This window comes from Serratia sp. YC16 (genome assembly GCF_009707615.1).
GTDB classification, from domain to species: domain Bacteria; phylum Pseudomonadota; class Gammaproteobacteria; order Enterobacterales; family Enterobacteriaceae; genus Serratia; species Serratia surfactantfaciens.
On sequence record NZ_WLYN01000003.1, the window covers coordinates 456,270 to 511,922 of the forward strand.

58 protein-coding genes, 4 tRNA genes and 1 pseudogene (1 of these 63 cut by a window edge) are annotated in these 55,653 nt (G+C 59.4%); 22 read left to right on the top strand and 41 right to left on the bottom strand.

What is annotated here, in order from left to right; genetic code table 11:
* The first annotated feature begins 186 nt into the window (after positions 1-186).
* The gene (msrA, locus tag GKN89_RS14035) at positions 187-825 is read left to right on the top strand and encodes a peptide-methionine (S)-S-oxide reductase MsrA (protein ID WP_086012758.1); all 639 of its coding nucleotides are present in this window, start codon (positions 187-189) and stop codon (positions 823-825) included.
* Between the two features lie 180 nt (positions 826-1,005).
* On the top strand, positions 1,006-2,337 hold the full coding sequence (locus tag GKN89_RS14040) for a hemolysin family protein (RefSeq protein WP_154747206.1): 1,332 nt from the start codon (positions 1,006-1,008) through the stop codon (positions 2,335-2,337).
* A 67-nt stretch (positions 2,338-2,404) separates the two neighbouring features.
* On the opposite strand, the gene GKN89_RS14045 is transcribed toward GKN89_RS14040, so the two are convergent.
* Positions 2,405-2,611 (bottom strand): DUF1107 domain-containing protein, encoded by a 207-nt coding sequence (locus GKN89_RS14045; RefSeq protein ID WP_019453363.1) that lies wholly within the window; start codon positions 2,609-2,611, stop codon positions 2,405-2,407.
* Positions 2,612-2,941: 330 nt separating this feature from the next.
* On the opposite strand from GKN89_RS14045, the gene GKN89_RS14050 reads away from it, so the two are divergent.
* Entirely contained in the window at positions 2,942-3,499 is a 558-nt protein-coding gene (locus tag GKN89_RS14050; protein WP_025159587.1) for a YtfJ family protein, read from the top strand.
* A gap of 1 nt (position 3,500) precedes the next feature.
* Here the strand turns inward: GKN89_RS14050 and cysQ are convergent, their stop codons facing one another.
* Positions 3,501-4,241 carry a 3'(2'),5'-bisphosphate nucleotidase CysQ gene (cysQ, locus tag GKN89_RS14055; protein WP_033644177.1) on the bottom strand — a complete coding sequence of 247 codons (741 nt, stop codon included), beginning with the start codon at positions 4,239-4,241 and terminating at the stop codon, positions 3,501-3,503.
* 254 nt (positions 4,242-4,495) lie between these two features.
* Here cysQ and GKN89_RS14060 point away from each other — a divergent pair, with 254 nt between their 5' ends.
* A complete protein-coding gene (locus tag GKN89_RS14060; protein ID WP_063918020.1) occupies positions 4,496-6,448 on the top strand; it encodes a bifunctional 2',3'-cyclic-nucleotide 2'-phosphodiesterase/3'-nucleotidase in 1,953 nt (650 codons plus the stop codon).
* 113 nt (positions 6,449-6,561) lie between these two features.
* Entirely contained in the window at positions 6,562-7,227 is a 666-nt protein-coding gene (gene ytfE / locus GKN89_RS14065) for an iron-sulfur cluster repair protein YtfE (RefSeq protein WP_019453367.1), read from the top strand.
* 43 nt (positions 7,228-7,270) lie between these two features.
* Here ytfE and fklB read toward each other — a convergent pair whose 3' ends face one another.
* The gene (gene fklB / locus GKN89_RS14070; protein ID WP_004933618.1) at positions 7,271-7,891 is read right to left on the bottom strand and encodes an FKBP-type peptidyl-prolyl cis-trans isomerase; all 621 of its coding nucleotides are present in this window, start codon (positions 7,889-7,891) and stop codon (positions 7,271-7,273) included.
* Positions 7,892-8,158: 267 nt separating this feature from the next.
* Here fklB and GKN89_RS14075 point away from each other — a divergent pair, with 267 nt between their 5' ends.
* Positions 8,159-8,827, top strand: coding sequence for an OapA family protein (locus GKN89_RS14075; protein WP_154747207.1), 669 nt, complete (start codon positions 8,159-8,161; stop codon positions 8,825-8,827).
* A gap of 3 nt (positions 8,828-8,830) precedes the next feature.
* Here the strand turns inward: GKN89_RS14075 and GKN89_RS14080 are convergent, their stop codons facing one another.
* The 5 genes from GKN89_RS14080 to rpsF form a co-directional block, all read right to left on the bottom strand.
* Entirely contained in the window at positions 8,831-9,184 is a 354-nt protein-coding gene (locus GKN89_RS14080) for a DUF488 domain-containing protein (protein ID WP_019453369.1), read from the bottom strand.
* Between the two features lie 111 nt (positions 9,185-9,295).
* Complete coding sequence (rplI, locus tag GKN89_RS14085) at positions 9,296-9,748, bottom strand: 50S ribosomal protein L9 (protein WP_004933629.1); 453 nt, start codon at positions 9,746-9,748, stop codon at positions 9,296-9,298.
* Positions 9,749-9,787: 39 nt separating this feature from the next.
* Positions 9,788-10,015: a 30S ribosomal protein S18 gene (rpsR, locus tag GKN89_RS14090; RefSeq protein WP_000135199.1), complete on the bottom strand. Its 228-nt coding sequence runs from the start codon at positions 10,013-10,015 to the stop codon at positions 9,788-9,790.
* Between the two features lie 4 nt (positions 10,016-10,019).
* Positions 10,020-10,337, bottom strand: coding sequence for a primosomal replication protein N (gene priB / locus GKN89_RS14095; protein ID WP_049233092.1), 318 nt, complete (start codon positions 10,335-10,337; stop codon positions 10,020-10,022).
* Between the two features lie 8 nt (positions 10,338-10,345).
* Positions 10,346-10,744, bottom strand: a complete 399-nt coding sequence (gene rpsF, locus GKN89_RS14100; RefSeq protein WP_004933634.1) for a 30S ribosomal protein S6 — start codon at positions 10,742-10,744, stop codon at positions 10,346-10,348.
* 236 nt (positions 10,745-10,980) lie between these two features.
* Between rpsF and GKN89_RS14105 the strand changes: the two genes are divergently transcribed.
* A complete protein-coding gene (locus GKN89_RS14105) occupies positions 10,981-11,202 on the top strand; it encodes a hypothetical protein (protein ID WP_154747208.1) in 222 nt (73 codons plus the stop codon).
* Positions 11,199-11,465, top strand: coding sequence for a DUF1471 domain-containing protein (locus GKN89_RS14110; protein ID WP_019453370.1), 267 nt, complete (start codon positions 11,199-11,201; stop codon positions 11,463-11,465). The genes GKN89_RS14105 and GKN89_RS14110 overlap by 4 nt, the downstream gene beginning before the upstream one ends.
* A gap of 103 nt (positions 11,466-11,568) precedes the next feature.
* Here the strand turns inward: GKN89_RS14110 and GKN89_RS14115 are convergent, their stop codons facing one another.
* Positions 11,569-11,943, bottom strand: a complete 375-nt coding sequence (locus GKN89_RS14115; protein WP_100219130.1) for a hypothetical protein — start codon at positions 11,941-11,943, stop codon at positions 11,569-11,571.
* A 122-nt stretch (positions 11,944-12,065) separates the two neighbouring features.
* On the bottom strand, positions 12,066-12,818 hold the full coding sequence (gene yjfP, locus GKN89_RS14120; RefSeq protein WP_019453372.1) for an esterase: 753 nt from the start codon (positions 12,816-12,818) through the stop codon (positions 12,066-12,068).
* Between the two features lie 126 nt (positions 12,819-12,944).
* Between yjfP and bsmA the strand changes: the two genes are divergently transcribed.
* Positions 12,945-13,253: a biofilm peroxide resistance protein BsmA gene (gene bsmA / locus GKN89_RS14125; protein ID WP_025159585.1), complete on the top strand. Its 309-nt coding sequence runs from the start codon at positions 12,945-12,947 to the stop codon at positions 13,251-13,253.
* 123 nt (positions 13,254-13,376) lie between these two features.
* Positions 13,377-13,652, top strand: coding sequence for a DUF1471 domain-containing protein (locus GKN89_RS14130; RefSeq protein ID WP_025159584.1), 276 nt, complete (start codon positions 13,377-13,379; stop codon positions 13,650-13,652).
* Here the strand turns inward: GKN89_RS14130 and GKN89_RS14135 are convergent.
* The 16 genes from GKN89_RS14135 to nnr form a co-directional block, all read right to left on the bottom strand.
* Positions 13,649-14,047 carry a DUF350 domain-containing protein gene (locus tag GKN89_RS14135; protein ID WP_015376394.1) on the bottom strand — a complete coding sequence of 133 codons (399 nt, stop codon included), beginning with the start codon at positions 14,045-14,047 and terminating at the stop codon, positions 13,649-13,651. The genes GKN89_RS14130 and GKN89_RS14135 overlap by 4 nt on opposite strands.
* A gap of 66 nt (positions 14,048-14,113) precedes the next feature.
* The gene (locus GKN89_RS14140; RefSeq protein WP_063918015.1) at positions 14,114-15,742 is read right to left on the bottom strand and encodes an isovaleryl-CoA dehydrogenase; all 1,629 of its coding nucleotides are present in this window, start codon (positions 15,740-15,742) and stop codon (positions 14,114-14,116) included.
* A 116-nt stretch (positions 15,743-15,858) separates the two neighbouring features.
* Positions 15,859-16,590, bottom strand: a complete 732-nt coding sequence (gene rlmB, locus GKN89_RS14145; RefSeq protein ID WP_004933653.1) for a 23S rRNA (guanosine(2251)-2'-O)-methyltransferase RlmB — start codon at positions 16,588-16,590, stop codon at positions 15,859-15,861.
* A 61-nt stretch (positions 16,591-16,651) separates the two neighbouring features.
* On the bottom strand, positions 16,652-19,126 hold the full coding sequence (gene rnr, locus GKN89_RS14150) for a ribonuclease R (protein WP_154747209.1): 2,475 nt from the start codon (positions 19,124-19,126) through the stop codon (positions 16,652-16,654).
* A 59-nt stretch (positions 19,127-19,185) separates the two neighbouring features.
* Positions 19,186-19,611, bottom strand: coding sequence for a nitric oxide-sensing transcriptional repressor NsrR (nsrR, locus tag GKN89_RS14155; RefSeq protein WP_015376391.1), 426 nt, complete (start codon positions 19,609-19,611; stop codon positions 19,186-19,188).
* Between the two features lie 233 nt (positions 19,612-19,844).
* Positions 19,845-21,143: an adenylosuccinate synthase gene (locus tag GKN89_RS14160; protein WP_025159583.1), complete on the bottom strand. Its 1,299-nt coding sequence runs from the start codon at positions 21,141-21,143 to the stop codon at positions 19,845-19,847.
* A 98-nt stretch (positions 21,144-21,241) separates the two neighbouring features.
* The gene (locus tag GKN89_RS14165; RefSeq protein WP_004933666.1) at positions 21,242-21,442 is read right to left on the bottom strand and encodes a DUF2065 domain-containing protein; all 201 of its coding nucleotides are present in this window, start codon (positions 21,440-21,442) and stop codon (positions 21,242-21,244) included.
* A 63-nt stretch (positions 21,443-21,505) separates the two neighbouring features.
* On the bottom strand, positions 21,506-22,510 hold the full coding sequence (gene hflC / locus GKN89_RS14170) for a protease modulator HflC (protein WP_004933669.1): 1,005 nt from the start codon (positions 22,508-22,510) through the stop codon (positions 21,506-21,508).
* Positions 22,511-22,513: 3 nt separating this feature from the next.
* Entirely contained in the window at positions 22,514-23,764 is a 1,251-nt protein-coding gene (gene hflK / locus GKN89_RS14175; protein ID WP_019453380.1) for an FtsH protease activity modulator HflK, read from the bottom strand.
* Positions 23,765-23,832: 68 nt separating this feature from the next.
* Positions 23,833-25,113, bottom strand: coding sequence for a ribosome rescue GTPase HflX (gene hflX / locus GKN89_RS14180; protein WP_004933675.1), 1,281 nt, complete (start codon positions 25,111-25,113; stop codon positions 23,833-23,835).
* A 98-nt stretch (positions 25,114-25,211) separates the two neighbouring features.
* Complete coding sequence (gene hfq / locus GKN89_RS14185) at positions 25,212-25,520, bottom strand: RNA chaperone Hfq (RefSeq protein ID WP_019453381.1); 309 nt, start codon at positions 25,518-25,520, stop codon at positions 25,212-25,214.
* 113 nt (positions 25,521-25,633) lie between these two features.
* Positions 25,634-26,575: a tRNA (adenosine(37)-N6)-dimethylallyltransferase MiaA gene (gene miaA, locus GKN89_RS14190; protein ID WP_154747210.1), complete on the bottom strand. Its 942-nt coding sequence runs from the start codon at positions 26,573-26,575 to the stop codon at positions 25,634-25,636.
* Positions 26,568-28,451, bottom strand: coding sequence for a DNA mismatch repair endonuclease MutL (gene mutL, locus GKN89_RS14195; protein ID WP_154747211.1), 1,884 nt, complete (start codon positions 28,449-28,451; stop codon positions 26,568-26,570). The genes miaA and mutL overlap by 8 nt, the downstream gene beginning before the upstream one ends.
* Before the next feature lie 22 nt (positions 28,452-28,473).
* Positions 28,474-30,270 (bottom strand): N-acetylmuramoyl-L-alanine amidase AmiB, encoded by a 1,797-nt coding sequence (gene amiB, locus GKN89_RS14200; protein ID WP_063918011.1) that lies wholly within the window; start codon positions 30,268-30,270, stop codon positions 28,474-28,476.
* 7 nt (positions 30,271-30,277) lie between these two features.
* Positions 30,278-30,748, bottom strand: a complete 471-nt coding sequence (gene tsaE / locus GKN89_RS14205) for a tRNA (adenosine(37)-N6)-threonylcarbamoyltransferase complex ATPase subunit type 1 TsaE (protein WP_025159581.1) — start codon at positions 30,746-30,748, stop codon at positions 30,278-30,280.
* Positions 30,749-30,758: 10 nt separating this feature from the next.
* Complete coding sequence (gene nnr, locus GKN89_RS14210) at positions 30,759-32,273, bottom strand: bifunctional ADP-dependent NAD(P)H-hydrate dehydratase/NAD(P)H-hydrate epimerase (protein WP_154747212.1); 1,515 nt, start codon at positions 32,271-32,273, stop codon at positions 30,759-30,761.
* Between nnr and queG the strand changes: the two genes are divergently transcribed.
* Positions 32,272-33,411 carry a tRNA epoxyqueuosine(34) reductase QueG gene (gene queG / locus GKN89_RS14215; protein WP_074055428.1) on the top strand — a complete coding sequence of 380 codons (1,140 nt, stop codon included), beginning with the start codon at positions 32,272-32,274 and terminating at the stop codon, positions 33,409-33,411. The genes nnr and queG overlap by 2 nt on opposite strands.
* Before the next feature lie 312 nt (positions 33,412-33,723).
* Here the strand turns inward: queG and GKN89_RS14220 are convergent.
* From GKN89_RS14220 to orn, 5 genes are all read right to left on the bottom strand, one after another.
* Positions 33,724-33,798: transfer RNA gene (locus GKN89_RS14220), tRNA-Gly, on the bottom strand.
* 54 nt (positions 33,799-33,852) lie between these two features.
* Positions 33,853-33,928: transfer RNA gene (locus GKN89_RS14225), tRNA-Gly, on the bottom strand.
* A 66-nt stretch (positions 33,929-33,994) separates the two neighbouring features.
* Positions 33,995-34,070: transfer RNA gene (locus tag GKN89_RS14230), tRNA-Gly, on the bottom strand.
* A gap of 66 nt (positions 34,071-34,136) precedes the next feature.
* Positions 34,137-34,212: transfer RNA gene (locus GKN89_RS14235), tRNA-Gly, on the bottom strand.
* Between the two features lie 192 nt (positions 34,213-34,404).
* Complete coding sequence (gene orn, locus GKN89_RS14240; protein WP_019453388.1) at positions 34,405-34,950, bottom strand: oligoribonuclease; 546 nt, start codon at positions 34,948-34,950, stop codon at positions 34,405-34,407.
* Between the two features lie 245 nt (positions 34,951-35,195).
* Here orn and rsgA point away from each other — a divergent pair, with 245 nt between their 5' ends.
* From rsgA to mscM, 3 genes are all read left to right on the top strand, one after another.
* Positions 35,196-36,245 (top strand): small ribosomal subunit biogenesis GTPase RsgA, encoded by a 1,050-nt coding sequence (gene rsgA / locus GKN89_RS14245; RefSeq protein WP_019453389.1) that lies wholly within the window; start codon positions 35,196-35,198, stop codon positions 36,243-36,245.
* 75 nt (positions 36,246-36,320) lie between these two features.
* Complete coding sequence (asd, locus tag GKN89_RS14250; protein ID WP_019453390.1) at positions 36,321-37,214, top strand: archaetidylserine decarboxylase; 894 nt, start codon at positions 36,321-36,323, stop codon at positions 37,212-37,214.
* Between the two features lie 13 nt (positions 37,215-37,227).
* Positions 37,228-40,575 carry a miniconductance mechanosensitive channel MscM gene (gene mscM, locus GKN89_RS14255; RefSeq protein ID WP_370520208.1) on the top strand — a complete coding sequence of 1,116 codons (3,348 nt, stop codon included), beginning with the start codon at positions 37,228-37,230 and terminating at the stop codon, positions 40,573-40,575.
* Between the two features lie 68 nt (positions 40,576-40,643).
* Here mscM and epmA read toward each other — a convergent pair whose 3' ends face one another.
* On the bottom strand, positions 40,644-41,621 hold the full coding sequence (gene epmA, locus GKN89_RS14260) for an elongation factor P--(R)-beta-lysine ligase (protein ID WP_004929681.1): 978 nt from the start codon (positions 41,619-41,621) through the stop codon (positions 40,644-40,646).
* A gap of 385 nt (positions 41,622-42,006) precedes the next feature.
* Between epmA and frdA the strand changes: the two genes are divergently transcribed.
* The 5 genes and pseudogenes from frdA (at position 42,007) to blc (ending at position 45,927) form a co-directional block, all read left to right on the top strand.
* Positions 42,007-43,803 carry a fumarate reductase (quinol) flavoprotein subunit gene (gene frdA / locus GKN89_RS14265; protein ID WP_370520209.1) on the top strand — a complete coding sequence of 599 codons (1,797 nt, stop codon included), beginning with the start codon at positions 42,007-42,009 and terminating at the stop codon, positions 43,801-43,803.
* Positions 43,796-44,530 carry a succinate dehydrogenase/fumarate reductase iron-sulfur subunit gene (locus GKN89_RS14270; RefSeq protein WP_019453394.1) on the top strand — a complete coding sequence of 245 codons (735 nt, stop codon included), beginning with the start codon at positions 43,796-43,798 and terminating at the stop codon, positions 44,528-44,530. Before frdA ends, GKN89_RS14270 begins: the two co-directional genes overlap by 8 nt.
* Before the next feature lie 15 nt (positions 44,531-44,545).
* On the top strand, positions 44,546-44,938 hold the full coding sequence (frdC, locus tag GKN89_RS14275) for a fumarate reductase subunit FrdC (protein WP_004929673.1): 393 nt from the start codon (positions 44,546-44,548) through the stop codon (positions 44,936-44,938).
* 12 nt (positions 44,939-44,950) lie between these two features.
* Positions 44,951-45,310 carry a fumarate reductase subunit FrdD gene (frdD, locus tag GKN89_RS14280; RefSeq protein ID WP_004929672.1) on the top strand — a complete coding sequence of 120 codons (360 nt, stop codon included), beginning with the start codon at positions 44,951-44,953 and terminating at the stop codon, positions 45,308-45,310.
* Between the two features lie 84 nt (positions 45,311-45,394).
* A pseudogene (blc, locus tag GKN89_RS14285) lies at positions 45,395-45,927 on the top strand (outer membrane lipoprotein Blc).
* Here blc and sugE read toward each other — a convergent pair.
* The 4 genes from sugE to efp all read right to left on the bottom strand — a co-directional run bounded on the left by sugE (position 45,921) and on the right by efp (position 47,449).
* Complete coding sequence (gene sugE / locus GKN89_RS14290) at positions 45,921-46,238, bottom strand: quaternary ammonium compound efflux SMR transporter SugE (RefSeq protein WP_019453398.1); 318 nt, start codon at positions 46,236-46,238, stop codon at positions 45,921-45,923. The pseudogene blc and the gene sugE sit on opposite strands and share 7 nt — an antisense overlap.
* Before the next feature lie 190 nt (positions 46,239-46,428).
* Complete coding sequence (locus tag GKN89_RS14295; protein WP_019453399.1) at positions 46,429-46,560, bottom strand: entericidin A/B family lipoprotein; 132 nt, start codon at positions 46,558-46,560, stop codon at positions 46,429-46,431.
* A 120-nt stretch (positions 46,561-46,680) separates the two neighbouring features.
* Positions 46,681-46,812, bottom strand: a complete 132-nt coding sequence (locus GKN89_RS14300; protein WP_019453400.1) for an entericidin A/B family lipoprotein — start codon at positions 46,810-46,812, stop codon at positions 46,681-46,683.
* 70 nt (positions 46,813-46,882) lie between these two features.
* Positions 46,883-47,449: an elongation factor P gene (efp, locus tag GKN89_RS14305; RefSeq protein WP_019453401.1), complete on the bottom strand. Its 567-nt coding sequence runs from the start codon at positions 47,447-47,449 to the stop codon at positions 46,883-46,885.
* A gap of 42 nt (positions 47,450-47,491) precedes the next feature.
* Between efp and epmB the strand changes: the two genes are divergently transcribed.
* Together epmB and GKN89_RS14315 are read left to right on the top strand one after the other, a co-directional pair.
* Entirely contained in the window at positions 47,492-48,520 is a 1,029-nt protein-coding gene (epmB, locus tag GKN89_RS14310; protein WP_025159577.1) for an EF-P beta-lysylation protein EpmB, read from the top strand.
* A 381-nt stretch (positions 48,521-48,901) separates the two neighbouring features.
* Positions 48,902-49,684 carry an HNH endonuclease gene (locus tag GKN89_RS14315; protein ID WP_154747213.1) on the top strand — a complete coding sequence of 261 codons (783 nt, stop codon included), beginning with the start codon at positions 48,902-48,904 and terminating at the stop codon, positions 49,682-49,684.
* Positions 49,685-49,762: 78 nt separating this feature from the next.
* Here the strand turns inward: GKN89_RS14315 and GKN89_RS14320 are convergent, their stop codons facing one another.
* The 5 genes from GKN89_RS14320 to GKN89_RS14340 all read right to left on the bottom strand — a co-directional run bounded on the left by GKN89_RS14320 (position 49,763) and on the right by GKN89_RS14340 (position 54,799).
* Entirely contained in the window at positions 49,763-50,107 is a 345-nt protein-coding gene (locus GKN89_RS14320; RefSeq protein ID WP_025159576.1) for a DUF4156 domain-containing protein, read from the bottom strand.
* Positions 50,108-50,285: 178 nt separating this feature from the next.
* Positions 50,286-51,911: a methyl-accepting chemotaxis protein gene (locus GKN89_RS14325; protein WP_154747214.1), complete on the bottom strand. Its 1,626-nt coding sequence runs from the start codon at positions 51,909-51,911 to the stop codon at positions 50,286-50,288.
* A 225-nt stretch (positions 51,912-52,136) separates the two neighbouring features.
* On the bottom strand, positions 52,137-53,783 hold the full coding sequence (gene groL / locus GKN89_RS14330; protein WP_004929662.1) for a chaperonin GroEL: 1,647 nt from the start codon (positions 53,781-53,783) through the stop codon (positions 52,137-52,139).
* Between the two features lie 44 nt (positions 53,784-53,827).
* Complete coding sequence (locus GKN89_RS14335) at positions 53,828-54,121, bottom strand: co-chaperone GroES (protein ID WP_004952634.1); 294 nt, start codon at positions 54,119-54,121, stop codon at positions 53,828-53,830.
* Positions 54,122-54,310: 189 nt separating this feature from the next.
* Positions 54,311-54,799 (bottom strand): FxsA family protein, encoded by a 489-nt coding sequence (locus tag GKN89_RS14340; protein WP_019453406.1) that lies wholly within the window; start codon positions 54,797-54,799, stop codon positions 54,311-54,313.
* A 373-nt stretch (positions 54,800-55,172) separates the two neighbouring features.
* Here GKN89_RS14340 and aspA point away from each other — a divergent pair, with 373 nt between their 5' ends.
* Positions 55,173-55,653: the 5' portion of an aspartate ammonia-lyase gene (aspA, locus tag GKN89_RS14345; protein WP_004929659.1), read on the top strand. The gene runs 956 nt beyond the window's last position; the window shows 481 of its 1,437 coding nt (coding positions 1-481); its start codon is at positions 55,173-55,175; its stop codon lies beyond the right edge, outside the window.

Consider the following 55,653-nt stretch of genomic DNA (forward strand, 5'->3'; position numbering starts at 1 on the left):
CGCCGCCCGCCGCGCTTTGCCACCGCCGCGCAACAGGCGAATTCTTCACTTTTGGCGCTCAAAATACTGCGTTAAGCTTATACAAAATCCAACTTGCCACTTATTGTGGGCAAAGACGCGGTGAGATACAACCGAACCGCCGCCATGTAGGGTCAATTCTTACTGTGACAACAGGAGTCAACCGTGGTGCCATTTTTTGATAAATCACAAACCGTCGATAAGGCAAGCGCGCTGCCTGGCCGCACCACGCCAATGCCTGTCGCAACGCTCAACGTGGTCACCGAACACTCGATGACCCAGGTGCCGGCAGGCATGGAAGTGGCGATCTTCGCCATGGGCTGTTTCTGGGGCGTAGAGCGCCTGTTCTGGCAACAGCCGGGCGTCTACAGCACCGCCGCCGGCTACAGCGGCGGCTACACGCCGAACCCGACCTACCGTGAAGTATGCAGCGGCCAGACCGGCCATGCCGAAGTGGTGCGCGTGGTGTTCGATCCGCAGGTCGTCAGCTACAAACAGCTGCTGCAGCTGTTCTGGGAAAATCACGATCCGGCGCAGGGCATGCGCCAGGGCGGCGACGTCGGCACGCAGTACCGCTCGGCGATCTATACGCTGAGCCCGGAACAGCAGGCCGAAGCCGAAAGCAGCCTGCAGCGCTTCCAGCAGGCGATGGACGCGGCGGGCGACAAGCGCGTCATCACCACCGAGATCGCGCCGGCGCTGCCGTTCTATTACGCGGAAGACGATCACCAGCAGTACCTGTTCAAGAACCCGGAAGGCTACTGCGGGCTGGGCGGCATCGGCGTGTGCCTGCCGCCGCAGGGCTGATCCGATGCCGGCCGGCGGCACTTTTTTAACCGCTGGCGGCCCCTGTGGGGCAACTGCTATACTATGCGGGCCGCTTCTGCGGCCCGATAGCTTCCCTTCTGGTTGTTATCGCTGCTTTTTTTACTATGTACTACCCTTCCTCAAGAGCGCCGGCATCCCGTCGGCACGTATGGATAGATTATGTTAAACAGTATTTTACTGATTCTTTTTCTGATCGCGGTGAGTGCGTTCTTCTCACTGTCGGAAATCTCTCTGGCCGCCTCGCGCAAGATCAAACTGAAGCTGATGGCGGACGAAGGCAACATCAACGCCGCCAGAGTGCTTAAACTGCAAGAAACTCCGGGCATCTTCTTCACCGTGGTGCAGATCGGCCTGAACGCCGTAGCCATCCTCGGCGGTATCGTTGGCGACGCGGCTTTTTCCGGCACCTTCCAACAATTCTTTATTAAATTCCTGTCCCCCGAACTGGCGGAACAGGTCAGCTTCATCTGCTCCTTCGTGCTGGTGACCAGCCTGTTTATCCTGTTCGCCGATTTGACCCCGAAGCGCATCGGTATGATTGCACCAGAGACGGTCGCCGTCCGGATCATCAACCCGATGCGTTTCTCCATCATGATCTTCCGCCCGCTGGTGTGGTTCTTCAACGGCATGGCCAACCTGATCTTCCGCATGTTCAAGCTGCCGATGGTGCGCAAGGACGACATCACTTCCGATGATATTTACGCGGTGGTGGAAGCCGGTGCCCTGGCGGGCGTGCTGCGCAAGCAGGAGCACGAGTTGATTGAAAACGTGTTCGAACTGGAATCGCGCACCGTGCCGTCTTCGATGACCTCGCGCGAAAGCGTGGTGTACTTCGATCTGCGCGAAAGCGAAGAGAGCATCAAGGAGAAAGTCTCGACCCACCCGCACTCCAAGTTCCTGGTGTGCGACGGCCATATCGATCAGGTGGTCGGCTACGTCGACTCCAAAGACCTGCTGAACCGCGTGCTGGGCAACCAGAGCCTGGTGCTGAGCAGCGGCGTGCAGATCCGTTCGGCGCTGATCGTGCCGGACACCCTCACGCTGTCTGAAGCGCTGGAAAGCTTCAAAACCGCCGGTGAAGACTTCGCGGTGATCCTCAATGAATATGCGTTGGTGGTGGGCATCATCACCCTTAACGACGTGATGACCACGCTGATGGGCGACCTGGTCGGCCAGGGTCAGGAAGAGCAGATCGTAGCGCGTGACGAAAGCTCATGGCTGATTGAAGGCGGCACACCGATCGACGACGTGATGCGCGTGCTGGATATCGACGAATTCCCGCAGGCGGGTAACTACGAGACCATCGGCGGCTTTATGATGTATATGCTGCGCAAGATCCCGAAACGCACCGACTTCGTCAAATACGCCGGCTACAAGTTTGAAGTGGTGGATATCGACAGCTACAAGATAGACCAGCTGCTGGTCACCCGGCTGAGCGACAAACCGGCGGCGGTGCTGCCGAAGGCGCCGGAAGACACGCCGTCGGCTTGACGGCGGCGGGACAAAAACATCAGCGGCCCCATCGGGGCCGCATTTTTTTCAGCTGTCAGCACGGTGTTCAACCGAACTCGGCCTGCAACAGCAGCACCTGACGGTTCACTTCAGACATCACGCTGAAATGGCGCTTGTCGCGAATCTTCGGCGGCAGGATTTTCCCCTCGTCGAATTCAAATGCGCCTACGTCCTTGATATATAGCCTTCCGCGAAACAGGGTCTTAACGTACTTTGCCACTTTCAAAGGGTTATAACGCTGGAAGATTCTCATTCTTTTACGCTCCTCCCGTTGATCCATGCGCTCAGCGAGCCGCCAAAGGTGGCAGCCTCGAAATTCAGAACGCAACTTGATTGCATGTAGTAGACCCAGTAAAGACCAGAACGTTCACTTTCGCCCGGTGATCTACGCTGGATTTACACTTTTTGACAGAATTGTATATGATAATTTATAACGTTTTCAGGATATCCCTTCAAAATCTGATGATTAGCGAACCAAGGGAAAATCTGCGATCCGGTTAACAGGACAGACCTCTTATCACATCCTATGCTTTAGGCTGTCGAAGTGCTGTCGCACAAATTCCCCCCATTACAAGGAGAAAGCATGAAAACAAGTCGCATGCTGATGGTATCCCTGCTGCTCGCCCCGCTTTTCGCTTCCGCACACAACTTCCAGCTCCAGCAGCGCGTGGCGCCGGTCGGCGTCAGCGACAAAGGAGAACTCAATTACGCTGACGGTAATTTTAGCTACCAAAACTGGAACAGCGCGCAGCTCAGTGGAAAAGTGCGGGTGATACAACATATTGCCGGCCGCAGCTCCGCCAAAGACATGAACGACCCACTGATTGAAGCGATCAAGAAGGCGAAGCTACCACACGATCGTTACCAAACGACGACAATCGTCAACACCGACGATGCCCTGATGGGCACCGCGATGTTCGTGCGCAGCAGCATTGAAGACAGCAAGAAGGAGTTCCCATGGTCGCAGTTTATCGTCGACAGCGACGGCAACGTGCGCAAAGCCTGGGATCTGCAGCCGAAAGGCTCAGCTATTGTGGTGCTGGATAAGCAAGGGCGCATCCAGTTCGCCAAAGACGGCGCGCTGACGCCGGAAGAGGTGCAGCAGGTGATGTCCAAGCTGCACCAGCTGTTGGCGAACTAACTCAGAACAGCGAAACCCGGAAGCCGGGGTTGAGGAAGGATTCACGCGGGGTGTAAAGCAACGGCTTGCCCTGCCAATCGTGAATCTGCGCCCCGGCGGCCACCGCCACCGCATGCCCTGCGGCGGTATCCCAAATGTTGGTCGGCCCGAAGCGCGGATAGAGCTGCGCCTTGCCTTCCGCCACCAGGCAGAATTTCAGCGAAGAACCGACGGACACGGTCTGGTGCTCGCCCAGCTGCTGCAGATAGTCTTTCAGTTCGTCGTCGATATGCGAGCGGCTCACCACCACCAGCGGCGGATGCGCGTTGCTGACGCCGATCGCCTGCCGCACGCCCTTCTCTTCTTTCCAGGCCTTGCCGCGCTCCGCCAGATACAACACGTCGATCGCCGGGGCATACACCACGCCCATCACCGCCTGCCCGTCTTCAATCAGGGCGATATTGACCGTGAACTCGCCATTGCGATGCAAAAACTCTTTGGTGCCGTCCAGCGGATCGACCAGCCAGTAGCGCGTCCAGTTGCGGCGCTCTTCCCACGCCGGCGGATCCTCTTCCGACAGCAGCGGCACCTCCGGCGTCAGCGCCGCCAGGCCGCGCTTGATGATATGGTGCGCCGCCAGATCGGCCGCCGTCACCGGTGAATCATCTTTTTTCTGTGCGACATCAAGCGGTTGTTCACCATCGTACACCGCCATGATCGCCGCTCCCGCCTCGCGGGACAGTTGGCAAATTCGCTCTAACATCATGCACCTCAACTCCGCATCTCCGTGGGAAATTTCCCTCTGTCTCTGCTAGCAGACTAGTTTTTTTTGCGCCGAATATCCATCTCAACCGCCTAAGCCTCGGGAATTGCTCAGATCTTGTAGGGCGCAACTGTGAACTTCCCCGCGTTACCTACCGCCGTTTTCTGTCAAACTTCACAGTTTGCTGTGGCAAGCAATGTTAATTACATTTCCCTCTGCGATAACACTCGAATAATGGAATGGAGAGACCCCCAATGATGAAGCATCCACTGAGGCTGTCCGCGCTTGCGCTGCTGGTGTGCGCCTCGGCGCAGGCGGCGACCGTCGATCTGCGCGTGCTGGAAACCACCGATCTGCACAGCAATATGATGGACTTCGATTACTACAAGGACACCCCGACCGACAAATTCGGCCTAGTGCGCACCGCCAGTCTGATCCAACAGGCGCGCCAGCAGGCCACCAACGCGGTGTTAGTGGACAACGGCGACATCATTCAGGGCAGCCCGCTCGGCGACTACATGGCGGCCAAGGGGTTGAAGCCGGGCGACGTGCACCCGGTCTACAAGGCGATGAACACGCTGGACTATGTGGTCGGCAACATCGGCAACCATGAGTTCAACTACGGGCTGGATTACCTGAAGAACGCCATCGCCGGCGCCAAATTCCCGTATATCAACGCCAACGTCCTCGACGCCAAAACGCAAAAACCGCTGTTCACGCCGTACATCATCGTCGATACGCCGGTGAAAGACCGCGACGGCAAGACGCATACGCTACGCATCGGCTACATCGGCTTCGTGCCGCCGCAGATCCTGGTATGGGACAAAGCTAACCTGCAGGGCAAAGTGACGGTGGACGACATCACCGCCACCGCCAAGCGCTATGTGCCGGAAATGCGTAAACAGGGCGCCGATCTGGTGGTGGCGATCCCGCATTCCGGGCTGTCTAGCGAGCCTTACAAGGCGATGGCGGAAAACTCGGTCTATTACCTCAGCCAGGTGCCGGGCATCGACGCCATCATGTTCGGTCACGCCCATGCGGTGTTCCCGAGCAAGGACTTCGCCAACATCAAAGGCGCGGATATCGATAAGGGCCTGCTGAACGGCATACCGGCGGTCATGCCGGGCCAGTGGGGCGATCATCTCGGCGTGGTCGACCTGCAGCTCAACAACGATGGCGGCAGTTGGAAAGTGACCGCCGCCAAAGCGGAAGCGCGGCCGATCTACGACAAAGAGAACAAGAAATCGCTGGCGGCTGAAGACGCCGCGCTGGTGAAAGTATTGGCGGACGATCACAAGGGCACGCGCGAGTTCGTCAGCCAGCCGATCGGCAAATCCGACGGCAACATGTACAGCTATCTGGCGCTGGTGCAGGACGATCCGACGGTGCAAATCGTCAACAATGCGCAGAAGGCCTACGTCGAACATTACATCCAGGGCGACCCGGATCTTGCCGATCTGCCGGTGTTGTCGGCGGCGGCGCCGTTCAAGGTCGGCGGCCGCAAGAACGATCCCGCCAGCTTCGTCGAAGTGGAAAAGGGCCAGCTCACCTTCCGCAACGCCGCCGATCTCTATCTCTATCCCAATACGCTGGTGGTGGTGAAGGCCAGCGGCAAAGAGGTGAAAGAGTGGCTGGAGTGCTCCGCCGGTCAGTTCAACCAGATAGACGTCAATAACGCCAAGCCGCAAGGATTGATCAACTGGGACGGCTTCCGCACCTATAACTTCGACGTGATCGACGGCGTCAATTACCAGATCGACGTCAGCCAGCCGGCGCGCTATGACGGCGAATGCCAGCTGATCAACGATAAGGCGGAGCGCATCAAGCAGCTGACCTTCAACGGCAAGCCGATCGATCCGAACGCCACCTTCCTGGTCGCCACCAACAACTACCGCGCCTACGGCGGCAAGTTTGCCGGCACCGGCGACCAACATATCGCCTTCGCTTCGCCGGATGAGAATCGTTCGGTGCTGGCGGCCTACATCAGCGCCGAAACCAAACGGCGCGGCGCAGTGCATCCGCAGGCAGACAACAATTGGCGTTTGGCGACCTTCAGCAGCAAGCAGCCGCTGGATATTCGCTTCGAGACCTCGCCATCGGACAAAGCAACGGCATTTATCAAAGAGCACGCTCAATACCCGATGACCGCCGAAGGCAATGACCGCATCGGTTTCGCGGTCTATCGCATCGATTTGAGCGCAAAATAATCGCCAGGCCGGGGCAATCCCCCGGCCATCTTCGCTATTTTCCCGCTGGCGCGCCCTTTAAATTGCATTTAAAATGCATGTTATAAAATTCCTTCGTTTAAAGAGGCACTACCATGGATTACCGCAACCAATCCCTTGGCGCGCTCGCTATCGCCATTCCCCGGGCATCCCGTCTTTTTCGCCAACACCAGCTGGATTTCTGCTGCGGCGGCCGACAGTCGCTGGAACGCGCCGCCGAGCGCAAAGGCCTGGATATCGACAGATTGGAGAACGAACTGGCCGCTCTGGCCGCCACGCCGGTACAAAACCGTGACTGGCGCACGGCCCCGCTCGATGAAGTGATCGACTACATTCTGCCGCGCTTTCATCAGCGGCACCGAGAACAGCTGGCCGAACTGGTGCTGATGGCGGAAAAAGTTGAACGCGTGCACGGCGACAAACCCGCCTGCCCGCGCGGGTTGGCGAAGCAGCTGAACCTGATCCGCCTGGATCTGGAGAATCACATGATGAAAGAGGAGCAGATCCTGTTCCCGCTGATCAAACAGGGGATGGGGCCACAGGCCGCCGGACCTATTTCGGTGATGGAACATGAACATGACGAGGCGGGCGAGCAACTGGAGGTGGTGAAGTTCCTCACCGATAACGTCACGCCGCCGGAGGGCGCCTGCACCACCTGGCGAGCGCTGTACAACGGCATAGACGAGTTCATCGGCGATCTGATGGAACACATCAGTCTGGAGAACAATCTGCTGTTCCCGCGCGCGCTGCGCGGCGCATAAAACAAGGGCGCCGCGAAGGCGCCCAGAGCAATCCTCGGTGGGATTACAGGATTTCCAGCAGCTCGACGTCGAACACCAGCGCGCTGAACGGCGGGATGGACGCGCCAGCACCACGCTCGCCGTAGGCCAGGTTGTGCGGGATATACAGCTGCCATTTGGAGCCGACCGGCATTAGGGTCAGCGCTTCGATCCAGCCTGGGATCACGCCGCTGACCGGGAATTCCGCCGGCTGGCCGCGCTCAACCGAGCTGTCGAATACGTCGCCGTTGATCAGACGACCGGTGTAGTGCACACGCACGCGATCCTGACGGGACGGGATTGGGCCGTTGCCCTGCTCCAGCACGGAGAACTGCAGGCCGGATTCGGTCAGCGTCACGTCGTCGCGTTTGGCGTTGTCGTCCAGGAACTTCTGGCCTTCAACGGCCATCGCCTGCTGGCGCTCGCGGCGCACCGCGTCCGCACGCTCGTGGATTTCACGCAGCGCACGGTGCACCACGTCTACCGGAACCGCCGGGGCATTCCCTTCCAGCGCGTCGCGCAGACCCGCCAGCAAAGCTTCCGGTTGCAAACCTTCCAGCCCGGACTCTTGCAGCTGCTGGCCGACCTGTAAACCAATCCCGTAACTTGCTTGCGCTTCAACGCTGTCAAAAGAAGGGGTTGTCATGGGGTTTTCCTTAAGTCTGTAAAAAGTCGAAAGCGCAGCATAACAGCGCGTCAATGCCGGGTAAAATCTTGTGTGGAGAATGATGACTTTTGTCGTAGAAAAAGAAACAATAACCTTCTGTTAACGCCCGCAGCCGCAAACCTCGGCTCTGCCGCTCAGCCGCCTTTCACTTCAATCAGTTAGCGGACTATACTGAAAGCAGGATACCGGGCAGGCGACGCGTTTGTCGCGCCGCGCTAATTATTACGCCGTCGAAGAGAGGTCACCATGGGCAGAATCGCGCCCAGGAGAAGGAAAACCACCCGCATCTACCAGCCGCTGCTGCGCACCTGGCTGAACGTCAGCCAGCGCCTGAAACCGGGCGCCGCACCTGCGTCTGAAGGCGCGGAGCCGCCATCGGAACCGCCGTCGGCCAACGACAAAATGCAGCAGGTCAAAGCGCTGCTGGCCAAAGTCTGGCATCTGCCGGACGGTTTCCATTGGATGGAGCCGCTGCCCTACTTCCACCGCCGCTGGGTGCTGATCTTCGGCATCATTCTGTTGTTGGCGTTGCTGTGGCCTTACTCGCCCGAAAGACAGCCGTTCCCGGTATCTCAGCAGGAAACCAGCGTGCCGCTGCAGGCCGAACTGCAAAACGGCGGCACCACGTCTGCCAACGAAACTGCGCCGGCGGGCAACTGGCAGCGTTATCAGATCCAGCCCGGCCAGACGCTGGCCCAGCTGTTTCGCGACAACAACCTGCCGGTGAATGAAGTGTTCGCCATGGCGCAGGTGGAAGGCGGCGACAAGCCGCTGAGCAACATGAAAGCCGGCCAGGAAGTGCGTATCGAACGCGACGCCAACGGCGTGATTAACGCGCTGTCGGTCACCACCGCAGACAACAGCCAGGTGCTGTTCCGCCGCCAGGCCGACGGCAGCTACCGCCGGGAACGCTAATCCCTACAGCTGCGCCAGCAGAAACTCGCGCAGCACCACGCCCTGATTGTGCTCGGTATCCTTGCTGCCATACAGCAGCGTCAGCGCCTCCCCCTGCCGCAACAGCGCTACCAGCGGCCGCCAGGCATCATTGGCCACCAGCTGTTGGCGGTAACGCGCCTCAAAGACCGCCCACTGGTCGGTATGCTGATGGAACCACTTGCGCAGCTCGTCATCCGGCGCCACCTGTTTCAGCCACTGCACGCCCGCCAGCCTTTCCTTGCTGACGCCGCGCGGCCATAGCCGATCTATCAGATAACAATGCGCCGGCGCCGGCGCGCTGAAGTCGTAAACCCGTTGCAGAGTAATCTTTGCCATCGCACGCTCTCCTTTTCATCCCGAGTTCAAGCGTAGCGCGTTTTGCCGGGCGCAGAAAAGCAAAACGCCAGCGCGAGGCTGGCGTTTTAACCGGGTTAACAGCAGCGTAAATTACGCTTCTGCAACCACAACTACATTCAGCTGTGCGAACACGTCGCTGTGTACCTGGAAGTGCACTTCGTGCTCACCAGTGGTACGCAGAACGCCGTTCGGCAGACGAACTTCGCTCTTGGCAACTTCAACGCCTGCCGCAGTCACTGCGTCAGCGATGTCGCGGGTGCCGATAGAGCCGAACAGTTTACCTTCGTCGCCAGATTTGGAAGCGATGGTCACTGAACCCAGTTCGTTGATCTTGGTTGCGCGAGCTTCAGCAGCAGCCAGAACGTCAGCCAGTTTGGCTTCCAGTTCAGCACGGCGTGCTTCGAAGAACTCAACGTTTTTCTTGGTAGCAGGAACAGCTTTGCCCTGTGGTACCAGGAAGTTACGAGCGTAGCCCGCTTTAACGTTAACTTGATCACCCAGGCTGCCCAGGTTTGCTACTTTATCAAGCAGAATAACTTGCATTACCTTATCCTCTCAAAGTCGTTAATGGACAGTGGCCGATTACTGATGACGATCAGTGTACGGCAACAAAGACAGGTAGCGCGCGCGCTTGATAGCACGGGCCAGCTGGCGCTGATATTTTGCACGAGTACCGGTGATACGGCTCGGTACAATTTTACCACTTTCGGTGATGTAGTTTTTCAGCGTAGCGATGTCTTTATAGTCAATCTCTTGAACGCCTTCCGCGGTGAAACGGCAGAACTTGCGACGACGGAAATAACGTGCCATTTGGCTAGTCTCCAGAATCTATCAATTCAATCTGCTCGGCATGCAGAACCAATTTGCTCAGCCCGTTGCGCCCTTGATGGCAGCTTACAAAGCCTTGCACGGTAATCTGACTGCCGACCGTTAATCTTTGAGTTAGTGCTTGTGACTGTTGTCCGCTGACAACCACGGGCATTCGGCACCATGCTTGTCTGCTGAATCCGGCTTCCATCTGCTGCGAACGGTGCTCTAGCACAAATTGGCAGTGTGGTATCCCGGAAGGACTCACTTTTCGAACCGGCGCCTTGCACACAGTGCCCGACAAAACCAGACGATTAGCCGTCACGGCGGCAATTACTCTTCAGAATCCCCAGCATCTGCATCATCTGCGGTTTCGTTAGCGAAGTCTTCGCGGCGATCGCCACGACGTTCGTCTTTCGCTTTAACCATCGGAGATGCTTCAGTTACCGCGTGCTTAACGCGCATAACCATGCTGCGGATAACGGCGTCGTTGAAGCGGAAGTTAGTTTCCAGCTCATCGATCGCTTCCTGCGGCGCTTCAACGTTCAGCAGAACGTAGTGAGCCTTGTGCAGTTTGTTGATCGGATAAGCCAGCTGACGGCGGCCCCAGTCTTCCAGACGGTGAATCTGACCTTGCGCGTTAGTGATGGTAGCACTGTAACGCTCGATCATGCCCGGAACCTGTTCGCTTTGGTCAGGATGGACCATAAAAACGATTTCGTAATGACGCATCGAATTGCTCCTTACGGATTATTCAGCCTCCTGTCAGGGTCAACCGCGGCCCATGGAAGCAAGGAACGTGTTTAGTGTGCGGCTGAAAAATGACGCGTAATCATACTGACGCAGGGCGGGAAACTCAAGGACTGCGTGGGTTTTATTCGCGTTAATGCGAGGCGCTATGGGAAATAGCACGATTTGCTCGTGGGTGAACCTATGTACGCCGATCCATCGGTTTCAAAAATCTTTCAATGAAATCAGCGCTGAGTCACAAATCTATTTCATTTTTTTTGAAAAAGGTCATCAAAACGCCCCGCTTTTTAATCCGCCGCAACGGACTAAAATTAATCATATCCGCCGCAGACAGCGCGACGAAAAAGATTCCAGGTTATTCAATGCAGATAAATGACTTTTTGCCGCAGCGACACTCGCTGTCAGGCCGTAACGGCAAGAAGTTAAGAGAGGCACTATGAAACGCATCATGCTCGCGACGGCGCTGGCCGCCCTGTTCTCCGCCAACGTAATGGCCGCGACGGAGATCACCTCGCACCAGGCCGATCAACGCCAGAGCGTCGGCTTCGTCACCCTGAACCAGAACGTGGTTTCGCCGGATGACGCCAGCAGCCAGGTCAGTAAAATCGCCGATCAACGCGGCGCAACCTCTTATCGCATCATCGCCCTGCACGAACCGGGCGACAACAGCACAATGCACGTCAGCGCCGAGCTGTACCGCTAAAGAGACACGCCACGCCAGGGAAATCCCCAGGGCTTCACCAGAGAGCCCGTTAAGTCCACTCAGGAGCGCCGCACGTTGGGCGCTCCACTACTTCCCATGCCAATCAGAGCTTGAGCAACGCCGGCGCGCTGAGCGCCTTGCCCGGATTGTGCAACTGCAACGCCATTCGCAAATAGTGGGTGCGCGTTTGCAGCAGCTCGGTACTTTCCGCCAGGGTCGCCCGCTGCTCGAAAGAGAGCGCCCCCGCCGCCGCAGTGTGAGTGGCCGCTGCTTTCGGCGCGAAAGAGAACAGTGCCGTCATGTTTTGCACCGTATGCGCGGTAATGCGCGACAGCGGATTAGCCTTGTTTTGCCGCGCTTTGCCGTCGGCGGCGCCCAACAGCTCGCTGAAGGCCGCTGATTTAACCTCGGCGCGCGCTTTTATCGTTCCCATCAAACTGCGATCGGCGTCGGCCGTCTTGCTGATACCCTTTATCATGCCCTGCTCCTTGCTGCCCCAGAAAGAATTCACGCTGACATTCTCCCCTTCGGGCGGCCAAACGATGGCCGAAACAACCTGCGCAGAGCGCTGTAATTCCCTGCATCGCGCCTGGATGCGCATTACAACTCGCGGCGGAAGAAATCGGTGGTGGCGGACAGCGCCAACGGCGTGATGCGATGCTTCACCCCCGGCTCGACGAGCGACGTCAAACGGCCGTCCGCGCCTTGCCGCCGCAGTTCGGCCGCCAAACGCAGGCTGTCCGCCGCCGGCACCACGTCGTCCGTCTCGCCGTGCCACAGCAGCAGCGGCCGCCCGGCGATCTGCGCCAAACGCCCCTCCAGTTCATACTCCGCCAGCACGGCGGTGCGCGCGGCATACGCCGCCGGCGAGAGCGCCTCGCCCCGTTCGCCCAACGGCGGATACAGCGTTCGCGCCAGCGAACGGTAATAACCGGAGCCCATCAGGCTGGCGGCCGCCCGGATCCACGGGAAGCGCGCGAAGGCGCCGAGCGCGGTCATGCCGCCCATTGAGGCGCCGGCGACGCCGATGCGTCCGTCGGCAATCAGGCCGAGCCGCTCAAAATGCGCTTTGACCTGCGGCAGTTCGTCGATATTGCTGCGCAAGATCTCCCAGAACGATGCCAGGCGCCGCGTCTCATCGCCGTCGAACCGCTCGCCGTGCCGATCGGCATCCGGCAGCACCGCTCGAAAACCGGCACGCGCCAGCGCATAGGCGAAGTAGGCGTACACCTCTTTCGACGAGGTATAGCCATGGCAGAAGAACACCGTCGGCAGCGGCCGATGATACTGCCCCGCCGGCACCGCATGGATCACCGCAATATCGCCCGCCCGCTCGTCATGAATTTCGATCATCCGCTCATCCTCAATCACCTGTTGGCATTCATCATGACAAACTTGCACGAAGCAGCGATAGCTCAATCTGTTACAGCTTATATTGCGTTACACTGAAGCCATCGCACCGGCGCTTCCGAGGTCACCATGACGATTGTCCGTACACTCATTAGCCTGACTCTGGCCACACAGCTTTCCGCCTGCGGCATCATGACCACCACGCCGAAACCGCCGCCGCCACCCACCGCACAGGCGCAGGAGATCGTTCGCGCGCAAACCGCCGAGCTGGTGAAAACCGGCACCGTCACCGCCGTGGTACGCGGCAGCCCGATGGACGTGGAAGCGGAGATCCAGCGCAAGGCCACCGCCGCCGGCGCTCGTTATTACGTGATCATTATGAACAGCGAGACCGTCGTGCCGGGCCAATGGTATTCCCAAGCGATCCTGTATCGCTAAGGTGAGGATTTTTTAAGCAGATTTACACTGGCTTTGCACTGGCTGAAGCAGGGTGTTGCACACTGAGGGACAGCATGCCGCATGTTGCGGGTGTCGAATCAGGATCTGACGAAGGGGAACGCCATGAAACGCTCCACCGCACTCACCTCCCTCTTGCTTTCCATGGGGTTGCTCAGCACCGGCGCACAGTCCGCCGAGCTGGCGCCCGCCGATCGCGTGACGCCGCTCAGTGAAATCGCCGAGATCACCTTCAACGATCTGCCCGGCTCACCGCAGGAGGCGGAACTGGCCATCGCCCGCACCGCCGACCAACACGGCGCCAGCTATTACCGCATCCTGCGCATGGAAGAGCAGGCGCACCCGCCTGGCTGGCGCGCCTCGGCGATCTTATACCTTTAGTAGCTCATGCAAGCCGCATTCAACACGCCGCCGCTGACGGAGACGCCCCCCAGGAAAATCCCGGCGGCCAGATGGTTGGCTTCGATCTTGTCGCTGATGCGCGGCATGTAGATCTTCACGGCCGCGAACAGCAGCAGTTGCACCACCAGCGCCACCACGCCCCACAGCAGGTAATCCAGCAGGCTGATCGAGTTGATCGCCGCGCTGGCCAACGGGATCACATACCCCAGGCAGGCACCGATGAAAGCAAAGGCGGCGGATTGATTATCGGCCTTGATCAGCGCCCATTCGTCGTGCGGAGTGATACGGGTATAGACGAACAGAAACACCAAAATCATGGCGAAACCGCTGAAGAAGTAAGAGGCGAACGCCGCCAACGCGCTGAGAATATCCATGTGCATTTTCCTGTCAGAGTGAGGCTGAATTAAAAAGGTTTTCGCCGCCGCGCGCCACCCTTTTCCCTAGCCGCCGATGGCGCGGTTCAACAGCAGCTCGCACACCTCGGCCGACAGCAGGCTCTCACCGCGGTGATCCAGCGTCAGGTGACACCAGGCATCGGCGATCTGCGGGCTGGCGTGCTGCAGCAGCTGCGCGGCGCAGCACAGATCGAACAGCTGCTGGGTCAGCAACCGCCCCATCTCCTCGCTCGGTTGCCGGGCGCGCTGCTGCCACTGCCGCCAGGCATGATCGAACAGCCGATTCTGACCGCGCACCGGCTGCAGCTCGAACTGCAACATCTCGAGCGCGCCCGGCAGCTTGTGCAAGCTGCGCAGCACGTCCAGGCACATGATGTTGCCGGAACCCTCCCAGATGCTGTTGACCGGCATCTCGCGGTACAGACGCGGCAGCTCGCTCTCTTCGCAGTAGCCGATACCGCCCAGCACCTCCATCGCCTCGGCGATGAACGGCATGCCCTGCCGGCAGATGCTGTATTTGGCCGCTGGCGTCAGCAGGCGGCTGTAGATCAGCTCGCCCTCATTGCTGCGGCTCTCCCAGGCGCGGGCCAGCCGGAACAGCAACGCGGTATGCCCTTCCAGCCGCAGCGCCATGCGCGCCAGAACCTGGCGCATCAGCGGTTGTTCGATCAGGAGCTTACCGAATGCCTGCCGCTGCAGCGCATGATACAGCGCCACCGACAGCCCGCGGCGCATCAGGCCGTGGCTGCCCAGTGAGCAGTCGAAACGGGTCAGGCCGCCCATTTTCAGGATGTGCCGCACGCCGTCGCCCTCATCGCCCAGCAGCCAGGCGGTGGCGTCCTGAAACTCCACTTCGCTGCTGGCGTTGGAGCGGTTGCCCAGCTTGTCTTTCAGCCGCTCCAGGCGAATGGCGTTGCGGCTGCCGTCCGGCAAAATGCGCGGCAGGAAGAAACAGGACAACCCGCCTTCGGCCTGCGCCAGCACCAGGTGCGCATCGCTCTGCGGCACCGAGAAGAACCACTTGTGCCCCACCAGCCGGTAGGCTTCGCCCGGCCCGCGCGCGCCTAACGGCGTGGCAGTGGTGGTATTGCTCAATACGTCGGAGCCGCCCTGCTTCTCCGTCATGCCCATGCCGATCAGCAGGCCGCGTTTTTGCCCGCCCGGCAGCAGATGAGCGTCATAACGATCCGACAGCAGCGGCGTCAACCAGGAGCGAAACTCAGCCGGTAACGTCTGCAGCAACAGCGGCGTGGCGCCGAAGGTCATGGTCACCGGGCACAGGGTGCCGGCCTCGACCTGAGCATGCAGCATAAAGCGCGCGGCGCGCGCCACGAAGGAACCGATGCGCGCATCCTCCTGCCAGGGCAGGTTGTGCACCCGGTTGGCGATCAGCCCCTGCATCAGGATATGCCAGGCGGGATGAAAGCGAACGTCGTCCAGCCGCTGGCCGGTGGCGTCGTAGCGCAGCAGCTCAGGCGGGTTGGCGTTGGCCAGCCGCCCCAGCTCCAGCGACTCCTGAGTGCCGAGCTGCTGGCCCAGCGAGGCCAATACCTCGGCGTCCCAACCGCCCTGCTCGCGCTGCAACGCTTCGCGCAGCGGCGTATCGGAGAGAAACAGGTTGCTGTTGCCGAGCGGCTTGGGTTGGTTAAAAACGGTGTGCGTAGTCCAGACCATGAGAGTGCTCCCTGAAAAAAGCGTCAGGGGTAAGTATGGTCGGCACAGAGATTTCTGCCGCAGGCGGGATCACAAGAGGGGGAATTAACGGGGGCACTGCGCCCCCGTCAGGAGAATCAGCCGCGCTGACGCACCGCTTCGAACAGGCAGATGCCGGTGGCGACCGACACGTTCAGCGAAGAGACGGTCCCGGCCATCGGGATGCTGATCAGCTCGTCGCAGTGTTCACGGGTCAGGCGGCGCATGCCTTCGCCTTCCGCGCCCATCACCAGCGCCATCGGGCCGGTCATTTTGCTCTGATACAGCGTATGGTCGGCTTCACCGGCGGTACCCACCACCCAGACGTTCATTTCCTGCAACAAACGCAGCGTGCGCGCCAGGTTGGTCACGCGGATCAGCGGCACGTTTTCAGCCGCGCCACAGGCCACTTTCTTGGCGGTGGCGTTCAGCTGGGCGGAACGGTCACGCGGCACGATCACCGCGTGCACGCCGGCGGCGTCGGCACTGCGCAGGCAGGCGCCGAGGTTGTGCGGGTCGGTCACGCCGTCCAGCACCAGCAGGAATGGCGTTTCCACGCTCTCCAACAGGCCCGGCAGATCGTTTTCCTGATACTGACGCCCTTCGCGCACCCGGGCGATGATCCCCTGGTGCACCGCGCCTTCAACCTTGTCATCCAGCCATTGGCGGTTCGCCACCTGAATAACGATACCGGTCGCTTCCAGCTCGGCGATCAGCGGTTGCAGGCGGCGATCTTCGCGGCCTTTCAGGATAAACACTTCCAGGAAGCGTTGCGGATCGCGCTCTAACAGGGCTTTGACGGCGTGGATGCCGTAAATAATTTCGCTCATGATGCTCTTTTAAATTCGTGCGGCCGGCGATAACCGGCCGATGGTAACGATGTGCGGCAGGTTAGGCCTGCTCGGCACCTTTCTTCTTGGCTGCGCGTTTGGCTTTGGTCGCCGCCGCGATTTTTCGCGTTTTGTCGGACGCCTTCTTGGCCTTCTTCTTCGCCTTCTTCACCTTGTCGGCGGGCTTGGCGTCATCCTGCTTGCGGAAGGCGCTGTCCGGCTCGAAGTTGGCCGGCGGTTTGCCACCGCGGCGCTTGCCGCGCCCTGCGCCACCGTTGTCGCGCAGCGTACGCTGACCGCCATTCTTGGCGCGATCGCGCTCGGTTTTGCCTTCACCGCGCGCTTTGCGGGTGCTGGACACCAGCGCGAAGTCAATCTTGCGCTCGTCCATATGCACCGCGTCCACGCGGATCTCCACCGTATCCCCCAGACGATAGACCGTGCCGGAAGACTCGCCGATCAGGCGCTGGCCGATATTATCGTAGCGATAGTAATCATTATCCAGCGTTGATACGTGCACCAGCCCGTCGATGAACAGATCGTTCAGGCGCACGAAGAAGCCGAAGCCGGTCACGCTGGAGATGATGCCGCTGAACACTTCACCGACGTGATCCTGCATGAAGTCGCACTTCAGCCAGTCGGCGACGTTGCGCGTCGCTTCGTCCGCGCGGCGCTCGGTCATCGAGCAGTGTTCGCCCAGCTGCAGCATCTCTTCGAATTCGCTGTGCCAGCCGCCGGTCGGCGTCCAGCGCTCTTTCGGCTCGCCGTGTTCTTTGGCCAGCTGATATTTGATGGCGCGGTGCAGCGCCAGATCCGGATAACGGCGGATCGGCGAGGTGAAGTGGCCGTAAGACGCCAACGCCAGGCCGAAGTGGCCGCGGTTTTCCGGATCGTAAATCGCCTGCTTCATCGAGCGCAGCAACATGGTTTGCAGCATTTCGTGATCAGGGCGCTCGGACACTTCATCCATCAGCACCGCATAGTCTTTCGGCTGCGGCTTGTTACCGCCGCCCAGCGTCAGCCCCAGCTCGCTCAGCACGCTGCGCAGCGCGGAGATATGGTCGTCGCTTGGACGATCGTGCACGCGGTACAACGCCGGCTCGTTGCGTTTCTCGACGAAGCGCGCGGCCGCCACGTTGGCCATGATCATGCACTCTTCGATCAGCTTGTGGGCGTCGTTGCGCACCGTCGGTTCCACGCGCTCGATGCGACGTTCGGCGTTGAAGATGAATTTGGCTTCTTCGGTTTCAAACGCGATGCCGCCGCGCTCGGCGCGCGCCTTATCCAGCACCTTGTACATGGCGTGCAGCTCTTCCAGGTGCTTGACCAGCGGATGGTAATGCTCGCGCAGCTCCTGGTCGCCCTGCAGAATGTGCCACACCTTGTTATAGGTCAGGCGGGCGTGAGAGCTCATCACCGCCTCGTAGAATTTGGCCGTCGACAGGCGCCCCTGGGCGGAGATGGTCATCTCGCACACCATGCACAGGCGATCGACCTGCGGGTTCAGAGAGCACAGCCCGTTGGACAGCACTTCCGGCAGCATCGGGATCACCTGCGACGGGAAGTAGACCGAGTTGCCGCGGCTGCGCGCTTCGTCGTCCAGCGCGGTGCGCGGACGCACGTAGTAGCTGACGTCGGCGATCGCCACCCACAGGCGCCAGCCGCCGCCGCGTTTCTTCTCGCAGTACACAGCATCATCGAAGTCGCGCGCGTCTTCACCGTCGATGGTGACCAACGGCAGCTTGCGCAGATCGACGCGGCCCTTCTTGGCCGCTTCCGGCACCTGCTCGCTGAGATCGGCCACCTGTTTTTCCACCTGCGGCGGCCAGGTATGCGGGATCTCATGAGTGCGCAGCGCGATGTCCACCGCCATGCTGGTGCCCATTTTGTCGCCGAGGATCTCGACGATCTTGCCGACCGCCTTGGTGCGGCGGGTCGGACGCTGAGTCAGCTCCACCACCACCATAAAGCCCATGCGCGCGCCGCTGACGCTGTCCGCCGGGATCAGAATATCAAAGCTCAGACGGCTGTCGTCCGGCACCACGAAGCCGGTACCGGCGTCCATGAAGAAACGGCCGACGATCTGACTGGTTTTCGGCACCAGCACGCGCACGATGCGCGCCTCGCGACGCCCTTTACGGTCTGCGCCCAGCGCCTGCGCCAGCACCACGTCGCCGTGGATCGCCATTTTCATCTGTTCGGCGGACAGGTACAGATCGTCTTTGCTGCCCTCAACGCGCAGGAAGCCGTAGCCGTCGCGGTGGCCGATCACCGTGCCGCGCAGCAGATCCAAACGTTCCGGCAGCGCGTAGCACTGGCGGCGGGTAAACACTAACTGGCCATCGCGCTCCATGGCGCGCAGGCGGCGGCGCAGCGCTTCCAGCTGCTCTTCGCCGCTGAGGCCCAGTTCGTTGCCCAGTTCTTCGCGGCTGGCCGGCGTTTCTCGTTTCGCCAAATGGGCCAGGATATATTCACGGCTGGGGATGGGGGATTCGTATTTTTCTGCTTCTCGTTCCAGGAATGGATCTTGTGACATTGCGGTTCCTCCGTTGTCATCAGCAGGATGACGTTGAGCCTTGTCTTCTCAACGTCGTTTTATTCGACAAGCAATAGCTTGTAGAGCGGCGGATTGTCTTCGACCATGTCGGCCAACGTATGCTTATCCAGCTCTTCAAGGAAATTCTGTACGCCCTGCTGGAGCACCTGCTTCAGTCGGCAGGCAGGGGTGATGTGGCAAAACTCGCTGCTGCAGTTAACCAGCGCAAGCGGCTCCAGCGCCCGCACTACGTCGCCGAGGCGAATGCTCTCGGCCGGTTTGCCCAAACGGATGCCGCCATGCTTGCCGCGCACCGCCGTGACAAAACCCACCCGGCTCAACTGATTGATGATCTTCACCATATGGTTGCGAGACACGCCGTAAACCTCGGTCACTTCCGAGATGCTGGTCATCTTGTCCTGCGGCAACGAAGCCATGTAGATCAACGCCCGCAGGCCATAATCAGTAAAACTTGTTAACTGCACATCTTACCTCTGGGTATCACTTTACCCGTCTGATACGCCGCTTTTCGGCGCTATTCAAAAGATTACTCATTGGATAATAAACCAGCCGGAGAGTTCGTCGCTAATTATTTAGCGAATCCCGCGCCCTAAGGCGGGTTTATGAAAGGATTTTTTGACGTGAAACCGCAATCGGAGGGAGTCAGGATAAAAACAAACCGGGACGCGCCCGGTTTGTTTAGTGCCGCAAAGCCTGATTATGCGTCGAACGGGTCGCGCAGGATCATGGTTTCGCTGCGATCCGGGCCGGTAGAGATGATGTCTACCGGTACACCGGTCACTTCTTCGATGCGCTTGATGTAGTTCAGCGCAGCCTGAGGCAGCTTGCTGTGCTCTTTCACGCCAAAAGTGGTTTCGCTCCAGCCCGGCATGGTTTCGTAGATAGGCTCAATGCCTTCCCAGCCTTCTGCCGCCAGCGGAGTGGTGTCCACTTCGCGGCCGTCCGGCATGCGGTAGCCCACGCAGATCTTCACTTCTTTCAGGCCGTCCAGGACGTCCAGTTTGGTCAGGCAGAAGCCGGACAGGGAGTTGATCTGCACCGCGCGACGCACCGCTACGGCATCCAGCCAGCCGGTACGACGACGACGGCCGGTGGTGGCGCCGAACTCGTTACCCTGCTTGCACAGGTACTCGCCGGTTTCATCGAACAGTTCGGTTGGGAACGGACCTGCACCCACGCGAGTAGAGTAAGCTTTCACGATGCCCAGCACGTAGTCCACATAACGTGGGCCAATGCCGGAACCGGTAGCTACGCCGCCTGCGGTGGTGTTGGAAGAGGTCACGTACGGATAGGTGCCGTGGTCGATATCCAGCAGGGTGCCCTGAGCGCCTTCGAACATGATCAGATCGCCACGCTTGCGCGCGCCGTCCAGCAGTTCGGAAACGTCAACCACCATGGCGGTCAGGATGTCGGCGATAGACAGCACATAGTCCAGCGTCGCCTGATAATCGACGGCTTCAACTTTGTAGTAGTTGACCAGCTGGAAGTTGTGGTAATCGACGATCTCTTTCAGCTTAACGGCGAAGGTTTCTTTGTTGAACAGGTCGCCGACGCGCAGGCCGCGACGAGCCACTTTATCTTCGTAAGCCGGGCCGATGCCGCGACCGGTGGTGCCGATCGCTTTCGCGCCGCGCGCTTTCTCACGCGCGTTATCCAACGCAACGTGGTAAGGCAGGATCAACGGGCAAGCTTCAGACAGTAACAGACGTTCGCGTACCGGGATGCCACGCGCTTCGAGTTCACCCATTTCTTTCATCAACGCGTCCGGCGCCAGAACAACACCGTTGCCGATGATGCTGGTGACGTTTTCACGCAGAATACCTGAAGGAATTAAATGAAGGACGGTTTTTTCACCGTTGATTACCAGAGTGTGGCCAGCGTTATGGCCACCTTGGTAGCGCACAACATATTGAGCCCGTTCAGTCAGCAGGTCTACAACCTTGCCTTTACCTTCGTCACCCCATTGGGTGCCCAGTACGACGACGTTCTTACCCATTTTTCAAAATCACCGATTGCTTAAAAATGGATTCTACCACCGTAATTTTCGATTTTCAGCACTTTTAGCATACGATTGCATAAATTTTGGGCTAGACTTTAAAGACCCGTGCGGCCGCTCAACATGTAGTAGATCACGCAGCCCGCAACCACTATTCCACCGCCAAATCGCCGCAGCGTCGCGTCCGGCAGCTGCGACATCGCCACAATCATTTTGCGCCAGGCCTGCGGAAACAGCATCGGCCCCAATCCTTCCAGTACCAGAACCAGCCCAAGCGCCAGCCAAATCGTTGAGTTCATGCATCCCCCAAAAACGAGAAAGGGCCCGCGTAAACGGGCCCTCGTTCAGATTGCCTGCCGCGCTTATTTGCGCAGGGTATCAGGCGACTTCATGTAGCGGAAGAAATCGCTGTCCGGGCTCAGTACCAGCACATCCTGGTTGTCCTTGAAGCTGGCTTCATAGGCGCGCAGGCTGCGGATAAAGGCATAGAAGTCCGGATCCTGGCTGAACGCATTGGCGAACAGTTTGGCCGCTTCGGCATCGCCTTCACCGCGGGTGATACGCGCCTGACGCTCGGCTTCCGCCAGGGTACGGGTCACTTCGTAGTCCGCGCTGGCGCGCAGCTTCTCGGCTTCTTCCTGGCCTTGCGAGCGCAGACGACGGGCTACCGCTTCACGCTCGGCGCGCATACGCTGGTAGATGGCGTCGGACACTTCGGCCGGCAGGTTGATCTGCTTGATACGCACGTCGATCACTTCGATGCCCAGCGCCGCCATGCTGTTCGGGTTCACCTGCGGCTGTTTGCCGGTGGTTTCCCGCTCAACGCGCGCCGCCGCAGAGGCGATAGCGTCATCGGCTTCGGTGGTCGCCACTTCCTCGCCGTCGCCCACGGTGCCGGTGTTCAGCGCGTCACGCACGTCGGACATCAGCTTGCCGCGCGAGTCGGTCACGATGTCTTTCACATCCAGGCGGCCGATTTCGGAACGCAGACGGTCGCTGAACTTACGTTTCAGCAGCACTTCAGCCTGGGAGACGTCGCCGCCGCCGGTCGCCAGATAGTAACGGCTGAAATCGCTGATGCGCCACTTCAGATAGGAGTCGACGATCAGGTCTTTCTTCTCGCTGGTCACGAAGCGATCGGCCTGGTTGTCCATGGTCTGGATACGCGCATCCAGGTTCTTCACGGTTTCAATGAACGGGATCTTGAGGTGCAGACCCGGCGCATACACCAGCGGCTTGTTTTCGCCGTCGCGCAGAACCTTGCCGAAGCGCAGCACGATGCCGCGCTGGCCTTCCTGCACCACGAACAGCGAAGCGTACAGCACCACCAGCACCGCGAGGACAATAACTACAAAAGACTTACGCATTGATTACTCTCTCCCTACGCGAGTGGTGTCGTCACGCTGCGCATTCGCCCGGCGCTGATCCATAATCGAACCGCCGCTGGTGCGCGGAGCGCTGCTGTTGGCAGCCGGCGCAGGATTCGGATTGAGGCGAATCAGGCTGGTATCCTTGTTGCCGCTCTCCGGTGCCGCGCCTTGGCCGCGCAGCATCTGATCCAACGGCAGCACCATCAGGTTGTTGCCTTTGTCGCTCACCAACACCTTACGGGTATGGCCCAGCACTTTTTCCATGGTTTCGATATACAGACGCTCACGGGTGATCTGCGGAGCGGACTTGTATTCCGGCAACAGTTTGGCAAAGCGCGCCACCTCACCCTGAGCTTCCAGGATGGTGCGGTCTTTATAAGCCTTGGAGTCTTCCAGCAGACGCTGCGCCTGGCCGTTCGCACGCGGCTGAACTTCGTTGGCGTAAGCTTCCGCTTCACGGATGTATTGCTGCTCGTTCTCACGCGCGGCGATCGCATCGTCGAACGACGCCTTCACCTCTTCCGGCGGACGCGCCGCCTGGAAGTTGACGTCCAGCAGCGTGATGCCCATGTTGTAAGGACGAATGGTCTCTTCCAGCATGCGCTGCGTATCGTTACGCACCACGGTACGGCCTTCGGTCAGGATGCGGTCCATCGAGTATTTACCGATCACGCCGCGCAGGGCGCTGTCGGTCGCCTGGCTCAGGCTGTCGTCGGCATTGACGACGCTGAACAGGTACGCTTCCGGGTTGGTCACGCGGTACTGCACGTTCATTTCCACGCGCACCACGTTTTCATCGGAGGTCAGCATCACGCCGGACGCCGCCAGCTCGCGCACGGATTCCACGTTTACCGGACGCACGTCGTCGATGAAGGTCGGTTTCCAGTTCAGGCCCGGCTGCACCAGGTGGCTGAACTTGCCGAAACGCGTCACGACGCCGCGCTCGGCTTCCTTGATGGTGTAGAAGCCGCTGGCGGCCCAGATCACCACCACGGCGACCGCCGCGATACCGATAATGCGGCCGCTGAAGCCCGGACCAGAGGTGCCGGTGCCGCCGCTATTGCTGTTGGAGCCTTTGCCCCCGCCGAAACCGCTCAATTTCTTGCTCAGTTTGCGGAAGATATCGTCCAAATCAGGTGGCCCTTGATCACGACCGCCTTTGTTGTTACCGCCAGAGTTGCCGCCATTGTTATTGCTGCTCCCCCACGGGTCGCGGTCCTGTCCGTTATTACCGGGCTGATTCCACGCCATGTTTTAGCTCCATATTCTGTGATTGGGTACTTCAGGCTTTCGCGAAGCATAAATGTAACAGGATATGATCATACGATAAAGTCAATCAGGTCCTGTTCTTGCTTGCAGAGACGACGCCATTCGACGATCGGCATTCGCACCACCACGCCAATGCTGCCGTCCTCCTCGTTCCACTCTTTTTCAATCGCCTGAAGCTGGTAAAAACGGCTGCGAAGACGGCCTGCCCGTGGCGGTAAGCGCAATTCGTAATGCGCGATCTCCCCCGATAAGCGCTCCGTCAACGCCTGATACAGCAACGGAATACCCTCTCCGCTGGCGGCGGACAGCCACACCCGGATCGGCAGGTTTTCGTCGTTGCGGTCGATACGCGGCACAAAATCGTCCAGCATATCTATTTTGTTCATCACTAACAGTGTAGGGATTTCATCCGAGTCGATCTCCGCCAGCACGGTGTTCACCGCTTCGATGTTCTCATCGACGCGCGGATCCGCCGCGTCGATGACGTGCAGCAGCAGCGATGCCTGGCGCGTCTCCTGCAGCGTCGCCTTGAAGGCGGCCACCAGATCGTGCGGCAGGTGCCGGATAAAGCCTACGGTATCCGCCAACACGGTATCTCCCACGTCCGGCACATCAATGCGCCGCAACGTAGGATCCAGGGTGGCAAATAGCTGGTCCGCCGCATACACCTCGGCAGACGTTATTCGGTTAAACAGGGTGGATTTGCCGGCGTTGGTGTAGCCCACCAGCGATACGGTCGGCACATCGGCGCGGGTCCGCGCGCGTCGGCCTTGTTCACGCTGCTTCTCTACCCGCTCCAGGCGGCGCAGAATCAAGCTGATGCGATCGCGCAACAGGCGACGGTCGGTCTCAAGCTGGGTTTCCCCCGGCCCGCGCAAGCCTATCCCCCCTTTTTGCCGCTCCAGGTGCGTCCAGCCGCGCACCAGACGCGTGGCGATGTGACGCAACTGCGCCAGCTCCACCTGCAGCTTACCTTCATGGGTGCGGGCACGCTGGGCAAAGATGTCTAAAATCAACCCGGTGCGGTCGATCACCCGGCATTCGCACAGGCGCTCAAGGTTTCTTTCCTGCGCCGGGGAAAGGGAATGATCAAACAGGACAACAGACGCGCCGCTGGCTTTCACCGCATCTGCAATTTCTTCGGCCTTTCCTTCGCCGACAAAGTACTTCGGATGCGGGGCTTTGCGGCTACCAGTCACCACTTGCAAAGCTTCGACACCGGCTGAGGAAACCAACGATTCGAACTCGTTGAGGTCTTCCGTATCTTTGTCTTGCGAGAAATAGATATGAACCAGTACGGCCTGCTCACCGGCTTCATAACGGTCAAACAAGCGTGCAACCTCTCAAACGGACACTCACCGTGAGTTTGGGGGACATAAACAGCGCGCGGCTGCTTATGCTCCCCGTCATGGTTGACTTGCAACGCGCTTTATTCAGCGTCATCGCTTTCCTGCTGCGACTGTTGCTGCGCAGACGGATTGTTGCCATGGTGATAGTTGCTTGAACCGCCGCTCGGGTTGTTGCTGTGATGCGAAACCGGACGTGACGGGACAACGGTAGAGATAGCGTGCTTGTACACCATCTGGCTAACCGTGTTCTTCAACAGGATGACAAACTGGTCAAAAGACTCAATCTGGCCTTGCAGCTTAATACCATTCACCAAATAAATAGAAACCGGAACACGTTCACGACGCAATGCGTTCAGGAACGGATCTTGCAAAGATTGCCCCTTAGCCATTCTATCTTTTCCTTATTTGCTTGTTGTTTGTAACTAAGAACCTGTCGGCTCTAAAATAAACGACGTAAAAATTTGCGCGCTGAATACTCAGCAATTGTACACAATCACCCAACCTATGCACTAACAACCTGTGTCACCGAGTCCAAAGCCTCTCCCGGCTTTTCACTGTCCAACCAATGGACCGACTCCCAACCCCGTAACCAGGTCATCTGGCGTTTAGCCAACTGACGTGTTGCGCAAATACCACGATAAACCATCTCATCGTAACTAATTTCACCAGACAAGTATGACCACATCTGGCGGTAACCGACACAGCGAATGGAGGGCAAGTCCGTATGCAAATCACCCCGTGCGAAAAGTGCACGCGCTTCCGTCTCAAAACCCGCCGCCAACATTTGATGGTACCGCAGCTCGATGCGTTGATGGATCAACTCACGGCTGGTCGGCGCTATCGCAAATTGGTGAACTTGATACGGTAACGATTCACCCGAAATTTGAGTCAGTTCCGTTAAAGTTTTACCCGAAATAAAAAAAACTTCCAGTGCTCTGGACAGTCTCTGCGGATCATTCGGATGAATTCTCAATGCCGCGACCGGATCGATCGCCTGCAACTGCCGGTGCAACGCCTCCCAACCCAGCTCCGCCGCTTGCCGTTCGATGCGCTCGCGCACTGCGGGATCGGCGGACGGCAGCGGCGACAATCCTTCCAGCAACGCCTTGAAATACAACATGGTACCGCCCACCAGCAGCGGAATGCGCCCGGCGGCGGTGATGTCGGCCATCTCTTTCAGCGCGTCGGCGCGGAACTCCGCCGCCGAATAAGCTTCGGCGGGATCGCGGATATCGATCAGCCGGTGCGGCGCCTGCGCCAATTCTTCGGCGCTCGGCTTAGCGGTGCCGATATCCATGCCGCGATAAATCAGCGCGGAATCGACGCTGATCAGCTCCACCGGCAGGCGTTCGCGCAGCGCGATCGCCAGCGCGGTCTTGCCCGAGGCGGTCGGCCCCATGATGAAAATAGCCGGGGGACGTGGTGTCATTTCAGTTTCAGTCATGCTTGAGGGCCGCCAGTGCGGCCTGTAAATCAACGGGTTGTAAAAGTCCGCTCGGTGGCGATTTGACCAGCTGCGGGCAAAGTCGTTCAACGTCGGTCAGCAATTGTATCGCTTGCGAGGTGTTCCACTGTTCATGTTCGCTGCCAAGGCGACGAGCGAGCCAGGTAGCCAGCACCGCGGGCGACATCTCCTGATGTTCGGCCAGATAGCCTAACAGTTCGGGTATCAGTTTTTGTAAATTTTGTTGGCGTAATGGTAAAGGCACTGCGCGCAACGTCACACGGCCATGATCTGTCTGCAGATCCAGCCCCATCGCCGCCAACAGCGTCTGATGCCGCGCAATGGCCGCCGCTTCGTTTTTACTCAGCGTCAGCTTGATCGGGATCAGCAGCGGTTGCGGCCGCAGCCCCTCCGCCGACGGGTTGAGCTGCGCCTGACGCAGCCAGCGTTCGGCCACCGTCAGATTGAGCAGTGCCGGCAGTTGGCGCTGCTCAATCAACGCATAGCATGGCGGATAAATCATCAGCACCCGGCCAAAACTGTGCTGCCCGCCCGCCAGCGGTACTTCCGCTGCGGCTTTCACCGGCGGGAACAGCGGTGGCTTGCTCGGGGTTTCCGACTCGGCGTCGGCCGGCGGCTCTGCGGCGGGCTGGATCAGTTTGCCGTACAGCTCGCCTTCGCGTTTCTGGTAACCGCCCGCCGTTTGCCAACCCGGCTGCGGTGCGCGCTCGCGGGCGACGCCGGCCTGCGGCGGCGTTTCGCGGCGCGGCGCAGGCTGAGAAAAATGGTTGCCGCCGGCGGCGACGCGGTTTTCCTGCTGCCAGACCGGCGCTGGTTCTTCGTCAGGCGTTTCCGTCAGCGGCAGCAGCGGCGTTTGGCCGGCCTGCTGCAGCACGGTGGTCACCGCCTGATAAATAAAATCGTGCACCAGCCGCGCCTGATGGAAACGCACCTCGTGCTTGGCAGGGTGAACGTTGACATCCACCTGGTGCGGATCGACCTCCAGGTACAGCACGTAAGCGGGCTGCTGATCGTCTTTCAACTGATCCTGATAGGCCTGACGAATGGCGTGATTGATCAGCCGATCGCGCATCATGCGGCGGTTGACGTAGCAATACTGCATTTCACCCAGCTGACGCGCGCCGGCCGGATCCGCCACCCAGCCGCGGATGCTCAGATCGCCGTGCTGCCAGTCGATGTTCAGCGCATGCTGCAAAAACGCCGGGCCGCAGATGCTGCCCAAACGGCGCTCGTGTTGGCTTTCTTCCTTCGCCGCCCGGTATTGGCGGATCAATTTGCCGTTATGGCTGAGGTTGATCGCCACATCGAAACGCGCCAGCGCGATGCGCCGCACCACTTCATCGATATGGCCGAATTCGGTTTTCTCGGTGCGCATGAACTTGCGACGCGCCGGGGTGTTGTAAAACAGATCCAGCACTTCCAGCGTGCTGCCGACCGGATGCGCGGCGGGTTTGACCGTCACCGCCTGCTCACGCCCTTCGGCGTAGGCTTGCCACGCTTCGCTCTGCTCGGCGGTGCGCGACGTCAGGGTTAAACGGGAAACCGAGCTGATACTGGCCAGCGCTTCGCCGCGAAAACCGAGGCTGACGATCGCCTCCAGGTCGTCGAGCGTGCTGATTTTACTGGTGGCATGCCGCGCCAGCGCCAGCGCCAGGTCGTCCTTGCCGATGCCGCAGCCATTGTCGCGAATGCGGATCAGCTTGGCGCCGCCGCGTTCAATATCGATGTCGATACGCGTCGCGCCGGCGTCCAGGCTGTTTTCCACCAGCTCCTTGACCACCGACGCGGGGCGTTCAACCACCTCTCCGGCGGCGATCTGGTTGGCGAGCTGTGGCGGTAACACCTGGATAGGCATGCTGACTCCTGTAGCGATGGCGCTAGGCCTGCGGAATGGTCAGCGTCCGATCCAGCGGCGCGACGTCCGACTTCAGATTATTGACCCGTTTCAGATCGCCGACGCTGACGCCGTAACGAGAAGCGATGGAGGAGAGCGTATCCCCACGGGCCACTTTATGTTTGGACGGCTTCTTCGCCGGCGTTTTCGCCTTGGCGACGGTAGTGATGGCGGCGTTTTTCCCCGCCGGCACCTTCAGGCGTTGCCCGACCCATACGCCGTCTTTCTTCAGTTTGTTCAGATCCCGCAGCGCCGCCATGGTCGTACCGTAGCTGTCGGCGATGCCGGACAGCGTCTCCGCCCGCTTCACCACGTGGATCTGGGTTTTGCCGCTTTGGCTGCGGCTCGCGCCGGCCGAGCTGACGATAGGCTCCGGCTGGCGCACGTCTGGTGTTGAGGTGTTAACCGCCGCTGCGACGTCCAGCGGTCGGTTTTCCACCTTTGGGTCGGCTTGCAGCGGATGCGCCAGGAAGTAGCTGCGCAGACCGTTATGGATGGCCTTGGCAATCTTCTCCTGATACGCGCTGCTGCCCAGCAGCCGCTCCTCCGTGCTATTACTGATAAATCCGGTTTCCACCAGCAGCGATGGGATATCCGGCGAACGCAGCACGCCCAGGCTGGCGTGTTCCGGCCGGCGTTTATGCAGCGATCCGACGCTCTGCAGCTGCTGCAGCACTTTCACCGCCACATCGTACCCCACGCGCTGCGAGTGGCCGAACTGCAGGTCCAGCACCGCCTGGCTCAGATAAGGGTCGGCCTGGCTGTTGGCCAGCAGATCGCCGGCGCCGCCTAGCAGCTCGGACTGCTTCTCATGCTGTTCGAGCCAGCCGGCCATTTCGCTGTTGGCGCGGCGGTTGGACAGCACCCAAACGGAAGCGCCGCTGGCGCTGCGGTTCGGCGCGGCGTCGGCGTGGATGGAAACCAGCACGTTGGCGCCCTGCTTACGCGCGACGTCGGAACGCCCCATCACCGAAATGAAATAGTCGCCGTTACGCGTCAGCACCGGCTTGAACTGCGGATCGGCGTCCAGCATCGCCTGCAGACGGCGCGCGATGGCGATGGTGACATTCTTCTCTTTCAGGCCGGTCGGGCCGATGGCACCCGGATCCTGACCGCCGTGGCCGGCGTCGATCGCCACCACCACCCGATCGCCGGAACCGGCGGAAACGCGGCTGCTGCGCGGCGTCACCTCGGTGGCGGTGCCTGCGACCACGCTCTGTTTATTGGTAAAGGGGTTTGAACCCGGCGGCGCTTTGCGCAGCGGCGGCTCCGGCGCTTCACGCACCGCGACCGGCGCCTGACGCGGCGGTTGGCTGACCGCCACCGGCGCAGGCGTTTGCACCGGCGCTTTACGCGCCACGGCATTGGCGCCGCCTTCGGCCGTAATGGTGAAGACCACGGTGTGCACGCTGCCGTTCTGACGGGTGGAAACTCGGGTTTTGGCGCGCTGGGTCAGATCAAACACCAGGCGCACGCTCTGGGCGTCTTTCGGCGCGCTGGAGCGAATGCTTTTCACCAGGTTTTGGCCGCTGAAATTGAGCGGCAGGCCGCCGACCTTGCCTTTCTGGTTGACGTCCAACACCACGCGATCCGGGCCGTGCAGCGGGAAAAACGCGTAGTCCGGCGGGCCATTGAAACTCACCGACACCGTCGCTTCGCGCTGGGCGTTAGAGACTTTGATATCGGACAGCGAAGACGCCGCCAGCGCGTTCAGCGCGCCGAGCGGCCCCAGCACGGCGATCAACATGACGATCGCAAATTTTTTCAACGCATGCGTCATTGCAGCATCATCCCTGTGATCCATGGATACGGTCTAACAATTGGCCGCCGTAAGCGGAAATCGCCTCGATCTGCGCCTCTCGTCCTTCGCCCTGATAGCGCAGATGTAACGCCAGATCCGGCTCCGGCAGCACGCCGGTGCCCTGCTGCGGCCATTCGACCAGGCAGATGGCGTCTTGCGCGAAGTAATCGCGAATGCCCATAAACTCAAGCTCTTCCGGATCGGCCAGGCGATACAGATCGAAGTGATACACCGCCAGCGGCTGCAGGGCATAAGGCTCCACCAGCGTGTAGGTCGGGCTTTTGACGTTGCCCCGATGCCCCAACGCCTGCAGGAAGCCACGGCTGAAGGTGGTTTTACCGGCGCCCAGGTCGCCGTACAGATAGATGACGCTGGCGCGATCGCAAGCCTTGGCCAAAGTGGTGCCCAAAGCGACAGTCGCTGCCTCGTCCGGCAGAGGTAAAACGAGTTCTTTCATTCGATAAAGTCTATTTTGCCCACTCAGGGTTAACGAAATGAAGGATGTCCGGCAGTAAATCGGTCGCCAACATGCCTCTTGTACCTTGTCTTTCCGCTACGCGATCGCCGGCCGCGCCGTGTACGACGCAGCCCGCACAGGCAGCATCATACAGCGAGAGCTTTTGCGCCAGCAAACCGCCGATGATGCCCGACAGCACATCGCCCATGCCGCCCGAGGCCATGCCGGCGTTGCCGACGTCGGCGATCGCCATCTGCCCCCGCTCATCGGCGATCAGCGTTCCGGCGCCTTTCAGCACCGCCACGCCGCCATAACGCGCCGTCAGGTTACGCACGGCAAGTAAGCGATCACTCTCGATGTCGGCGGTGCTGCAGCTCAACAGCCGCGCCGCCTCCCCGGGATGCGGAGTCATCACGCGATTCTGCCGTTTCTCGGGATTTAATGCCAGCAAGTTCAGCGCATCGGCGTCCCACAAAGCCGGTTTATCGCTGGTTTGCAGCACGTTCAACGCGTTTTTGCCCCACTCAGTCTGGCCCAACCCCGGGCCAACCACCAGCACATCCGCCCACTGCATCGCCTGCCGCAGCGTCGCTTCGTCCAACGCCTGTGCCATCAACTCCGGTCGGGCCGCCAACAGCGGCGCAACGTGTTCAATGTGAGTGAGCACTCGCACTAATCCCGCCCCGCTGCGCAGCGCCGCTTCCGCCGCCATGCGAATGGCGCCGCCGAATCCGCGGTCGCCGCCCACCAACAGCAGACGGCCATGTTCGCCCTTGTGGGCGCAGGGACGGCGCGGATGCAGCCAGCGCGGCAGCACTTCGGCGGTAAGCCGCTGAATCTGCTCCGGTTGCTTTGCCAACCAACCCGATAAGCCTAGCGTATTCTGATGAAGTTGCCCGACCCAATCGCGCGCCTGGCCGGTCAGCAACCCCGGCTTAAGACCGATAAACGTGACGGTGTGTGCGGCACGCACCACCGCCCCCGGCGCCGCACCGCTTTCTGCCAGCAGGCCGGACGGGATATCGAGCGCCACCACCGGCGCCGAATGGCGGTTGGCGGCTTCGATCAGCGCATCGTAAGGCGCACGCGGCGCACTGCCTAAACCGGTGCCTAACAGAGCGTCGATGATCAGATCGACTCGTTCAGGCCAGCGGCTGTGCGCCGGCAGAATATCGCCGCCGGCGGCCAGCCAGGCCAGGCGGGCTTCAGCGGCCTCCGGCGGCAACGGCCGTGCGCCTTCACAGGCGATCACCGTCACCTGCACGCCCGCCGCCTTCGCCAGGCGCGCCGTCACATAGCCATCGCCGCCGTTGTTGCCGTGGCCGCAGAGCACCAGCCAGTGGTCGCGTGAGGGGTAAGCGTTGCGCGCCAGCGCGTAGGCCGCCTGACCGGCGCGCTGCATCAAATCGTAAAGAGAAATACCGAGCGAGGCCGCCGCCGCAGGTTCCGAACGCCGGATCCAGTCCGCAGGCCAGACAGAGTGTGGTAAACTGTCAACGTATGCTTTTTCACTGTGGCCCGTCATGACGCACCCCCTCGATCTCCATCAACTCGCCCAACATATCAAGCAATGGGGGCAATCGCTAGGATTCCAGCAGGTTGGCATCTGCGATACCGATCTGAGCCTTGAAGAGCCGAAGCTGCAGGCCTGGCTCGACAAACAGTACCACGGCGAGATGGAATGGATGGCGCGCCACGGCATGTTGCGCGCGCGCCCTCACGAGCTGTTGCCGGGCACGCTGCGGGTGATCAGCGTGCGCATGAACTACCTGCCGGCCAAGGCGGCGTTCGCCAGCACCTTGCAAAACCCGCAGTTGGGTTACGTCAGCCGCTACGCGCTGGGGCGCGATTACCACAAGCTGTTGCGCCAGCGCCTGAAAAAGCTGGGCGATCAAATCCAGGAATACTGCGGCGAGCTGAATTTCCGTCCCTTTGTCGATTCGGCGCCGGTGATGGAGCGCGCGCTGGCCGCCAAAGCGGGTATTGGCTGGGTTGGTAAACACTCACTAATTCTCAACCGCGAAGCCGGATCCTGGTTTTTCCTCGGTGAACTGCTGATCGATCTGCCGCTGCCGGTGGATCAGCCGCAGGAAGAGCAGTGCGGCCGCTGCGTCGCCTGCATCACCACCTGCCCGACCGGTGCCATCGTCGCGCCCTATACCGTCGACGCCCGGCGCTGCATCTCCTACCTGACCATCGAGCTGGAAGGCGCGATCCCGGAAGAGTTCCGCCCGCTGCTCGGCAACCGCATCTACGGCTGCGACGATTGCCAGCTGATCTGCCCGTGGAACCGCTTTTCGCAACTCACCGATGAAGACGACTTCAGCCCGCGCGCCGCGCTGCATGCGCCGCAGCTGATCGATCTGTTCAATTGGACGGAAGAAAAATTCCTGCGCATCACCGAAGGCTCGGCGATACGCCGCATCGGCCACCTGCGCTGGCTGCGCAATATCGCGGTGGCGCTGGGCAACGCGCCTTATGAGGACAGCATCGTACTCGCACTGCGCGCGCGTTTGGAGCAGGACGCCATGCTGGACGAACATATCCACTGGGCGCTGGCGCAACAGCTCGCCCGCCGCGAAGCGCAGGGCATTGAGGTGCAGACGGCGCAGAAAAAACGGTTGATACGGGCTGTGGAAAAAGGCCTGCCGCGCGACGCCTGAGGGCGTACATCGCACAGTCATGCCGCCCGAGCGACTCACTCTGTGGATTTGTGTATAAAAATAAAAACACGTTGTCTTTCAACTGCAACAAAAAGAGCAAGTGATCGGCATAACGTTTCGGCATAAATAAATAAGCTTATAAATCAAAGCAATAAATATTTAATTTGTATGACGTTGATTTTTCAGGCAGGCGGGTTTATGTACAGAGGCTGTGGATAACTCTGTTCACAACGTTTTTACCGGGTGTGTAAAACGGGACAAAAATCCGCGCCCGACAAGGCGTTGGATTTGAGTTTGAAACGAAGAGAAAATTGGAGCGGGAACGAGACTCGAACTCGCGACCCCGACCTTGGCAAGGTCGTGCTCTACCAACTGAGCTATTCCCGCATTGAGATGCTTTTGGCATCCGGCCACCAAACACTGGCGTGACCTTTGAATTTTTGGAGCGGGAAACGAGGCTCGAACTCGCGACCTCAACCTTGGCAAGGGTGCGCTCTACCAACTGAGCTAGTCCCGCGTCGCATAGATACTGCTTGATACTGCTTTATTTAGTCATCATGCCGCATCGCGACATTGTTGAATTTGGCGCGGGAATCGAGACTCGAACTCGCGACCCCGACCTTGGCAAGGTCGTGCTCTACCAACTGAGCTATTCCCGCGTCGCATAGATACTGCTTGATACTGCTTTATTTATTCATCATGCCGCATCGCGACATTGTTGAATTTGGAGCGGGAAACGAGACTCGAACTCGCGACCCCGACCTTGGCAAGGTCGTGCTCTACCAACTGAGCTATTCCCGCCCGGCGTATCGATGGTGGAACGTTACGAAATTCTTCATCGGTACGGGGTGCGCATTATACGAGAAATCCTTTTTGTCGCAAGCCCCTGAAAGCAAAAAAACGCGTTTTTTGTTTGATTGCCGATTAAAGCGCCAGATTGGCGAATTAAGCGGCTAAAAACGGCGTTTTTTCTCCACAGGGGCTGCTATCGCCTTAAAGCTGAATGAAATGTTCGCGGTAATAAGCCAGTTCGGCCACCGATTCGCGGATGTCATCCAGCGCCTGATGGGTGCCCTGCTTCTTAAAGCCGCCGAGAATTTCCGGCTTCCAGCGGCGCGCCAGCTCCTTCAGCGTGCTGACATCCAGATAGCGGTAATGGAAGTAGGCCTCCAGTTCCGGCATATAGCGGAACAGGAAACGGCGATCCTGGCCCACGCTGTTGCCGCAGATCGGCGATTTGCCGGCCGGCACCCATTGCTGCAGGAAGGCGATGGTTTCCAGCTCGGCAGCGCGATCGTCCTGGCGGCTGGCTTTCACTCGCTCCACCAATCCGCTGCCGGTATGGGTGCGCACGTTCCACTCGTCCATCAGGGCCAGCTGCTCATCGGTTTGATGCACGGCGATCACCGGCCCTTCCGCCAGGATGTTCAGGTTGGCGTCGGTGACCAGCGTGGCGATTTCGATAATGCGGTCACGCTCGGGATCCAGCCCGGTCATCTCCAAATCGATCCAAATCAGGTTATTTTCGTTTCCTGTCATGATGTTTCCTGCCTAAAAGCCGAGAGAAAAACGCTGCGCGGACGAGACGGCGGGTGCCGCCGGTGGCGACGCGCCGCAGCCGGCGGCTAACAACGGTTATTTAATATAAAATAGCGTGTATCATAGTCTTTTTGGTCGCCCTGGGCGACATATACCCTGACGGGTTCAAGGCTGCGCCCGGGGAAAGTCCCCCGCCGCAGCTGTGCGTATACGTAAAGGTATAAAACCGATTCAAGTGAGGCGCAGTGAGTAAGAACAAACTGTCCAAAGGCCAGCAACGCCGCGTGCAGGCGAACCATCAGCGCCGTCTGAAGCGCGCTGACAACAAACCGGAACCTGATGATTCCCAACTGGGCGAGCCGCAGGAAGGCGTCGTCATCAGCCGTTTCGGCATGCACGCCGACGTTGAGGCGCCGGATGGCACTCAGCACCGCTGCAACATCCGCCGCACGCTTCGTTCGCTGGTGACCGGCGATCGCGTGGTGTGGCGCCCCGGCCTGGGCGCCCATGAAGGGGTAAAAGGCATCGTGGAAGCGGTGCACGAACGCACCTCGGTGCTGACGCGCCCGGATTTCTACGACGGCGTGAAGCCGATCGCCGCCAATATCAATCAGATCGTCATCGTGTCGGCGATCCTGCCCGAGCTGTCGCTGAACATCATCGACCGCTATCTGGTGGCCTGCGAGACGCTCGAAATCGAGCCGCTGATCGTGCTCAACAAGATTGACCTGCTGGACGCCGAAGCGCGTAAGCTGGTCGACGGCATGATGGATATCTATCGCAAGATTGGCTACCGGGTGCTGGAAGTCTCCAGCCAGACGCGGGAAGGCATGGCGGAATTCGAACAGGCGCTGGCCGGGCGCATCAGCATCTTCGCCGGACAGTCCGGGGTCGGCAAGTCCAGCCTGCTGAACGCGCTGCTGCCGCCGTCCGAAGAGCAAATTCTGGTAAATCAGGTTTCCGACGTATCAGGCCTCGGGCAACATACCACCACCGCCGCGCGGCTGTACCATTTCCAGCACGGCGGCGATGTGATCGACTCCCCAGGGGTGCGCGAGTTTGGCCTGTGGCACCTGGAGCCGGAACAAATCACCCGCGGCTTTGTCGAATTCCGTGATTATTTAGGCGGTTGCAAATTCCGCGACTGCCGCCACGATACCGATCCCGGCTGCGCCATTCGCGAGGCGATGGAGAAAGGCGATATCGCGGAAGAGCGTTTCGACAACTATCACCGCATTCTGGAAAGCATGGCGCAGGTGAAGGTTCGCAAGAACTTCACGGACGCCGCAGACTGACACTAACGGGCGGGATTGACGACGGCGGAGCCCTCGTTACAATGCGCGCCCTTTACCCTGATTCACGAGGTTAACGTGCTGGATAGCATCAAGATTAAATTGCAATATTGGCTGCCTAAGCTGGCGCTGACCCGCCTGGCGGGCTGGGGCGCGGACAAACAGGCTGGCTGGCTGACCCAACTGGTGGTCAAGACCTTCGCCCGCTACTACCGCGTGGAGATGCAGGAAGCGCAAAATCCGGACCTGGCGTCTTACGCCACTTTCAACGACTTCTTCGTGCGCCCGCTGCGCGACGGCGCGCGCCCTATCATCGCCGACGCCAACTGGCTGGCGCTGCCCGCCGACGGCGCCATCAGCCAGCTCGGTCCGATCCGCGACGATCAAATCTTCCAGGCTAAAGGCCACCATTACAGTCTGGAAGCGCTGCTGGCCGGCAACTATCTGCTGGCCGAGCCGTTCCGCAACGGCCTGTTCGCCACCACCTATCTGGCGCCGCGCGATTACCACCGCGTACACATGCCGTGCGCCGGCGTGCTGCGCGAGATGATCTATGTGCCGGGCGATCTGTTCTCGGTCAACCCGCTCACCGCCGCCAACGTGCCTAACCTGTTCGCGCGCAACGAGCGCGTGATCTGCGTGTTCGACACCGACATCGGGCCGATGGTGCAAATCCTGGTCGGCGCCACCATCGTCGGCAGCATCGAAACCGTCTGGGCCGGCACCGTCACGCCGCCGCGCGAAGGCATCATCAAGCGCTGGACCTACCCGGCCGCCGGTGAAGAAGGTGCCATCGCGCTGGAAAAAGGCGCCGAGATGGGCCGTTTCAAGCTCGGCTCCACGGTGATCAACCTGTTTACCGCAGGCAGCGTACAGTTCGCGCCGCAGCTGCATAACGGCACCGTCACCCGCATGGGTGAGGCCTTCGCCGAAATTCCGGCCGCCGCTGAAACACCACAGACCCCGCTCTAAAGGAATCGACGCCGTGCGCCTGATCATCACGCTTTTGCTCGGTTGCCTGCTGTGGCAACCGGCGCTGGCCGCCCCCGTGCCGACCGAGAACCAGCTCAAACAGGAGCTGAAGCAGGCGGAAAGCAGCAAAAACGCGCCGAATCAGGCGGAGACCACCGAAGCGCTGCAAAGCGCTCTCAACTGGCTGACGGAGCGTAAAGAGTCGCAGACTCGCTCCGAGCAGTATCAGAGGGTGATCGACGATTTCCCGAAGATGACGCAGGAGTTGCGCCGGCAGCTGGTGCTGGAAAGCAACAAGATCCTGCCGAACGGCGACGATCTCCCGGCGGCCGATCTGGAGCAGCAGATCCTGCAAACCAGCAGCCTGCTGCTGGAACAGGCACGCCTGCTGCAGCAAGAGCAGGATCGCACCCGGGAAATCAGCGACTCGCTCGGCCAGTTGCCGCAGCAGCAGACCGACGCCCGCCGCGCGCTGACCGAAGTGCAGCGCCGTTTGCAGGCGCAGCCCGCCAACCCGACCACGCCGTACGCGCAGGCCGCCCTGGCCCTGCTGCAGACCGAAGCCGCGGCGCGCAAGGCCAAAGTAGACGAACTGGAGCTGGCGCAGCTGTCGGCCAACAATCGCCAGGAGCTGGCGCGCATGCGCGCCGAAGTCTATAAAAAGCGCCACGAGAAAATAGACGTTCAGCTGCAGGCGCTGCGCAACAACCTCAACGCCCAGCGCCAACGCGAAGCGGAACTGGCGCTGGAAAAAACCGAGCAGTTGGCCGAGCAGAACGGCGATCTGCCGAAGAGCATCAGCCAACAGCTGCAGATCAACCGCGAACTGTCCGCCGCGCTGAACAACCAGGCGCAGCGCATGGATCTGATTTCATCGCAGCAGCGGCAGGCGGCGGCGCAGACACTGCAGGTGCGCCAGGCGCTGAGCACCATCATCGAACAGGCCCAGTGGCTCGGTTCGTCGTCGGCGCTGGGGGAAACCCTGCGCGCCCAGGTGGCGACATTGCCGGAAATGCCCAAACCGCAACAGCTGGACGGCGACATGGCCCAGCTGCGCGTGCAGCGCCTGCAGTTTGAAAGCCAGCTGGAAAAACTGTCGCAGCGCGAGTTCAAACGCGACGACGGCAGCGCGCTGAGCAGCCAGGAGCAGCGCATCGTCGATGCCCAGCTGCGCACCCAGCGCGAGCTGCTGAACTCGCTGTTGTCCGGTTGCGACACCCAAATTCTCGAGCTGACCAAGCTGAAGGTGGCCAACACCCAGTTGATCGAAGCGTTGAACGAAATTCGCGACGCCACCCACCGCTACCTGTTCTGGGTGCCGGACGTCAATCCGATCAACTTCTCTTACCCGCTCAACGTGGCGCACGATCTGACGCGCGTCCTGTCGCTGGATACGCTGTCGCAGCTCGGCGGCGCCTTCATGATGATGGTGACCAGCCGCGAAACGCTGATCCCGATCTTCGGTGCCCTGCTGCTGGTGATTTTCAGCATCAGTTCGCGCAAGCACTATCACGCCTTCCTCGAGCGCGCCAGCAGCCGCGTCGGCAAGGTGACGCAGGATGAATTCTTCCTGACGGTGCGCACCGTGTTCTGGTCGATTCTGGTGGCGATGCCGCTGCCGGTACTGTGGGCCGCACTCGGCTACGGCCTGCAAAGCGCCTGGAACTACCCGGTGGCGGAAGCGATCGGCAAAGGGGTGACCGCCACATTGCCGATCCTGTGGATCTGTATGATCTGCGCCGCCTTCGCCCACCCGCAGGGGCTGTTCATCGTGCACTTCCGCTGGCCGGCGAAGCAGGTTTCGCGCGCCATGCGCTACTACAAAATGTCTATCTGGCTGATCGTGCCGCTGATCATGGCGCTGATCACCTTCGATAGCCTGAAAGAGCGCGAGTTCGCCAACACGCTGGGGCGGCTGTGCTTCATCCTGCTGTGTCTGGCGCTGGCGCTGGTCACCCACAGCCTGAAACGCGCCGGCATCCCGCTGTATTTGGATAAAAACGGCTCCGGCGACAACATGCTCAACAGCGCCTTTTGGGGGCTGCTGCTGTCGGCGCCGCTGCTGGCGGCACTGGCGTCGACCGTCGGTTACCTCACCACCGCGCAGGCGCTGTTGGCGCGCCTGGAAACCTCGGTGGCGATCTGGTTCCTGCTGCTGGTCATCTACCACATCATTCGCCGTTGGATGTTGATCCAGCGGCGGCGCATCGCCTTCGATCGCGCCAAACAGCGCCGCGCCGACATTCTGGCCCAGCGCGCCCGCGGCGAAGACGAAACTTCGCATACCCCGAACAGTACCGAAGGATCCATCGATCCGGACGATTCAGACTTCGATCTGGACACCATCAGCGCCCAGTCGCTGCGGCTGGTGCGTTCGATCCTGACGCTGATCGCGCTGGTGTCGGTGATCGTGCTGTGGTCGGAGATCCACTCCGCGTTCGCCTTCCTGGAAAACATCTCGCTGTGGGACGTCACCTCGACGGTGAACGGCGTGGAAACCGCCCATCCGATCACCCTCGGCGCGGTTCTGATCGCCATTCTGGTGTTGATCATCACCATGCAGCTGGTGCGCAACCTGCCGGCGCTGCTGGAGCTGGCGGTGCTGCAGCACCTCGATCTGTCGCCAGGCACCGGCTACGCCATCACCACCATCACCAAGTACCTGCTGCTGCTGTTTGGCGCAGTGCTCAGCTTCGCCTGGATCGGCATCGAATGGTCGAAACTGCAATGGGTGGTCACCGCGCTCAGTCTGGGGTTGGGCTTCGGCATGCAGGAGATCTTCTCCAACTTCATCTCCGGCCTGATCATCCTGTTCGAGAAGCCGATCCGCATCGGCGATACCGTGACGATCCGCAACCTGACCGGCACCGTCACCAAGATCAACACCCGCGCCACCACCATCTCGGACTGGGACCGCAAAGAGATCATCGTGCCGAACAAAGCCTTCATCACCGAGCAGTTCGTCAACTGGTCGCTGTCGGATAACCTGACTCGTGTGGTGCTGACCGTACCGGCGCCGGGCGAAGCCAACAGTGAAGAGGTGACCAAGATCCTGATGAACGCCGCCGAGCGCTGCTCGCTGGTGCTGGATAACCCGGCGCCGGAGGTCTACCTGGTCGACCTGCAGCAAGGCATCCAGATCTTCGAGATGCGTATTTACGCCGCCGAGATGGGCCACCGCATGCCGCTGCGCCACGAGATCCACCAGCTGATCCTGGCAGGCTACCGTGAGCACGGCATCACGCTGCCGTACCCACCGTTCCAGGTGCGTACCGAGACGCTGTCGCGGCTGACCAACAACGGCCGTACGCCGCCGTCCACGCCGGCACCGAATACCAAGCGCGACGCCGGAGGGCTGTAAGGGATTCTCGCGATAAAAAAAGGGCCGGCATTTGCCGACCCTTTTTGCTTTTCTCACCGCCTGAAACGTCAGGCGATCCCGACCGGGAAGGCCAACACGTCGCTCAGGCTCTCGGCGCCCAGCGCCAGCATCACCAGACGATCCACGCCCAGCGCCACGCCGGAACATTCCGGCATGCCGTGCTGCAACGCCGCCAACAGGTTGTAGTCGATAGGCTGCTGCGGCAGGCCGCGCTCCGCGCGCTTGCGATTGTCCTGCTCGAAGCGTTGCTGTTGTTCACGGCCGTCGGTCAGCTCGCGGAAACCGTTCGCCAGCTCAATGCCCTTGAAGTACACCTCGAAACGCTCCGCCACGCGGTGGTCCTCGGTGCTGATCTCCGCCAACGCCGCCTGGCTGGCCGGGAAGTGGTAAACGAACGCCGGCTTTTCACGACCGATATGTGGCTCCACGCCCACGGTGAACAGCAGCTGCAGCAGCGTATCGCGGTCTTCTTCGGTATCGGCGATGTTGCTCAGATCGAGTTTGGCCGCCGCTTCACGCAGCTGCGCCTTCTCCGCCGACAGCGGATCGATGTCCAGATGACGCAGGAACGCCTGCTGATAAGACAGGGTCTCCGCGCTCTCGCAGTCCAGCACCTGTTGCAGCAGATCGTCCACCTCATTCATCAGGCGGTACATGTCGTAGTGCGGACGGTACCACTCCAGCATGGTGAATTCCGGGTTGTGATGCCGCCCGGCTTCTTCATTGCGGAAGCTGCGCCCCATTTGGTAGATCGGGCCGCTGCCCGCCGCCAGCAGGCGCTTCATGTGATATTCCGGGCTGGTCATCATGTATAGCGTCAGGCCCTCTGCCGCCCCCGGCCCGACGAAACGCGTCTCGAACGGGAACAGGTGAACGTCGGTGACCGTTGCCTGGCTCATGGTGGGCGTCTCAACTTCCAGCACGCCACGATCGGCGAAGAAACGCCGGATCTCAGCCAGAATCGCTGCGCGTTTCAACAAATTGGCGATGGGTGCACTAGGCTGCCAGCTTGCCGTTTCGCTCATGGTAATTAACTCCGAAATCAAACAGGGGATGCAGTCTACTCGCATCCTTGCAGCCAAACAAATTCTTCACGATGCGCAACCGGCGATAACGCCAATTTCCGATAAATAGGCGGCAAAAGCGCGCTAAAAAGGGTAAAGCACGCCGAACACGCGAAAAGGCAGGCAAGCCTGTTGGTCGAGCGTTAATCGACAAAACAATCGATCACATCAAATTTCGACTACTTAACTTTAGGTATAGTTAATTCCCCATTATTGGTGGGAGATATCTATCCTTAACCTTTAAGCAACATTAATCGGTTCAATTAGTTAGCACCCGAAGAGTTCGCTAAATTTTAAGCATAGATATTTAACTTGCCGTTCTTAATAAGAACATTGGAGGAATGCAGTGCAAACCTTTAACGCCGATCTTGCCATTATTGGGGCCGGGGGCGCTGGTTTACGTGCAGCAATAGCCGCAGCGGAAACCAATCCCCAACTGAAAATCGCGCTGATCTCTAAGGTCTACCCGATGCGCAGCCACACGGTCGCCGCCGAGGGGGGCTCCGCCGCCGTCACTCAGGATCACGATACCTTCGACTACCACTTCCACGACACCGTTGCCGGCGGCGACTGGCTGTGCGAGCAGGACGTGGTCGATCACTTCGTGCATCAGTGCCCGCGCGAGATGACCCAGCTCGAACAGTGGGGTTGCCCGTGGAGCCGCAAACCGGACGGTTCGGTCAACGTGCGGCGCTTCGGCGGCATGAAGATCGAACGCACCTGGTTCGCCGCCGACAAGACCGGCTTCCACATGCTGCACACCCTGTTCCAAACCTCGCTGAAATACCCGCAAATCCAACGCTTCGACGAGCACTTCGTGCTGGATATCCTGGTGGATGACGGCCAGGCGCGCGGCCTGGTGGCGCTTAACATGATGGAAGGCACCCGCGTGCAGATCCGCGCCAACGCGGTGGTGATGGCCACCGGCGGCGCCGGGCGCGTCTATCGCTACAACACCAACGGCGGCATCGTCACCGGCGACGGTATGGGCATGGCGTTCCACCACGGCGTACCGCTGCGCGACATGGAGTTCGTGCAGTATCACCCGACCGGCCTGCCCGGTTCCGGCATCCTGATGACCGAGGGCTGCCGCGGCGAAGGCGGCATCCTGGTGAACAAGGACGGCTACCGTTACCTGCAAGACTACGGCATGGGCCCGGAAACCCCGCTGGGCGAGCCGAAGAACAAATACATGGAGCTGGGCCCGCGCGACAAGGTGTCCCAGGCCTTCTGGCACGAATGGCGTGCCGGCCGCACCATCGCCACCCCGCGCGGCGACGTGGTCTACCTCGATCTGCGCCACCTGGGCGAGAAAAAGCTGCTGGAGCGGCTGCCGTTCATCTGCGAACTGGCCAAGGCCTATGTCGGCGTCGATCCGGTGAAAGATCCGATCCCGGTGCGCCCTACCGCGCACTACACCATGGGCGGCATTGAAACCGACCAAAACTGCGAAACCCGCATCAAAGGGCTGTTCGCAGTCGGCGAATGCTCCTCCGTCGGCCTGCACGGCGCCAACCGTCTCGGCTCCAACTCGCTGGCGGAACTGGTGGTGTTCGGCCGCGTCGCCGGTGAACACGCGGCGCGCCGCGCGCTGGAAACCGCACCGGCCAACGGCGCCGCGCTGGATGCGCAAACCCGCGACGTCGAAACCCGCCTGAGCAACCTGATGAAACAGGAAGGCAACGAGAACTGGGCGAAGATCCGCGACGAAATGGGGTTGTCGATGGAAGAAGGCTGCGGTATCTACCGCACGCCGGAGCTGATGCAAAAAACCATCGATAAGCTGGCCGAGCTGAAAGAGCGCTTCAAGCGCGTCAAAATCACCGACAACTCCAGCGTGTTCAACACCGATCTGCTGTACACCATCGAGCTGGGTTACGGCCTGGACGTCGCCGAGTGCATGGCGCACTCCGCGCTTAACCGCAAAGAGTCGCGCGGCGCCCACCAGCGCCTGGACGAAGGCTGTACCGAGCGCGACGACGTCAACTTCCTCAAACATACGCTGGCGTTCCATAACCCGCAGGGCGCGCCGCGTCTCGAATACAGCGACGTGAAAATCACCAAGCTGCCGCCGGCCAAACGCGTCTACGGCGCAGAAGCCGAAGCGCAGGAGAAAAAGAATAAGGAGCAGGCAAATGGCTGAGATGCAAACCCTGAAGATCGACGTCATGCGCTATAACCCGGAAACCGACGCCGAGCCGCATTTCGTCACCTACGCCGTGCCTTACGATGAACAAACCTCGCTGCTCGACGCGCTGGGCTACATCAAGGATAACCTGGCGCCGGATCTCTCCTACCGCTGGTCATGCCGCATGGCGATCTGCGGCTCCTGCGGCATGATGGTCAACCGCGTGCCGAAGCTGGCGTGCAAAACCTTCCTGCGCGACTACGTCGGCGGCATGAAGGTCGAAGCGTTGGGCAACTTCCCGATCGAGCGCGATCTGGTGGTCGACATGACCCACTTCATCGAGAGCCTGGAGGCGATCAAACCTTACATCATCGGCAACGATCGCAAACCGGAAGATGGCCCGAACGTGCAGACCCCGGCGCAGATGGCCAAGTACCACCAGTTCTCCGGCTGCATCAACTGCGGCCTGTGCTACGCCGCGTGCCCGCAGTTCGGCCTCAACCCCGAGTTTATCGGCCCGGCGGCGATCACGCTGGCACACCGCTATAACCTGGACAACCGCGACCACGGCAAGAAACAGCGCATGCCGCAGCTCAACGGCCAAAACGGCGTCTGGAGCTGCACCTTCGTCGGCTATTGCTCTGAAGTCTGCCCGAAACACGTCGATCCCGCCGCCGCCATCCAGCAGGGCAAGGTGGAGAGCGCCAAAGACTTCATGATCGCCATGTTGAAGCCGCAATAAGGGAGAAAAATTGCCATGACAACTCAACGTAAGCCCTATGTGCGCACCATGACGCCCACCTGGTGGCAAAAGCTCGGCTTCTACCGTTTCTATATGCTGCGCGAAGGCACCTCGGTGTTGGCGGTGTGGTTCAGCATCGTGCTGCTGTACGGCGTGTTTGCGCTGAAGGGCGGCGCCGAGAGCTGGGCCGGTTTCGTCGGTTTCTTGCAGAATCCGCTGGTGCTGTTGATCAACGTCGTCGCCCTGCTGGCGGCGGCGCTGCATACCAAAACCTGGTTCGATCTGGCGCCGAAGGCCGCCAATATCGTGGTCAACAGCGAGAAAATGGGGCCGGGCCCCATCGTGAAAGGACTGTGGGCCGTCACCATCGTCGTCAGCGTGGTCATCCTGGCCGTGGCCCTGATCTAATCCGGAGGAAACATGATAAATCAAGCACCTAAACGCTCCGACGAGCCGGTTTTCTGGGGATTGTTCGGCGCCGGCGGCATGTGGGGCGCGATCGTCGCGCCGGCCATCGTGCTGCTGGTCGGCATTCTGCTGCCGCTGGGGCTGTTCCCCGGTGAGGCGCTGGGTTACGAGCGCGTGCTGGCGTTCTGCCAGAGCCTGATCGGCCGCCTGTTCCTGCTGCTGATGATCATTCTGCCGCTGTGGTGCGGCCTGCACCGCATCCACCATGCGATGCACGATCTGAAGATCCACGTGCCGGCCGGCAAGTGGGTATTCTACGGTCTGGCGGCGATCCTCAGCGTAGTCACCGTCATCGGCGTCGTCACGCTGTAAACCGCTCAGGCGGCCAACGCCCGTTGGCCGCCCTTTTCTCATCGGCTACACTGTCTACTCGCCCCCGGTAAACAGGAGCCACCGATGCGTTTATGGTCAAAGCTTAACGTCATGCTTTCCGCCCTGCTCTCCGTCGCTTGCAGGTCTCCCCGCCCAAAGACATCAAGGTCGTGAACAATTTCGACAGCCAGCGCTATCTCGGCACCTGGTACGAAATCGCGCGTCTGGATCATCGTTTTGAACGCGGTTTGCAGCAGGTGACCGCCCACTACAGCCCACGCGCCGACGGCGGGCTGAAAGTCATCAATCGCGGCTTCAATCCGCAGAAACAGCAATGGCAAGAAAGCGAAGGCAAAGCCTACTTTATCGGTTCACCGCAGGTCGCGGCGCTGAAAGTGTCGTTCTTCGGCCCCTTCTACGGCGGCTATAACGTGATTGCCCTGGACCCGGACTACCGCTATGCGCTGGTTTGCGGCCCTAACCGCGACTATCTGTGGATCCTGTCGCGCACCCCGACGCTTGACGCCAACGCACGCGACAGCTTATTACAGACGGCCAAGGGCTACGGTTTCGCCACCGATGCGCTGATCTGGGTGCAACAGTCCGCCGATCAGTGACTGCTGAACTTCAGCCCGAGGATGCCGACCACAATCAGGCACAGACTGATGATGCGCGCGATATTGGTCGACTCGCCCAACAGCACCATGCCCATGATCGCCGCGCCCACCGCGCCGATGCCGGTCCACACCGCATAAGCGGTGCCGGCGGGCAGCGTTTTCATGGCGTTGGCCAACAGCAACATGCTGACCACCATCGCGGCGATGGTGATGATGCTCGGCGTCAATCGGGTAAAACCGTGGGTATATTTCAGACCGATAGCCCAAACCACTTCGAGCAAACCGGCGACAAGCAGAATAATCCAGGCCATGAGACGGCCTCCCTACCACTGGGGTCGTCCCCGATGAAATGACGCGTAAACGGGTCGTCCCGTTCAGCCAGGTGATGAACGGCGGGCAACCTCGCCCGCACCGCGGCAGCATAGCAACAGCGCAAACAGATAGGCAAGGACAAGTAGTGCGGCGGCCTCCGCTGGCGAAGCGCCGCCGGATGAGGACGGATTATTCCGCGCTGCGCTGAATGGCCTTGCCGCCGGCCTGAATGTCTTCACCCACGCCGCGGGTGGTATTGCAGGCGGTCAGCGAGGCCAAAATCATCAAAGAGAAGATCGCGATAATACTTTTCTTCAGCATAAGAAAGTCCTTATTTGTCGTTGATGAAAAAGTACGGCTTTCTAAGCGTAGTCAAAATTGACGGAAGGCGTGGGATCGCAACCGGCTTTGTAGCGCAAATACATCGATTTAAAGGCGGGTTCAGCTGGCCGTGCGGGAGATGGCGCCGCCGAGATGCTGAACGTCTTCGCCGAAACCGCGAAACGTATTGCAACCGCTAAGGGAGAAAAGGAACAACAGGGAGAGCACGGCCAACAGCGTTTTCTTGAACATGCGGATTTTCTGCCAACGAACGGGGAAGGGATAAAGCAGAGGAACCGCTGGGGTTCCTCTGTTTTGAAACTTACTTAACGCGAGAGACGTATTCGCCAGAGCGAGTGTCAACTTTGATCACTTCGCCGATCTGGACGAACAACGGCACTTTAACCACGGCGCCGGTGCTCAGGGTAGCCGGCTTGCCGCCAGTCCCTGCGGTATCGCCTTTCAGGCCAGGATCGGTCTCGGTGATTTCCGCTTCGATGAAGTTCGGCGGCTGAACGGCGATTGGACGGCCATCCCACAGGGTGATGATGCACTCTGCGTTATCCTGCAGCCATTTGGCCGCGTCGCCGACGGTTTTGCCGTCAACCTGATGCTGTTCGAAAGACTCAGGGTGCATGAAGTGGTAGAACTCACCGTCGCTGTACAGGTAGTTCATGTTGGTGTCCATCACGTCCGCGCCTTCGCAAGAATCGGTAGACTTGAAGGTTTTTTCCACGCGGGTGCCGGTCAGCAGACGGCGCATTTTCACGCGCGCGAACGCCTGGCCTTTGCCCGGCTTAACGAACTCACTGGCTTCGACGGCGTAAGGTTCGCCCTCGAACATGATTTTAAGACCCGGACGGAAATCGTTGCTAGAATAAGTCGCCATGATGGCCCTCTGAATATTTGAACTGGTAGCTTAGCCAAAAAAATGGCACACATTATAACCCAAAGTACGGCACATAGAGAAGATTGGTTGCATCAACTCGCCGATGTTATTACCGATCCTGATGAATTACTGCAGCTTTTGTCACTGAATACGCACCCGGAACTGCCGCAGGGGCGCGATGCCCGTCGGCTGTTTGCCCTGCGCGTGCCGCGCGCCTTCGCTGCGCGCATGCGCCCCGGGGACGCCAACGACCCGCTGCTGCGCCAGGTGCTGACCGCCAGAGAGGAGTTCATCAACGCCCCAGGGTTCACCACCGATCCGCTGGATGAGCAGCGCAGCGTGGTGCCGGGCCTGCTGCACAAATACCGCAATCGCGCGTTGCTGCTGGTCAAGGGCGGCTGTGCGGTCAACTGCCGTTACTGCTTCCGCCGCCACTTCCCCTATCAGGACAACCAGGGCAATAAGAACAACTGGCGGCAGGCGCTGGATTATATCCGCCAACACCCGGAACTGGACGAGATCATTTTTTCCGGCGGCGATCCGCTGATGGCCAAAGACAGCGAGCTGGAGTGGCTGGTCGGCGAGCTGGAGACCATCCCGCACCTGAAACGCCTGCGCATTCACACCCGTTTGCCGGTGGTGATCCCGGCGCGCATTACGCCGGCGCTGTGCCGCCTGCTGTCGGCCTCGCGCCTGCAGGTGCTGATGGTCACGCACATCAACCACGCCAACGAAATTGACCGCGAGCTGCAGAGCGCCATGGCCCAGCTGCGCCTCGCCGGTGTCACGCTGCTCAATCAAAGCGTGCTGCTGCGCGATGTCAACGATGACGCCGATACGCTGGCGGCGCTCAGCAACGCGCTGTTCGACGCCGGCATCCTGCCCTATTACATCCACGTGCTGGACAAAGTGCAGGGCGCGGCGCACTTCATGGTCAGCGACGATGAAGCGCGCGCCATCATGCAGGCGCTGCTGAGCAAGGTGTCCGGTTATCTGGTGCCGCGCCTGACGCGTGAGGTGGGCGGCGAACCAAGCAAAACGCCGATCGACCTGCGTCTGATGCAGGAGTGAGGCGCGTCAGACACTCCAATAGAAAAAAGGGCTTTCCCATTTTGAGAGCCCATTCTAATTTCTCAAACACTTTATATCTTTATGCATTCTATACATCTCTGAATTCCAAGTCCACACATCTAATGTAACTGACGATATTAAAGCATCAAGCGAATGTCGATATTAAACCATCAGAAACTAGATAAAGAACCCATCTGATAATTATCTAACCCATATCCAGCGGCTGCTCCTCCGTAAAAAACAGCCAAAATACAGCTCATTATTTAACATACTCACAGGAAGACTACGCAGCAATAAAAACGACCTGGCATCACTTGCATTAATACATCTTATGCTTTATTTTCCTGCAGTACTCAACACCACCACAAGAGATCGAAGAATATGCCAACAGCTAAAAAAAGATATCTTTGGGAGATAACCCTAGAGGCAATGGTACATTATAATCGCCCAGTCACACTTAAAGAAGTAACTAACTATATAAAAAATGAGATACCCAACTACAAAGAAACAAATACCTCACAAAATATAAGCATGTTGACCGTAAACTCTCCCGGTAGGGTCAATCACCATTCAAGTTTAAGTGAACGCCTATCTAACGAAGGTTTCCCCCGTGACAGGCTGTTCAAGATAGGCCGCGGACTTTATGAGATATATTCTCCTGAAAAACATGGCATATGGCAAATGTATAAGGAAAATGGAGAATATAAGATAAGGGAGTACTCAGGAACACTATTGTATGAAATAAAAAAAATAGAAGAAGACAATAGTATTAGTGAAACAACAAGAAAAGCGTTAATAGAGGCTAGAATAGGCCAAGGGAACTTCAGAAAACAAGTTATTGAGATTTTCAAAAGGTGTCCAGTAACTGGAGTAACCATGCCAGACATGCTAAGAGCCAGTCACATAAAACCCTGGAGAGAAAGTAATAACACTGAGCGCTTAGATCCTCACAACGGAATTATTCTATCCGCACACATTGATGTTTTATTTGACAAAGGTCATATCAGCTTCTCTAAAAAAGGAAAAATGCTCTTAAAAAAAGATGATATCGTGAAAGAAACGATTAGAGCATTGAAAATAGAGGCAAATACACAAATTAATTTCAGCACGGAAGCACAGATATACCTTGAATGGCATAGAAATTATTTTCAGTTTAAAGAGTGATAATTAACATTCCCATAAAAGAGGAATGCCGTGGCATTCCTCTTTTTTTATCTCTCTGCGGCGATTGGCCTCAGCGCCTTACGGGCACTTGTAAACCTGGCCGACCATTTTGCTGTCCAACGGCGCGAAGCTGGAGAGCAGATTCTGGCTTGGGCTGTTGGCGCCGTAAATGACGTTGCCGCCCATCTCCGCAGCCTTGTTGCGCAGATCGTTGGCCGCACCGCGCATGGAGCTGCCTTCACCGCCGTTGCCGGACAGCCAGTTGCTCTGGGTGCCGGTCACTTCACCCAGCAGCTGGCATTCCGCCGCCGGCTTGCTGTCGGTGAACTTGATCTGCTGACCCGCAGCGGTCAGTTCATGAGTGGTGCTGCAACCCGCCAGCAGCATCGCTGCCGAAAGACCCAGTAAGGCTTTAATCCGCATCTTGTTCCCCATTCGATGTTGAGAATTACGCAAAAGCTTATCAGAAAGCGATGCCATCTCTTAAGCATCCGTTGCCACGCTAGCGGGCCAACGTCTTGAGCGACAGCTGATAACTAACCAGTCTACCAGCTAAATCGCCCCGGGCGGCAAAAATATCATCAAATACAGTGCGGCGGCGTTATGCCCAACCGGCAGCGGCCGCTGATGCCTGAGCCTCCACTTCGCCCTGACGCGGTTCCTCCTCCGCCAGTTGGAATACCGCCACCGCCTGCGCCAGCAGCGCCGCCTGCTCCTCCACGCCGACGGCGGTGGTCGCCACCTCCTCCACCAGCGCGGCGTTCTGCTGGGTCACCTGATCCATCTGGGTCACCGCCACCCCGACCTGCTCAACGCCCTTGCTTTGCTCTTGCGACGCGTACGAAATGTTATCCATCAGCGACATCACCTGATTCACCGAACCGGCGATGGCATTCATCGTTTCGCCCGCCTGTTCCACCAGCCGCACGCCGGCGGCGATATCGCCGGTCACGCCGTCGACCAGGCCGCTGATCTCCTTGGCCGAAGTCGCGCAGCGCTGCGCCAGGTTGCGCACCTCGCCGGCCACCACCGCAAACCCCCGCCCCTGCTCACCAGCGCGCGCGGCCTCCACGGCAGCGTTCAACGCCAGGATATTGGTCTGGAAGGCGATGCCGTCGATCACGCTGGTGATGTCCCCCACCTGACGCGCGCTGTCGTTGATCGCCCGCATTTTGTCGACCGCGCTGGCCATCATCGTTTCGCCGTTGCGGGCGATGTCGGCGGTTTGGCTGACCATCCCGGCGGCCTGGTTGGCGTTATCGGCGTTTTGCCGCACCGTGGCGGTGATCTGTTCCATGCTGGCGGCGGTTTCCGTCAGCGCGCTGGCCTGCTCTTCGGTGCGGCTGGAGAGATCGGCGTTGCCGACGGCGATCTCATGCGTGCCGTGGTTGATCGACTCCACGCCATCACGCACCTGCTGCACGGTGGCGCTCAGCTCTTGCTGCATCGCCTGCAGGCTGGCGAACAACATGCCAATCTCATCGTTGCTGCGCGCCACGATCTTGCTGCGCAGATCGCCGCGCCCAACCTTTTGCAAGTGTTCAGCAATCTGGCGCAGCGGCAGGATCAGGCGCCGACGGAAGTCGCGCTGTACGGCGACCAGCAGCAGCAGGATCGCCGCCAGGGTACCGCTCAGCAGGCGAGCGAACACTTTCTGAGTCTGTTCCGCCTCCTCCACCGCCAGACGGTGGGCGGCGACCGTCGCCCGCATATAGTCGGCAAACTGGCTGTCCAACCGTTGGCGCACCTGACGCTTCTCGGCCGCCATGGCGTGCAGCCGCTCGATCAATGCCACCTGCGGCGTGTCGGCCAGCAGCGTCAACTCTTGCTTCAGCACCGCCTGCTGCGCCAGGTAAACCTTTTTCATCGCCTCGCCCAGCTCCGGGCGCGATACCGTCAAACCCGGCGTATCCCAGAACAGGTTGAAAGCGACATCGGCGCCGCGCAGCTCGCCGCGCGCCTCATCAATGCCCTGCTGAATATCGGCTCTGCTGGTCTGCGCCATACGCTCGAACGCCATGTTGTCGATCAGCGTCTGCGTTTGCAGCAAAGCACGCCAACTGCGGTTCAGCGCCGCTTCCTCGTCGGAGAAAGTGCTCATCCTGCCGATGCTGTTGCCGTTTTGCTGCATGAAATAGAAGGCGATGGCGCCGGTTCCCATGGGCATCAAGCCCAGCAGCAACAGCATTAACATCAGCCAGGTGGCTATTTTCACATTTTTCAGCATAAGTCGTCTCCGTTGACAGTCACCCCGGCGGGGGAAAATTCCCCGCCCGGTAGGGGCTATATCGGTACGAAACGACAACGGTTTAGGGTAAAAACAAAATAATGCAATAATTCATTCAGTGAACTAATAACGCGCTAAACAAACATTCTTTTTATTGATTTTTAAGATAAAAAAAACCCCGATCACTTGACCGGGGTTCTCAGCACACAAGCGTGTGGGGGATGATTACATCATGCCGCCCATGCCGCCCATGCCACCCATACCGCCTGCTGCGCCCAGATCCGGTGCGTCAGCCTTCGGCAGGTCGGTGACCATGCATTCGGTGGTGATCATCAGGCCAGCCACGGACGCCGCGTACTGCAGAGCAGAACGGGTGACTTTGGTTGGATCCAGGATACCCATCGCGATCATGTCGCCGTATTCTTCAGAGTAAGCGTTGTAGCCGTAGCTGCCTTCGCCCGCTTTCACCTGGTTGGCGATAACGGAAGCTTCTTCACCGGCGTTGACCACGATCTGACGCAGAGGGGCTTCCATTGCGCGCAGCGCAACTTTGATACCCACGTTCTGGTCTTCGTTGTCGCCTTTCAGCGCGGCGATTTTGCCTGCAACGCGGATCAGCGCTACGCCGCCGCCTGCAACCACGCCTTCTTCCACTGCGGCGCGGGTCGCGTGCAGGGCGTCTTCAACGCGGGCTTTCTTCTCTTTCATTTCAACTTCAGTGGCTGCGCCAACCTTGATAACGGCAACGCCGCCGGCCAGTTTCGCTACGCGCTCCTGCAGTTTTTCACGATCGTAATCAGAGGTCGCTTCTTCGATCTGCTGACGGATCTGAGCAACGCGGCCCTGGATGGTCGCTTCGTCGCCCACGCCATCGATGATGATGGTGGTGTCTTTGTTGATGACAACGCGCTTCGCCTGGCCCAGATCTTCCAGGGTGGCTTTTTCCAGCTCCAGACCGATCTCTTCAGAGATAACGGTACCGGCAGTCAGGGTAGCGATGTCCTGCAGCATGGCTTTACGACGGTCGCCGAAGCCAGGCGCCTTAACGGCGGCGACTTTCACGATGCCGCGCATGGTGTTGACCACCAGGGTCGCCAGCGCTTCGCCTTCAACGTCTTCAGCGATGATCAGCAGCGGTTTGCCTGCTTTGGCAACGGCTTCCAGCACCGGCAGCATTTCGCGGATGTTGGAGATCTTCTTGTCAGCCAGCAGGATGAACGGGCTTTCCAGCTCAACAGAACCGGTTTCCGGCTTGTTGATGAAGTATGGGGACAGGTAACCGCGGTCGAACTGCATACCTTCAACCACGTCCAGCTCGTCTTGCAGGCCGGTGCCTTCTTCAACGGTGATAACGCCTTCTTTGCCCACTTTCTCCATCGCTTCCGCGATCAGTTTACCCACGGTTTCGTCGGAGTTGGCGGAGATGGTGCCTACCTGAGCGATAGCTTTGGAATCGGAGCAAGGTACGGACAGTTTTTTCAGTTCTTCAACCGCAGCGACAACCGCTTTGTCGATGCCGCGCTTCAGATCCATCGGGTTCATGCCTGCAGCAACCGCTTTCAGACCTTCGGTGATGATGGATTGAGCCAGTACGGTTGCAGTGGTGGTGCCGTCGCCCGCCGCGTCGTTCGCTTTGGAGGCCACTTCTTTCACCATCTGAGCGCCCATGTTCTCGAACTTGTCTTCCAGTTCGATTTCACGCGCAACGGAAACGCCATCTTTGGTGATGGTTGGTGCGCCGAAAGATTTATCCAGCACTACGTTGCGGCCTTTCGGGCCCAGGGTCACTTTTACTGCATCAGCGAGAACATTCACGCCGCGGAGCATTTTCACGCGAGCGTCATTGCCGAATTTTACGTCTTTAGCTGCCATTGGTATTTCCCTTCAACTCGTTCAGTTCAGAAGATAAAGCGCAATTACGCTTCAACAATTGCCAGAATGTCGCTTTCGGACATGATCAACACTTCTTCATTGTCGATCTTCTCTGCTTTCACGCCGTAGCCGTCGTTGAAAATCACGATATCGCCAACTTTCACATCCAGCGGTTGGATGTTGCCGCTTTCCAGCACACGCCCTTTACCCACTGCAACCACTTCACCGCGAGTGGATTTACCCGCCGCAGAGCCAGTCAGGACGATGCCGCCAGCAGATTTTGATTCAACTTCTTTGCGCTTGACGATAACGCGGTCATGCAATGGACGAATACTCATTGAACGCTCTCCTGTAAGAAGGTCTCTATCAGATTTAGGGTTGTACACCGGATGGTTGTTATTACCGGCCTCGTGGCATTTGAGATGGGGGCGTTCCAGCCCCCTTCAAGGGGGCTAACGAAAAAAATTTCGCATTTTTGGCCGAACGGAGGCTACAGAGATGAAAAACGCGGCCTGGGCCGCGTTTTGTTAACGATCGTGAGGCTTGCGCTCCTCGTCCGGGCGGTGTTCCAGCACCGGGCGTTCGTCGTCCTTGCGCTGGAATTCGCCGTCGAAGGTGTTGCCGTTGGCGGCGTCGCCGCCCGTCCAACCGCCGGGGCGATACACCGACAGATGCGGCATCAGCTTCAGCGTCAACGATTTTTGCACCGGCGGCAGCAGCAGCAGCAGGCCGAGGAAGTCGGTGAAGAAGCCCGGAATCAGCAGCAGGAAGCCTGCCAACACCAGCGAAACGCTTTTCACCATTTCCGCCGCCGGGCTTTCGCCGGCCGCCAGTTTTTGCTGCATCTGCACGAAGGTTTTCATACCCTGATTGCGCACCAGCGAAATGCCGACGCAGGAACTGAACACCACCAGCAGCAGGGTGACAGCGACGCCGAGCACGGCGGCGACTTTGATAAAGATCGATATTTCTATGTAAGCCAGCAGAAATATCAGCAGTAGCGGTAACCAGCGCACCTGGTTCTCCTATCGGTAGGTAAAGCGCGGCCGCCACGGGGCGACGGCGCGAAAAAAGAGGCCGTAAACGGCCGACACCACTACAATGGGGACATCACCCTTTCATTTCAACCGAGAGCCGGTTTTTATTGCTAAAGTTCACAAACGTGAAAGAAGTCACAGAACCGGAAAAGGGCATATCCTTAAACACCATAAGGTGATCTGGATTCAGTCATTTCTTACCAACCAGCATATGATCTGGGCAGCAACGGGCGATTTGGTTAATCGTTTCACGCCCCAAGCCTTCGGCAATATTAATTTAGGCTGTGCCCTTTAGCCTTGACCTGACAAATTATTAATTCGGCAGCAACACATAGAGATAGAGAAGGTTCTCATGTCAAACAACATTCGTATCGAAGAAGACCTGTTAGGAACACGTGAAGTCCCCGCAGACGCTTACTACGGAGTTCATACTCTGCGTGCGATTGAAAACTTCTACATCAGCAACAGCAAAATCAGCGATGTCCCCGAGTTCGTTCGCGGCATGGTGATGGTGAAAAAGGCCGCGGCGATGGCCAACAAAGAACTTAAAACCATCCCGCGCAAAATCGCCGACGTGATCATCCAGGCCTGCGACGAGGTGCTGGATAAAGGCAAATGCATGGATCAGTTCCCGGTGGACGTGTTCCAGGGCGGCGCAGGCACCTCGCTGAACATGAACACCAACGAAGTGCTGGCGAACATCGGCCTCGAGCTGATGGGCCACCAAAAAGGCGAATACCAATACCTGAACCCGAACGATCACCTCAATAAATGCCAATCCACCAACGACGCCTACCCGACCGGGTTCCGCATCGCGGTGTACGCCTCCAACC

Excerpts from the sequence above, each read along its gene's own strand:
- frdD (WP_004929672.1), top strand. The coding sequence starts at position 44,951 with ATGATAAATCAAGCACCTAAACGCTCCGACGAGCCGGTTTTCTGGGGA.
- GKN89_RS14325 (WP_154747214.1), bottom strand. The coding sequence starts at position 51,911 with ATGCTGAAAAATGTGAAAATAGCCACCTGGCTGATGTTAATGCTGTTG.
- GKN89_RS14270 (WP_019453394.1), top strand. The coding sequence starts at position 43,796 with ATGGCTGAGATGCAAACCCTGAAGATCGACGTCATGCGCTATAACCCG.
- mutL (WP_154747211.1), bottom strand. The coding sequence starts at position 28,451 with ATGCCTATCCAGGTGTTACCGCCACAGCTCGCCAACCAGATCGCCGCC.
- rplI (WP_004933629.1), bottom strand. The coding sequence starts at position 9,748 with ATGCAAGTTATTCTGCTTGATAAAGTAGCAAACCTGGGCAGCCTGGGT.
- fklB (WP_004933618.1), bottom strand. The coding sequence starts at position 7,891 with ATGACAACCCCTTCTTTTGACAGCGTTGAAGCGCAAGCAAGTTACGGG.
- bsmA (WP_025159585.1), top strand. The coding sequence starts at position 12,945 with ATGACGATTGTCCGTACACTCATTAGCCTGACTCTGGCCACACAGCTT.
- rpsF (WP_004933634.1), bottom strand. The coding sequence starts at position 10,744 with ATGCGTCATTACGAAATCGTTTTTATGGTCCATCCTGACCAAAGCGAA.
- GKN89_RS14115 (WP_100219130.1), bottom strand. The coding sequence starts at position 11,943 with ATGATAAAGGGTATCAGCAAGACGGCCGACGCCGATCGCAGTTTGATG.
- GKN89_RS14160 (WP_025159583.1), bottom strand. The coding sequence starts at position 21,143 with ATGGGTAAGAACGTCGTCGTACTGGGCACCCAATGGGGTGACGAAGGT.
- orn (WP_019453388.1), bottom strand. The coding sequence starts at position 34,950 with ATGACAGGAAACGAAAATAACCTGATTTGGATCGATTTGGAGATGACC.
- tsaE (WP_025159581.1), bottom strand. The coding sequence starts at position 30,748 with ATGAAAGAACTCGTTTTACCTCTGCCGGACGAGGCAGCGACTGTCGCT.
- GKN89_RS14110 (WP_019453370.1), top strand. The coding sequence starts at position 11,199 with ATGAAACGCATCATGCTCGCGACGGCGCTGGCCGCCCTGTTCTCCGCC.
- groL (WP_004929662.1), bottom strand. The coding sequence starts at position 53,783 with ATGGCAGCTAAAGACGTAAAATTCGGCAATGACGCTCGCGTGAAAATG.
- hfq (WP_019453381.1), bottom strand. The coding sequence starts at position 25,520 with ATGGCTAAGGGGCAATCTTTGCAAGATCCGTTCCTGAACGCATTGCGT.
- hflK (WP_019453380.1), bottom strand. The coding sequence starts at position 23,764 with ATGGCGTGGAATCAGCCCGGTAATAACGGACAGGACCGCGACCCGTGG.
- miaA (WP_154747210.1), bottom strand. The coding sequence starts at position 26,575 with ATGACTGAAACTGAAATGACACCACGTCCCCCGGCTATTTTCATCATG.
- GKN89_RS14315 (WP_154747213.1), top strand. The coding sequence starts at position 48,902 with ATGCCAACAGCTAAAAAAAGATATCTTTGGGAGATAACCCTAGAGGCA.
- ytfE (WP_019453367.1), top strand. The coding sequence starts at position 6,562 with ATGGATTACCGCAACCAATCCCTTGGCGCGCTCGCTATCGCCATTCCC.
- GKN89_RS14130 (WP_025159584.1), top strand. The coding sequence starts at position 13,377 with ATGAAACGCTCCACCGCACTCACCTCCCTCTTGCTTTCCATGGGGTTG.
- frdC (WP_004929673.1), top strand. The coding sequence starts at position 44,546 with ATGACAACTCAACGTAAGCCCTATGTGCGCACCATGACGCCCACCTGG.
- GKN89_RS14105 (WP_154747208.1), top strand. The coding sequence starts at position 10,981 with ATGAAATCAGCGCTGAGTCACAAATCTATTTCATTTTTTTTGAAAAAG.
- rpsR (WP_000135199.1), bottom strand. The coding sequence starts at position 10,015 with ATGGCACGTTATTTCCGTCGTCGCAAGTTCTGCCGTTTCACCGCGGAA.
- GKN89_RS14045 (WP_019453363.1), bottom strand. The coding sequence starts at position 2,611 with ATGAGAATCTTCCAGCGTTATAACCCTTTGAAAGTGGCAAAGTACGTT.
- GKN89_RS14040 (WP_154747206.1), top strand. The coding sequence starts at position 1,006 with ATGTTAAACAGTATTTTACTGATTCTTTTTCTGATCGCGGTGAGTGCG.
- epmA (WP_004929681.1), bottom strand. The coding sequence starts at position 41,621 with ATGAGCGAAACGGCAAGCTGGCAGCCTAGTGCACCCATCGCCAATTTG.
- cysQ (WP_033644177.1), bottom strand. The coding sequence starts at position 4,241 with ATGTTAGAGCGAATTTGCCAACTGTCCCGCGAGGCGGGAGCGGCGATC.
- rnr (WP_154747209.1), bottom strand. The coding sequence starts at position 19,126 with ATGTCACAAGATCCATTCCTGGAACGAGAAGCAGAAAAATACGAATCC.
- queG (WP_074055428.1), top strand. The coding sequence starts at position 32,272 with ATGACGCACCCCCTCGATCTCCATCAACTCGCCCAACATATCAAGCAA.
- GKN89_RS14135 (WP_015376394.1), bottom strand. The coding sequence starts at position 14,047 with ATGGATATTCTCAGCGCGTTGGCGGCGTTCGCCTCTTACTTCTTCAGC.
- GKN89_RS14050 (WP_025159587.1), top strand. The coding sequence starts at position 2,942 with ATGAAAACAAGTCGCATGCTGATGGTATCCCTGCTGCTCGCCCCGCTT.
- GKN89_RS14080 (WP_019453369.1), bottom strand. The coding sequence starts at position 9,184 with ATGGCAAAGATTACTCTGCAACGGGTTTACGACTTCAGCGCGCCGGCG.
- GKN89_RS14140 (WP_063918015.1), bottom strand. The coding sequence starts at position 15,742 with ATGGTCTGGACTACGCACACCGTTTTTAACCAACCCAAGCCGCTCGGC.
- efp (WP_019453401.1), bottom strand. The coding sequence starts at position 47,449 with ATGGCGACTTATTCTAGCAACGATTTCCGTCCGGGTCTTAAAATCATG.
- GKN89_RS14320 (WP_025159576.1), bottom strand. The coding sequence starts at position 50,107 with ATGCGGATTAAAGCCTTACTGGGTCTTTCGGCAGCGATGCTGCTGGCG.
- GKN89_RS14075 (WP_154747207.1), top strand. The coding sequence starts at position 8,159 with ATGGGCAGAATCGCGCCCAGGAGAAGGAAAACCACCCGCATCTACCAG.
- yjfP (WP_019453372.1), bottom strand. The coding sequence starts at position 12,818 with ATGATCGAAATTCATGACGAGCGGGCGGGCGATATTGCGGTGATCCAT.
- nnr (WP_154747212.1), bottom strand. The coding sequence starts at position 32,273 with ATGACGGGCCACAGTGAAAAAGCATACGTTGACAGTTTACCACACTCT.
- sugE (WP_019453398.1), bottom strand. The coding sequence starts at position 46,238 with ATGGCCTGGATTATTCTGCTTGTCGCCGGTTTGCTCGAAGTGGTTTGG.
- hflC (WP_004933669.1), bottom strand. The coding sequence starts at position 22,510 with ATGCGTAAGTCTTTTGTAGTTATTGTCCTCGCGGTGCTGGTGGTGCTG.
- amiB (WP_063918011.1), bottom strand. The coding sequence starts at position 30,270 with ATGACGCATGCGTTGAAAAAATTTGCGATCGTCATGTTGATCGCCGTG.
- GKN89_RS14060 (WP_063918020.1), top strand. The coding sequence starts at position 4,496 with ATGATGAAGCATCCACTGAGGCTGTCCGCGCTTGCGCTGCTGGTGTGC.
- GKN89_RS14295 (WP_019453399.1), bottom strand. The coding sequence starts at position 46,560 with ATGCTGAAGAAAAGTATTATCGCGATCTTCTCTTTGATGATTTTGGCC.
- epmB (WP_025159577.1), top strand. The coding sequence starts at position 47,492 with ATGGCACACATTATAACCCAAAGTACGGCACATAGAGAAGATTGGTTG.
- GKN89_RS14300 (WP_019453400.1), bottom strand. The coding sequence starts at position 46,812 with ATGTTCAAGAAAACGCTGTTGGCCGTGCTCTCCCTGTTGTTCCTTTTC.
- GKN89_RS14335 (WP_004952634.1), bottom strand. The coding sequence starts at position 54,121 with ATGAGTATTCGTCCATTGCATGACCGCGTTATCGTCAAGCGCAAAGAA.
- GKN89_RS14165 (WP_004933666.1), bottom strand. The coding sequence starts at position 21,442 with ATGAACTCAACGATTTGGCTGGCGCTTGGGCTGGTTCTGGTACTGGAA.
- rlmB (WP_004933653.1), bottom strand. The coding sequence starts at position 16,590 with ATGAGCGAAATTATTTACGGCATCCACGCCGTCAAAGCCCTGTTAGAG.